This window comes from Alkalihalobacillus sp. NPDC127517, assembly GCF_050276055.1.
Taxonomy (GTDB): domain Bacteria; phylum Bacillota; class Bacilli; order Bacillales; family Bacillaceae_D; genus Alkalicoccobacillus.
This window is the reverse complement of sequence record NZ_JBNNQX010000003.1, coordinates 1-57,534: the sequence shown is the minus strand read 5'-3', so window position 1 is coordinate 57,534 and position 57,534 is coordinate 1. Positions and strand designations below refer to the sequence as shown.

General features: G+C 42.0%; 58 protein-coding genes (1 of these 58 only partly in view). 37 read left to right on the top strand and 21 right to left on the bottom strand.

All coding sequences use genetic code 11. The features are described 5' to 3' along the window. The 4 genes from ACQKKO_RS04570 to ACQKKO_RS04555 form a co-directional block, all read left to right on the top strand. Nucleotides 1-1,565: the 3' portion of an ABC transporter ATP-binding protein gene (locus ACQKKO_RS04570; protein WP_498644770.1), read on the top strand. Its footprint begins 166 nt before the window's first position; the window shows 1,565 of its 1,731 coding nt (coding positions 167-1,731); its start codon lies beyond the left edge, outside the window; its stop codon occupies nt 1,563-1,565. Between the two features lie 81 nt (nt 1,566-1,646). Next, entirely contained in the window at nt 1,647-2,558 is a 912-nt protein-coding gene (locus ACQKKO_RS04565; RefSeq protein ID WP_498644768.1) for a ComEC/Rec2 family competence protein, read from the top strand. An 18-nt stretch (nt 2,559-2,576) separates the two neighbouring features. Next, nucleotides 2,577-2,846, top strand: a complete 270-nt coding sequence (locus ACQKKO_RS04560) for a DUF3006 domain-containing protein (protein WP_498644766.1) — start codon at nt 2,577-2,579, stop codon at nt 2,844-2,846. A 104-nt stretch (nt 2,847-2,950) separates the two neighbouring features. Beyond that, entirely contained in the window at nt 2,951-3,871 is a 921-nt protein-coding gene (locus ACQKKO_RS04555; protein WP_498644764.1) for an AEC family transporter, read from the top strand. On the opposite strand, the gene ACQKKO_RS04550 is transcribed toward ACQKKO_RS04555, so the two are convergent. Then, nucleotides 3,860-4,411 carry a cysteine dioxygenase gene (locus ACQKKO_RS04550; protein ID WP_498644762.1) on the bottom strand — a complete coding sequence of 184 codons (552 nt, stop codon included), beginning with the start codon at nt 4,409-4,411 and terminating at the stop codon, nt 3,860-3,862. The genes ACQKKO_RS04555 and ACQKKO_RS04550 overlap by 12 nt on opposite strands. Nucleotides 4,412-4,421: 10 nt before the next feature. Then, nucleotides 4,422-5,384, bottom strand: a complete 963-nt coding sequence (locus ACQKKO_RS04545) for a DMT family transporter (protein WP_498644760.1) — start codon at nt 5,382-5,384, stop codon at nt 4,422-4,424. Nucleotides 5,385-5,497: 113 nt separating this feature from the next. On the opposite strand from ACQKKO_RS04545, the gene ACQKKO_RS04540 reads away from it, so the two are divergent. Further along, the gene (locus ACQKKO_RS04540) at nt 5,498-6,505 is read left to right on the top strand and encodes a zinc-binding alcohol dehydrogenase family protein (protein WP_498645178.1); all 1,008 of its coding nucleotides are present in this window, start codon (nt 5,498-5,500) and stop codon (nt 6,503-6,505) included. Nucleotides 6,506-6,564: 59 nt separating this feature from the next. On the opposite strand, the gene rluF is transcribed toward ACQKKO_RS04540, so the two are convergent. Then, a complete protein-coding gene (gene rluF / locus ACQKKO_RS04535) occupies nt 6,565-7,272 on the bottom strand; it encodes a 23S rRNA pseudouridine(2604) synthase RluF (protein ID WP_498644759.1) in 708 nt (235 codons plus the stop codon). Nucleotides 7,273-7,371: 99 nt separating this feature from the next. Next, nucleotides 7,372-8,346 carry an iron-hydroxamate ABC transporter substrate-binding protein gene (locus ACQKKO_RS04530; RefSeq protein ID WP_498644757.1) on the bottom strand — a complete coding sequence of 325 codons (975 nt, stop codon included), beginning with the start codon at nt 8,344-8,346 and terminating at the stop codon, nt 7,372-7,374. Between the two features lie 213 nt (nt 8,347-8,559). Between ACQKKO_RS04530 and ACQKKO_RS04525 the strand changes: the two genes are divergently transcribed. Next, nucleotides 8,560-9,873, top strand: coding sequence for a M48 family metallopeptidase (locus ACQKKO_RS04525; protein ID WP_498644755.1), 1,314 nt, complete (start codon nt 8,560-8,562; stop codon nt 9,871-9,873). Between the two features lie 32 nt (nt 9,874-9,905). Here ACQKKO_RS04525 and ACQKKO_RS04520 read toward each other — a convergent pair whose 3' ends face one another. Together ACQKKO_RS04520 and ACQKKO_RS04515 are read right to left on the bottom strand one after the other, a co-directional pair. Then, nucleotides 9,906-10,256, bottom strand: coding sequence for a hypothetical protein (locus ACQKKO_RS04520; protein WP_498644754.1), 351 nt, complete (start codon nt 10,254-10,256; stop codon nt 9,906-9,908). A gap of 25 nt (nt 10,257-10,281) precedes the next feature. Next, nucleotides 10,282-10,647, bottom strand: a complete 366-nt coding sequence (locus ACQKKO_RS04515) for a winged helix-turn-helix transcriptional regulator (RefSeq protein WP_498644752.1) — start codon at nt 10,645-10,647, stop codon at nt 10,282-10,284. A 162-nt stretch (nt 10,648-10,809) separates the two neighbouring features. Between ACQKKO_RS04515 and ACQKKO_RS04510 the strand changes: the two genes are divergently transcribed. The 8 genes from ACQKKO_RS04510 (at nt 10,810) to ACQKKO_RS04475 (ending at nt 16,889) form a co-directional block, all read left to right on the top strand. After that, a complete protein-coding gene (locus ACQKKO_RS04510) occupies nt 10,810-12,012 on the top strand; it encodes an MFS transporter (protein WP_498644750.1) in 1,203 nt (400 codons plus the stop codon). Between the two features lie 19 nt (nt 12,013-12,031). Further along, nucleotides 12,032-12,793, top strand: a complete 762-nt coding sequence (locus tag ACQKKO_RS04505; RefSeq protein ID WP_498644748.1) for an aldo/keto reductase — start codon at nt 12,032-12,034, stop codon at nt 12,791-12,793. Between the two features lie 186 nt (nt 12,794-12,979). Next, nucleotides 12,980-13,297, top strand: a complete 318-nt coding sequence (locus tag ACQKKO_RS04500; protein WP_498645176.1) for a PadR family transcriptional regulator — start codon at nt 12,980-12,982, stop codon at nt 13,295-13,297. Further along, on the top strand, nt 13,294-13,722 hold the full coding sequence (locus ACQKKO_RS04495; protein WP_498644746.1) for a permease prefix domain 1-containing protein: 429 nt from the start codon (nt 13,294-13,296) through the stop codon (nt 13,720-13,722). The genes ACQKKO_RS04500 and ACQKKO_RS04495 overlap by 4 nt, the downstream gene beginning before the upstream one ends. Then, entirely contained in the window at nt 13,719-14,339 is a 621-nt protein-coding gene (locus ACQKKO_RS04490; RefSeq protein ID WP_498644745.1) for a hypothetical protein, read from the top strand. The genes ACQKKO_RS04495 and ACQKKO_RS04490 overlap by 4 nt, the downstream gene beginning before the upstream one ends. A 112-nt stretch (nt 14,340-14,451) precedes the next feature. Continuing rightward, nucleotides 14,452-15,501, top strand: coding sequence for an enoyl-CoA hydratase/isomerase family protein (locus ACQKKO_RS04485; protein ID WP_498644743.1), 1,050 nt, complete (start codon nt 14,452-14,454; stop codon nt 15,499-15,501). Between the two features lie 20 nt (nt 15,502-15,521). Next, complete coding sequence (locus ACQKKO_RS04480; protein ID WP_498644741.1) at nt 15,522-16,451, top strand: AEC family transporter; 930 nt, start codon at nt 15,522-15,524, stop codon at nt 16,449-16,451. Between the two features lie 93 nt (nt 16,452-16,544). Further along, nucleotides 16,545-16,889 carry a YxeA family protein gene (locus ACQKKO_RS04475; protein ID WP_498644739.1) on the top strand — a complete coding sequence of 115 codons (345 nt, stop codon included), beginning with the start codon at nt 16,545-16,547 and terminating at the stop codon, nt 16,887-16,889. A gap of 139 nt (nt 16,890-17,028) precedes the next feature. Here the strand turns inward: ACQKKO_RS04475 and ACQKKO_RS04470 are convergent, their stop codons facing one another. The 7 genes from ACQKKO_RS04470 to ACQKKO_RS04440 all read right to left on the bottom strand — a co-directional run bounded on the left by ACQKKO_RS04470 (nt 17,029) and on the right by ACQKKO_RS04440 (nt 23,987). Next, nucleotides 17,029-18,399, bottom strand: a complete 1,371-nt coding sequence (locus tag ACQKKO_RS04470; RefSeq protein ID WP_498644737.1) for a sodium-dependent transporter — start codon at nt 18,397-18,399, stop codon at nt 17,029-17,031. 98 nt (nt 18,400-18,497) lie between these two features. Then, nucleotides 18,498-19,847 carry an MmgE/PrpD family protein gene (locus tag ACQKKO_RS04465; protein ID WP_498645174.1) on the bottom strand — a complete coding sequence of 450 codons (1,350 nt, stop codon included), beginning with the start codon at nt 19,845-19,847 and terminating at the stop codon, nt 18,498-18,500. Between the two features lie 28 nt (nt 19,848-19,875). Then, nucleotides 19,876-20,628, bottom strand: a complete 753-nt coding sequence (locus ACQKKO_RS04460; protein WP_498644735.1) for an amino acid ABC transporter ATP-binding protein — start codon at nt 20,626-20,628, stop codon at nt 19,876-19,878. Nucleotides 20,629-20,639: 11 nt separating this feature from the next. Continuing rightward, nucleotides 20,640-21,311, bottom strand: coding sequence for an amino acid ABC transporter permease (locus ACQKKO_RS04455; protein ID WP_498644733.1), 672 nt, complete (start codon nt 21,309-21,311; stop codon nt 20,640-20,642). Nucleotides 21,312-21,326: 15 nt separating this feature from the next. Next, nucleotides 21,327-22,133 (bottom strand): amino acid ABC transporter substrate-binding protein, encoded by an 807-nt coding sequence (locus tag ACQKKO_RS04450; RefSeq protein WP_498644731.1) that lies wholly within the window; start codon nt 22,131-22,133, stop codon nt 21,327-21,329. A 35-nt stretch (nt 22,134-22,168) separates the two neighbouring features. After that, nucleotides 22,169-22,675 (bottom strand): GNAT family N-acetyltransferase, encoded by a 507-nt coding sequence (locus ACQKKO_RS04445; RefSeq protein WP_498644729.1) that lies wholly within the window; start codon nt 22,673-22,675, stop codon nt 22,169-22,171. Next, complete coding sequence (locus tag ACQKKO_RS04440) at nt 22,668-23,987, bottom strand: LLM class flavin-dependent oxidoreductase (protein WP_498645173.1); 1,320 nt, start codon at nt 23,985-23,987, stop codon at nt 22,668-22,670. The genes ACQKKO_RS04445 and ACQKKO_RS04440 overlap by 8 nt, the downstream gene beginning before the upstream one ends. Before the next feature lie 319 nt (nt 23,988-24,306). Here ACQKKO_RS04440 and ACQKKO_RS04435 point away from each other — a divergent pair, with 319 nt between their 5' ends. Together ACQKKO_RS04435 and ACQKKO_RS04430 are read left to right on the top strand one after the other, a co-directional pair. After that, nucleotides 24,307-24,651 carry a hypothetical protein gene (locus ACQKKO_RS04435; protein WP_498644727.1) on the top strand — a complete coding sequence of 115 codons (345 nt, stop codon included), beginning with the start codon at nt 24,307-24,309 and terminating at the stop codon, nt 24,649-24,651. A gap of 56 nt (nt 24,652-24,707) precedes the next feature. Next, nucleotides 24,708-25,493, top strand: coding sequence for an SDR family NAD(P)-dependent oxidoreductase (locus ACQKKO_RS04430; protein ID WP_498644725.1), 786 nt, complete (start codon nt 24,708-24,710; stop codon nt 25,491-25,493). Between the two features lie 47 nt (nt 25,494-25,540). Here ACQKKO_RS04430 and ACQKKO_RS04425 read toward each other — a convergent pair whose 3' ends face one another. Further along, entirely contained in the window at nt 25,541-26,185 is a 645-nt protein-coding gene (locus ACQKKO_RS04425; RefSeq protein ID WP_498645171.1) for an FMN-dependent NADH-azoreductase, read from the bottom strand. Between the two features lie 181 nt (nt 26,186-26,366). Here ACQKKO_RS04425 and ACQKKO_RS04420 point away from each other — a divergent pair, with 181 nt between their 5' ends. The 3 genes from ACQKKO_RS04420 (at nt 26,367) to ytvI (ending at nt 28,734) form a co-directional block, all read left to right on the top strand. After that, nucleotides 26,367-26,513 carry a hypothetical protein gene (locus ACQKKO_RS04420; protein WP_498644723.1) on the top strand — a complete coding sequence of 49 codons (147 nt, stop codon included), beginning with the start codon at nt 26,367-26,369 and terminating at the stop codon, nt 26,511-26,513. Between the two features lie 71 nt (nt 26,514-26,584). Next, nucleotides 26,585-27,358, top strand: a complete 774-nt coding sequence (locus ACQKKO_RS04415; protein ID WP_498644721.1) for an SDR family NAD(P)-dependent oxidoreductase — start codon at nt 26,585-26,587, stop codon at nt 27,356-27,358. A gap of 284 nt (nt 27,359-27,642) precedes the next feature. Continuing rightward, nucleotides 27,643-28,734, top strand: coding sequence for a sporulation integral membrane protein YtvI (gene ytvI, locus ACQKKO_RS04410; RefSeq protein WP_498644719.1), 1,092 nt, complete (start codon nt 27,643-27,645; stop codon nt 28,732-28,734). Between the two features lie 55 nt (nt 28,735-28,789). Here ytvI and ACQKKO_RS04405 read toward each other — a convergent pair whose 3' ends face one another. After that, nucleotides 28,790-29,425: an SGNH/GDSL hydrolase family protein gene (locus ACQKKO_RS04405; RefSeq protein WP_498644717.1), complete on the bottom strand. Its 636-nt coding sequence runs from the start codon at nt 29,423-29,425 to the stop codon at nt 28,790-28,792. Between the two features lie 254 nt (nt 29,426-29,679). Here ACQKKO_RS04405 and ACQKKO_RS04400 point away from each other — a divergent pair, with 254 nt between their 5' ends. The 6 genes from ACQKKO_RS04400 to ACQKKO_RS04375 all read left to right on the top strand — a co-directional run bounded on the left by ACQKKO_RS04400 (nt 29,680) and on the right by ACQKKO_RS04375 (nt 36,570). Continuing rightward, nucleotides 29,680-30,972, top strand: a complete 1,293-nt coding sequence (locus ACQKKO_RS04400) for an ABC transporter substrate-binding protein (RefSeq protein ID WP_498644715.1) — start codon at nt 29,680-29,682, stop codon at nt 30,970-30,972. A gap of 96 nt (nt 30,973-31,068) precedes the next feature. After that, nucleotides 31,069-32,016, top strand: a complete 948-nt coding sequence (locus ACQKKO_RS04395; protein WP_498644713.1) for a carbohydrate ABC transporter permease — start codon at nt 31,069-31,071, stop codon at nt 32,014-32,016. After that, nucleotides 32,016-32,861, top strand: coding sequence for a carbohydrate ABC transporter permease (locus ACQKKO_RS04390; protein WP_498644711.1), 846 nt, complete (start codon nt 32,016-32,018; stop codon nt 32,859-32,861). The genes ACQKKO_RS04395 and ACQKKO_RS04390 overlap by 1 nt, the downstream gene beginning before the upstream one ends. A 30-nt stretch (nt 32,862-32,891) precedes the next feature. Next, a complete protein-coding gene (locus ACQKKO_RS04385; RefSeq protein ID WP_498644709.1) occupies nt 32,892-33,533 on the top strand; it encodes a DUF624 domain-containing protein in 642 nt (213 codons plus the stop codon). Nucleotides 33,534-33,630: 97 nt separating this feature from the next. Continuing rightward, nucleotides 33,631-35,403, top strand: coding sequence for a sensor histidine kinase (locus ACQKKO_RS04380; RefSeq protein WP_498644707.1), 1,773 nt, complete (start codon nt 33,631-33,633; stop codon nt 35,401-35,403). Continuing rightward, nucleotides 35,404-36,570, top strand: coding sequence for a response regulator transcription factor (locus ACQKKO_RS04375; RefSeq protein WP_498644705.1), 1,167 nt, complete (start codon nt 35,404-35,406; stop codon nt 36,568-36,570). Nucleotides 36,571-36,613: 43 nt separating this feature from the next. Here the strand turns inward: ACQKKO_RS04375 and ACQKKO_RS04370 are convergent, their stop codons facing one another. Continuing rightward, complete coding sequence (locus tag ACQKKO_RS04370) at nt 36,614-38,191, bottom strand: glutathione ABC transporter substrate-binding protein (protein ID WP_498644704.1); 1,578 nt, start codon at nt 38,189-38,191, stop codon at nt 36,614-36,616. A 230-nt stretch (nt 38,192-38,421) separates the two neighbouring features. On the opposite strand from ACQKKO_RS04370, the gene ACQKKO_RS04365 reads away from it, so the two are divergent. The 4 genes from ACQKKO_RS04365 (at nt 38,422) to ACQKKO_RS04350 (ending at nt 44,271) form a co-directional block, all read left to right on the top strand. Continuing rightward, nucleotides 38,422-39,390, top strand: a complete 969-nt coding sequence (locus ACQKKO_RS04365; protein ID WP_498644703.1) for an AraC family transcriptional regulator — start codon at nt 38,422-38,424, stop codon at nt 39,388-39,390. A 123-nt stretch (nt 39,391-39,513) separates the two neighbouring features. Next, nucleotides 39,514-40,935, top strand: coding sequence for a rhamnulokinase (gene rhaB, locus ACQKKO_RS04360; protein ID WP_498644701.1), 1,422 nt, complete (start codon nt 39,514-39,516; stop codon nt 40,933-40,935). Beyond that, complete coding sequence (gene rhaA, locus ACQKKO_RS04355; protein ID WP_498644699.1) at nt 40,928-42,181, top strand: L-rhamnose isomerase; 1,254 nt, start codon at nt 40,928-40,930, stop codon at nt 42,179-42,181. The genes rhaB and rhaA overlap by 8 nt, the downstream gene beginning before the upstream one ends. Before the next feature lie 29 nt (nt 42,182-42,210). After that, on the top strand, nt 42,211-44,271 hold the full coding sequence (locus ACQKKO_RS04350; protein ID WP_498644697.1) for a bifunctional aldolase/short-chain dehydrogenase: 2,061 nt from the start codon (nt 42,211-42,213) through the stop codon (nt 44,269-44,271). Nucleotides 44,272-44,569: 298 nt separating this feature from the next. On the opposite strand, the gene ACQKKO_RS04345 is transcribed toward ACQKKO_RS04350, so the two are convergent. Continuing rightward, entirely contained in the window at nt 44,570-45,430 is an 861-nt protein-coding gene (locus ACQKKO_RS04345) for an SDR family oxidoreductase (RefSeq protein WP_498644695.1), read from the bottom strand. 183 nt (nt 45,431-45,613) lie between these two features. Here ACQKKO_RS04345 and ACQKKO_RS04340 point away from each other — a divergent pair, with 183 nt between their 5' ends. Further along, nucleotides 45,614-46,063 (top strand): Rrf2 family transcriptional regulator, encoded by a 450-nt coding sequence (locus tag ACQKKO_RS04340; RefSeq protein ID WP_498644693.1) that lies wholly within the window; start codon nt 45,614-45,616, stop codon nt 46,061-46,063. Nucleotides 46,064-46,131: 68 nt separating this feature from the next. Further along, on the top strand, nt 46,132-46,857 hold the full coding sequence (locus tag ACQKKO_RS04335; RefSeq protein WP_498644691.1) for a FadR/GntR family transcriptional regulator: 726 nt from the start codon (nt 46,132-46,134) through the stop codon (nt 46,855-46,857). Between the two features lie 20 nt (nt 46,858-46,877). On the opposite strand, the gene ACQKKO_RS04330 is transcribed toward ACQKKO_RS04335, so the two are convergent. The 3 genes from ACQKKO_RS04330 to ACQKKO_RS04320 are packed head-to-tail and all read right to left on the bottom strand — an operon-like array spanning nt 46,878 to nt 49,753. Then, entirely contained in the window at nt 46,878-47,591 is a 714-nt protein-coding gene (locus tag ACQKKO_RS04330) for a LutC/YkgG family protein (RefSeq protein WP_498644689.1), read from the bottom strand. Further along, a complete protein-coding gene (locus ACQKKO_RS04325) occupies nt 47,581-49,014 on the bottom strand; it encodes a LutB/LldF family L-lactate oxidation iron-sulfur protein (protein WP_498644687.1) in 1,434 nt (477 codons plus the stop codon). The genes ACQKKO_RS04330 and ACQKKO_RS04325 overlap by 11 nt, the downstream gene beginning before the upstream one ends. Nucleotides 49,015-49,027: 13 nt before the next feature. Beyond that, nucleotides 49,028-49,753 (bottom strand): (Fe-S)-binding protein, encoded by a 726-nt coding sequence (locus tag ACQKKO_RS04320; RefSeq protein ID WP_498644685.1) that lies wholly within the window; start codon nt 49,751-49,753, stop codon nt 49,028-49,030. 317 nt (nt 49,754-50,070) lie between these two features. Here ACQKKO_RS04320 and ACQKKO_RS04315 point away from each other — a divergent pair, with 317 nt between their 5' ends. The 6 genes from ACQKKO_RS04315 to ACQKKO_RS04290 all read left to right on the top strand — a co-directional run bounded on the left by ACQKKO_RS04315 (nt 50,071) and on the right by ACQKKO_RS04290 (nt 55,782). Continuing rightward, nucleotides 50,071-51,354 (top strand): ABC transporter substrate-binding protein, encoded by a 1,284-nt coding sequence (locus ACQKKO_RS04315; RefSeq protein ID WP_498644683.1) that lies wholly within the window; start codon nt 50,071-50,073, stop codon nt 51,352-51,354. 19 nt (nt 51,355-51,373) lie between these two features. After that, a complete protein-coding gene (locus ACQKKO_RS04310) occupies nt 51,374-52,444 on the top strand; it encodes an ABC transporter ATP-binding protein (RefSeq protein WP_498644681.1) in 1,071 nt (356 codons plus the stop codon). Beyond that, nucleotides 52,441-53,307, top strand: coding sequence for a carbohydrate ABC transporter permease (locus ACQKKO_RS04305; RefSeq protein ID WP_498644678.1), 867 nt, complete (start codon nt 52,441-52,443; stop codon nt 53,305-53,307). Before ACQKKO_RS04310 ends, ACQKKO_RS04305 begins: the two co-directional genes overlap by 4 nt. Nucleotides 53,308-53,326: 19 nt before the next feature. Next, nucleotides 53,327-54,145: a carbohydrate ABC transporter permease gene (locus ACQKKO_RS04300; RefSeq protein ID WP_498644676.1), complete on the top strand. Its 819-nt coding sequence runs from the start codon at nt 53,327-53,329 to the stop codon at nt 54,143-54,145. A gap of 15 nt (nt 54,146-54,160) precedes the next feature. Next, on the top strand, nt 54,161-54,898 hold the full coding sequence (locus ACQKKO_RS04295; protein ID WP_498644674.1) for a glycerophosphodiester phosphodiesterase: 738 nt from the start codon (nt 54,161-54,163) through the stop codon (nt 54,896-54,898). Between the two features lie 77 nt (nt 54,899-54,975). After that, nucleotides 54,976-55,782 (top strand): AraC family transcriptional regulator, encoded by an 807-nt coding sequence (locus tag ACQKKO_RS04290; protein ID WP_498644672.1) that lies wholly within the window; start codon nt 54,976-54,978, stop codon nt 55,780-55,782. A gap of 266 nt (nt 55,783-56,048) precedes the next feature. Here the strand turns inward: ACQKKO_RS04290 and ACQKKO_RS04285 are convergent, their stop codons facing one another. Beyond that, nucleotides 56,049-57,224, bottom strand: coding sequence for an MFS transporter (locus ACQKKO_RS04285; RefSeq protein WP_498644670.1), 1,176 nt, complete (start codon nt 57,222-57,224; stop codon nt 56,049-56,051). Nucleotides 57,225-57,534: the final 310 nt, after the last annotated feature.

The following is a 57,534-nucleotide window of genomic DNA, read 5'->3' as shown; positions in this document are numbered from 1 at the left end:
GCGGGGTTGGCCTGTTTGCCATGTATATCTTTAATGGGGGCTTTCATTATGTAGTCACCTATTGGGGGCATAAGCTTGGGATTAATATTGAGACGGATATGAGGAGGGATTTGTTTTCTCATATTCAGAATCAATCGGTTCAGTATTTTGATAACACGAAAACGGGTCATCTGATGTCTCGGCTGACAAACGATTTAATGGATATTGGAGAGATTGCTCACCATGGTCCCGAGGAGCTTGCCATTTCCATCATGACACTGCTTGGTGCTTTTGGAATCATGCTGACGATTAACTGGAAACTTGCTATTTTAACGTTTGTCCTTGTTCCATTTTTAATTATATTTACGTATTATTTCGGGAAAAAGATGTCAGTGGCTATGACGATGTTATTCGGAAGTATCGCTGATTTTAACTCGCGTGTCGAAAACAACGTAACTGGGATTCGTGTTGTAAAAGCATTCGTTAATGAAAAGCATGAAATGGATAAATTCCAAACGAATAATAATCATTTCCGTTTCTCTAAGCTAGCTTCTTATAAAATCATGGCAAAGCACACAGCTTTTAGCCAAATTTTAATGAAGTTTCTTTTAATCTTTGTTTTGCTTTGTGGTACTTGGTTTGTCATTCAGGGTGAGTTAACGTATGGAGAGTTTGTTGCGTTTGTGCTACTTGCTAATGTGATGATTGGACCGATTCAAAAGCTAAATGCGGTCATGGAGATGTATCCAAAAGGGATCGCCGGATTTAGGCGTTATCTTGACCTTCTCAACATGAAGCCCGAGCAGGAGGATCGTCCTGATGCGATTCATGTGGATCAAGTAAAGGGAGAAATTACGTACAAGGATGTTGTGTTTGGTTATGAGAATAAAGATAAAGTTCTTAAGGGAGTTAATTTCTCGATAAAAGCAGGAGAAACCGTGGCGCTTGTCGGTCCATCGGGGGCAGGAAAAACAACGATTACGAGTTTACTCCCTCGCTTCTATGAAATTGAAGGTGGAGAGATTCTGATTGATCAAACGTCCATCCACGATCTCACTATGGCTTCACTACGGGAACAAATTGGTGTGGTTCAGCAGGATGTGTTCTTGTTTGATGCATCGATCCGTGAAAACATCGCGTACGGTAAGCTTGGTGCAACAGATGAAGAGATCTGGAAAGCAGCTGAGCAAGCTCAAATGACGAAGATTATTCAATCGCTTCCTGAAGGCTTGGATACGTTAATTGGCGAACGAGGCGTGAAGCTATCTGGTGGCCAGAAACAGCGTCTTTCGATCGCGCGCATGTTCTTGAAGAATCCAGCGATCTTAATTTTGGATGAGGCGACGTCTGCGCTAGATACAGAAACCGAATCTGCTATTCAGCAGGCACTAGCCGAGTTATCAGTTGGGCGCACAACCATTGTGATTGCGCACAGACTTGCAACGATTAAGGAAGCTGATCGTATTTTTGTGGTCACTGAAAACGGGATTGAAGAAGAAGGGACACACCAGGAGCTACTTCAGCAAAAAGGGACGTACAGCCGACTTCACCAGGCTCAGTTTGATTTTGATTACGCAGGTGCGTAAACGAAACATGGGGCAAGCCATTCTTTGCGGATGAGCTTGCCTCTTTCTATTTTCATACAAACATCTTATGGGAGGACACAAGTGAAGAAACATCGAATGATTGTTATAGGATTATTCGCTGCAATCTGTCTAACAGCCTGTAGCGAGGGAGAGTTTTTTGAATTACTGGATGGCTTCTTTGAGGAGACGGCAACCAATGCGATAGATGTGCCAAGAGCTTCTGCGAATGTAGGATCAGACGGTGAGGCGTCCGTGACGATCTTTGACGTTGGCCAAGGGGATAGTGCACTTGTTCAATCGGATGATACAACGATTTTAATTGATACCGGTAGACATGACAGTGATGTCATCTTTGATCATTTAGAGGCTGAGGAGATTAAACACATTGATCTACTTATCCTGACCCATCCCCATGCAGATCATATAGGGAATGCGGATGAAATCGTTCGTTTGTACAACCCACAAACTGTTTGGATTGATGGAAATGAAACGACATCTCAAGTATTTGAACGGGTAGTGGATTCTCTGTTAGAAAGCGATGCAGAGGTGATGGAACCGATAGCTGGTGAATTGTATGAACAAGGTGATTTTTTCATAAATGTATTAAACCCATCGGAGGAACTTACAGGTGATTTAAATAATGATTCTGTATCGATTAAGCTTACATATGGCGAGGTATCATTTCTTTTCACAGGTGATGCTGAAAAGCCTGGAGAACAATTAATGATTGATTCAGGTATAGATCTACAAAGTGAGGTGTTGATCATGGGACATCACGGATCAAACACGTCAAGCAATGACTTTTTTCTGGATAAGGTGCAGCCGGACATCGCCATTTATTCAGCTGGAGAGAATAATAGCTACGGTCACCCAGGAGAATACGCGTTGAAACGGGTAGAGGATATCGGAGCAGATATCTACGGTACAATGGATGATGGAACGATCATCATTCGTACAGACGGACAAACAATAAATGTAGAAACTGATACTTAAACGAAGGGGCGCGTTACTTTGGAAAAAGCAATTCTAGATCGTTTTGAAGATCAAAATATGGCTGTGCTGTTAGTGGGAAGCGAAGAGAAAGAATGTTTAATACAGCGTGAGCTCCTACCGAGCGAGGCCATGGAAGGCAGTCTTTTAGTAGTAGAGCGCGATGATCACAAAATCAAATCAGTTCAATTAGATCAGAGTGCAACAAACGCACAAACAAAGCGTATTCGAAGCAAGATGTCGCAATTACGCGAGCAAAAAGGGATGAAACGGAAGAAAAACAGAGACTAGGCGTATGGCCTGGTCTCTGTTTATATTCTCCGCCACTCAATCACACGCAGCCCCCCTTTCTGAATAAGATAAACAAATACCTTATTCAGAAAGGGGGGCTGCGTGTGATTGAGTTGTATGTCATCTTCTGTATCGGCTTTGTCGCTTATCACCTAGGATGGCTTGGCGCAGGGAGTCGGCCGGTTCTTACCAACTTACTCTTGTATGTCACGTTACCTTGTTTAATTATTTCTTCCCTTTATGTTCCATTTGATCCGGATGCAGGAGCTGGTATTGGTGCACTAATTCTCCTGTCTGTTTACTTTCTAGTTAGTACGGCGATATATGTGAGACTGTTGTCCGCTTGGTTGCGGTTAGGTAGTGAGACGTCTGGAGTGTTCCAAAACCTTTTGTTATTTGGCAACCAAGGATTTATTGGTGTTGCAATGGTGACCCAGTTGCTTGGACCTGACTATTTATTTTTAGCCATGGTGTTTAATCTGGTGTATTTTGTTTTCATTTGGACCTATGGCATTTGGGTGATGAGTCAAACGGCGAGTCGCTCCCGTATAATGGACCTTTGGAAAAATCCAGGACTACTGGCTACGCTGATCGGTTTGTGCTTTTTCTTTTTTCCCATTTCTCTCCCTGGCGCCATTCTTCAGGCTATATCGAGTGTAGGTGATATGACAGTCCCTCTTTCTATGCTTGTTATTGGATGTTTCACTGCGTCCTTTCCGTTTCGTGAATGGACGCAGTATATGCGTTCAAAGGTTACTTGGCTAATCGTTGTGTTAAGATTGGCTGTTTTACCATCACTGTTCATTCTTCCTGTTCTGGTTTTAGGATACCCTTTTGAATGGGTAGCTGTTGCATTGATTTTATCCGCTGCTCCTTGTGCCCCTACCATTTGTTTATTTGCTGAGACTTATGGCGGTGATACCAAGCTTGCTACGGTTTCGGTTTTACTTACAACTCTTGCTGCTTCGGGGACGGTGGTTCTATTACTTGAACTGGTTCGTCTCTTGCATCCCCTATTTGCGTAGCTTCCACTCTTTCACCTTTTCTCGCTGCTTCTCTGGCCACCATGCGCCGCATTGATCAGATACCATACATGCAGCACACGCTTCGAGATCATAAACAATCATACTCTTAATTGGCGGGGAGTAAAGGTGAAGTGTAACGAGATCCTGCTCTTGGGCGCGCATCTTGTGAACCCCATTCCGTGGGGCGAAGAAAAACGAACCTTTGTGCTCCACTCGTGAGAAATAAGCTTCAGGCAATTCTCCTTTGTCTACTCTGTACACTGTGTTAATGGTTGAACCTGAGATCACTTGAATCCAACCGGAAGAAAGGCCATGATCATGAGGAGCACACGATAGATCAGACCAATTCATTAGAAGCAGTTCTACTTCATCATTTTGAAATAGAAGCTTCCGATAATAAGGTTTGTCTGAATCCATTTTTAAAAAGGGTCTGAGATCTTTTATGGTTGTGTTTAAGGAAATGAGAGCGCCCCTCAGCTCTTCTTTAGTGGGGGAGGTTAGCTGCTGCAGCCCTTGTTCAATTTTCTGAAGGTAATCCATGGAACCCCCCTTATTCATTTGTTGCGATCGGACGATTTGCAATGATCACTCCTAAGATAACTATGATGCCGCCAAGTACACTTATGAGTAAGATTTCCTCATGTAGTAAAAGAACAGCTGCGATCAGTGTGGTGAGTGGTTCAAGATATAGAAAGGAGGAAACTTTTGATGCCTCCATAACCTCTAAAGATTTGGCCCAAAACCAATAGGAAATCCCTGAAACGAAAACACCTAAAAAGATAAGATGCAGCCATTCTGACCCAGTTAATAGAGGAAGTGCCTGCCAACCCTTTGTTTGATAGAGGAAGGGTAGAGTAAGTGCAAAACCGATTGTACACATATAAAAGGTAATGACGATTGAAGGAAAGGGAACAGCTAGTTTCTTTAGTAAAATCGAATAAACAGCCCAATTAAATGTACTTGCAAGCATTAGGAAGTACCCTATTTGAAGGCCAAATGAAAGGGACTGACCCGATCTAGCCGTTGTGATAAGGAGAACGCCGATGACTGCAAGCAGGACCCCACCTACTTTGAAAGCTGAAAGACGTTCTTGTAAGAAAAGAATGGATAGAAACATGGTAAATACCGGTGCAAAAGAAATCATCCATCCCGCAGCAGAGGCATCGATGGTCAGGAGAGCGGATGCTTGAAGGAGCTGGTGAACAAATACACCAAGAATCCCAAGAATGATGAGATGAGGTATATATTTAAGATGAATCCGTAAGCTTATTCCCTGGGCAAGGATAAGAAAAAATAGAAACAATGCCCCTATACCAAAGCGAAGAACTAAGAGTGTTAATGGATCAAGTGTATGAAGAACAGCTTTGGTTGATACAAAGGAAACACCCCAGAAGCTGATTGAAAGAAGGGCATAAAGTGATGCGGCAGAAGAAGGTGTAGACAGTGACATCCATTCCATTCCTTTCCCGGTGCTTTGCTTTGTACAAGCATATGCATGTCCTTTGCCATTCATGTGGGTGAATCTCACGCAAGGCACGTGTCTCAGGAAAATGATACATTAGAGTTACATGAGTGATTACAAGGGTATAGAGTGATATAGAGGAATAAAGGGGAGACGATTAAATGATGAAAGCAGTTGGACTGAAACGATATTTGCCAATTGAACATGAAGAAAGCTTTTTAGATGTGCAACTGGAGAAGCCGAAGCCTGTGGGCCGGGATCTCCTTGTTAAAGTCATGGCGGTCTCGGTGAATCCCGTTGACACAAAACAACGTGCACCTAAGGGTGATGTGGAAGAGGAGCCGCGTGTTCTCGGCTGGGATGCAAGCGGGATTGTTGAAGCTGTAGGGGAAGATTGTACAGACTTTAGAGTAGGAGATGAGGTCTACTATGCAGGAAGTATCACGCGCCCAGGCTCTTATAGCGAATACCAGCTTGTGGATGAGAGAATTGTGGGACAGAAGCCACGCACGCTTGATTTCGCAAAGGCTGCTGCACTTCCTTTAACAACCATTACAGCGTGGGAAGGTTTGTTTGAAAGGCTAGCAATTGATCCAGCGCAGATCGAGCAAAACAAGGATAAGCATCTTCTCATCATTGGAGGGGCAGGCGGCGTAGGTTCTATTGCAATTCAACTGGCGAAGTGGGCTGGTTTAAAAGTGACAGCGACGGCTTCACGCGAAGAGACGTCAACATGGATTCGTAAGCTTGGAGCAGATGCAGTTGTCAATCATCATCATTCCCTTGAAGAGCAATTATCTGAAGAGGTTGATTTCATTTTTTGTTTAAATAATACAGATCAACACTGGGATGCCATGGCTACAATCATTAAGCCACAAGGGAAAATATGCTCCATTGTAGAAAACAAAGACCCACTTGATCTAAATGTGTTAAAAAGTAAAAGCGCAACGTTTGTCTGGGAGTTTATGTTCACCCGTGCAATGTATGAAACAAGTGATATGAAAAAGCAGCAAGAGCTGTTAAACCAAGTAAGCCAGCTTATTGAAAAAGGTCATTTGCAAACAACGCTTACCGAAACGCTACATCCAATTGAAGCAAAAACCATTAAGCAGGCGCATCAAATGGTCGAGAGTGGTAGCATGATAGGTAAGGTTGTTGTGGATGGGTTTTAATAACAAAAAAGGCTAGTGATTCTTTAATTAGAATCACTAGCCCTCTTCTTTTTATCAACTTACCACTCTCTCGGCTCGTAATTTAACTCATTAAACAGCTGCGTTCGTTCTTTTTTTGTTAAGTCGCGCCATTGACCAACAGGTAGGTTCTTTAAGTGTATATTCATAATACGTGTGCGTTGAAGGCGATACACTTCATAGCCCAGTTCTTCACACATTCTACGAATTTGGCGGTTTAAACCTTGCGTTAAGATAATCTCGAATTCAAACTTCGAGAGCTGAGTCACCTTACATGGTAAAGTTTTAGTACCAAGGATATGAACACCTTCAGACATTTGTTTAAGGAATTCTGGTGTGATTGGTTTATCGACAGAAACGATATATTCTTTTTCGTGACGATTTTCTGCACGAAGAATTTCATTCACAATGTCACCATCATTTGTCAGTAAAATGAGACCTTCTGAATCCTTGTCCAATCGACCCACATGGTTGACTTTAAGTGGGTGATTCACGAGATCGATGATGTTTCCTTTTACCTTTTTCTCCGATGTACTTGTAATCCCCACTGGTTTGTTTAACGCAATGTACACGTTGTTCTTTACAATGTTAATGGTCTCCCCGTTTACGACCACGTTGTCACCAGGGTTCACTTGGTCTCCGAGCTTTGCCACCTTACCATTAATCGTCACTCGACCACTGTTAATTAGATTGTCAGCTCCCCGGCGAGAGGACTTTCCAGTTTCACTAATAAATTTATTAATTCGCATGTTGACACATCCTAGCTTTGATCTTGAACATTCTGATTGATTTGCCTTAACCATACAATATTCAAAGCTTAATGTACAGGAGACGAAAGGGAGAAGGAATTATTCTCCGTTCTCTGCAGCTCGCTCCTTAATCATCTCAACAAACAAATCAATTTGATGCGATACAGAAATCGGGTTATACGGATAAAACGTATCAAAATCATTTACAAACACGCGGTTGTTAGCCACAGCATCAAGGTCAATCCAGATCGACGAATCGGTGAATTGATCAAGGCTATCACTCGTTCCTTCAGGGTTGTAATCAGTAATAAACATATAGTCTGCAGCATAATCAGGAACAACTTCCATGGATAATTCTTTTACTTCACCGGTTTCGATAATGTCTGATTGGATGGTTTTAGGTGCATCAAGTCCTAACGCATTATATAATGCTTGACCCCCGCGTCCTCCCGCATCACCAAACACCCAAAATGCGCCCTTATCAGTCATCTCATAAAGTCCAACTGTGGCACCTTCTTCAATGACGCCTTCAAGCTCTTTTCGACCTTGAGCTGCTTTCTCTTCAAAATCAGCAATAAATTCTTCTGCTTCTTGATCACGACCAGCAATTTCTCCAAACATAGTAACCGTATCTTCAGTAGTCGTTGTTGTATTGTATGGAATGACCACAGTGGGAGCAATGGCCTCTAGCTCTTCAACATTCTCATCACTCATCACAACAATCAGATCGGGCTCAGCTGCTAACACCGTCTCAAGGTTCACAGGATCCCCGATATCAGTGACTTCTGCTAATTGATCCTCAAGGAGGGGATTTCCAAAGCTCCAAGAACCTGCACCAACAACGTTTGCCCCTACTGAGAAGAACTCACCAGCATAGATGTCCGTTACAATGCGTTCTGGTTTAGCTGGAATTTCAACCTCATTTCCGTTTAGTTCAAAGACCTTTGTTTCGGAGATTTCTGAATCTGCTTCTCCTTCAGTAGCAGATTCTGTTTCAGAGTTTGTGTTGCACGCCCCAAGGATGAGAATGAGGCCAAGAATGAAAGCTATACCTGTTCGTTTAGTTAATTGCATGAACGTACCTCCATATTAATTAGTAATGAATATCATTATCATTTAAAATGTATCAAACTCTTCTAAAAAGATCTAGATCTTTTTCAGTGGAAAGGTAAAAAGAACAATAAAACAGAGAATAAAATGCCTAATCTATGACATTATTATCTATTATTTTCATAGATTAACCGATATGATGGTAAAGAAATAAGTAGAAGCAGGGGGAACAAAACGTTGGATCAGAATAACATTACGTCTTCAAGAGAAACGGTTTACTTTGTGTTAGCTATTATCTTTAGTGTGTTTGTGTATCTTATTGCAGCCTTTTCCATTATAGGGATCGGGATCGCCTTTATCCTTTTTGCCATTATGATTTTCCTTAATATGATGATGCTTGGTTCCATTCGAGGGAATGGGGTCCGGATTAGTGAACATCAGTTTCCTGACGTGTATGAACGAGTAAAGGTAATGTCTGAACAGATGGGGCTAGCGAAAGTGCCTGATGTGTTTGTCATTCAATCAGAAGGGATACTGAATGCGTTTGCCACACGTTTCTGGGGACGCAACATGGTTGTGTTATACTCAGAGATTTTTGACTTAGGGCGTGAGCAAGGAAAGGAAGAGCTTGATTTTATCATTGCACATGAGCTTGCCCATGTGAGACGCAGACATGTGTGGAAAAACATCTTGATTGCACCTGCTCAATTTATTCCGTTTTTAGCTCAGGCGTATAGTCGTTCATGTGAATACTCATGTGACCGTGAGGCAGCGTTCATCACCAATAACCCTGCCGCTGCAAAACGAGCATTAACGATTTTAAGTATCGGTAAAAAAACCTATACCGAAGTAAATGAAGACGCATTTGTAGAACAAATTTCTACTGAATCACATGGAGTGGTCTGGTTAAGTGAGGTCTTGTCAACGCACCCTAACCTGCCAAAACGTGTTCAGTCCGTACGTGTGTTTATGGGTGAAACGGATAAGCCTGTTTATACAGAAAATGCAGGAAAAGTGGTTATTGGTATCGTCATTTTAGGGGCTGTGGGGGTTGTCGCTTACATTGGAGTCATTGTCACATTTGTTATTGGTGGGCTCCTGTATGGAACCATCTTGCCTGAATTTGAGTCAGAGTGGAGTGAACTGACCGAATACGAGGAGTATGAGGATGGGTTTTATGATTATGATACAACGGAGCTGAGTAATGCAGTAATGGATGGAGATTTAGACGAGGTAACCCGACTGATTGCGGATGGGGCTGATTTAGATGAACAGGACTATTACGGGGAAACCGCTCTGACTCAAGCAACATATAATGCTGATAAAGCAATGATAGAGTTATTGTTGGAAGCAGGAGCTGATCCAAACATAGCGGATGAATATGGGACGACACCTCTTATCAACACAGTGTATTACAGAGATTACGAGTCTGTAGCCATTCTTTTAGAATACGGAGCTGATCCGGAAATAGAGGATCAGCAGGGAGATAGTGCCTTAAACCTGATGAATGTCGAAACAAAAGAAGAACTTATAGAAGCAGTTAATCAATAAAAAGAAGCGGGCCAAGGAGCTCGCTTCTTTTTCTATCTAAAAGGACGCTTCCGTAACGGTTGAAATCGCTGCGAATCAAGTGCCTGTATTGCTGTACCTGCTGTAAAAAACTCTTCTCTTATCACACGGCAGGCTCTTAATTCATAGTCAGCCATGTAGTCGACGTAGGGGTCGTTACGGACCAGCACGTCCACTTCCATTGTGGCGGCTATTTCCCCGTGATCATTCTTCCAATGCTTATAGTCATAGATCTTCTTAATTGAAATGACTCTGGACTGCTTTTTTAATTTGTTAAATCGTGCTTTTGCTTCTTCTAGTGTTAGTTCGTTTTCTTCAACCTTCAGAAAGACGGTTGTCCGGCACCTTACCTTACAGGCAAACATCAGCCCGCCTCCTTACACTTATGGCTTAGTCCTGGTTTAAGATATTATCCTCCAGATAGTCTTCCTTGCTCCCATGCACACGGATAATGTGCTGTTCGCCCCAATCACATAATAGGTTCAGAATACCTTCCAGCGACCTGCCATAATCGCTTAGCTCATATTCCACACGTGGCGGCAGCTCATGATAAAGCGTGCGAATAATGACACCATCCTCTTCTAATTCACGCAGCTGGGCAGTCAGCATCTTTTGAGAAATGTTTGGCATGAGTCTTCGTAATTCGTTCGTTCTCTTTTTTCCGTGTGTTAAGTGACAAAGGATCACACATTTCCATTTTCCACCGATTACCTCAAGTGTAGCTTCAACAGAAATATTATATTTTTTTTGTTTCACTACCGCATCCTCCTTCGTACATCAAATAGGAACCAAAAGGTACCTATCGAACAAAAAAGTACGTACTTTTCTTTCGTTAGAATACGAGTAATAATATCACTTATCGATCGAAGAGTGAACCTCATGAGTGTTTGCATAGAAAAAGAAAGGATGCTTGTAGACATGGTAACAAATAAAAAAAGAAGTCGAGCTGCCTTATTGGCTTTAGCGATCACCGCTTTTGCGATTGGCACGACTGAGTTTATTAGTGTCGGATTGCTTCCGCTCATCGCAGCGGATTTAGGAGTGACTACAACGGCAGCAGGATTAACCGTTTCTCTATATGCATTAGGTGTTGTGTTTGGTGCACCTGTTCTAACGTCATTATTATCAAATGTGCCAAGAAAGACCCTTCTTATGTGGATTATGATTGTGTTCATTATTGGAAATGCTCTTGCAGCAAGTGCGTCAGTGATTAGTGTTCTACTGATCGCAAGAGTGATCTCCGCTTTATCGCACGGGGTATTTATGTCCATTGGAGCAACGATTGCTGCAGATCTTGTGTCGAAAGAAAAACGAGCAAGCGCCATCTCTGTTATGTTTACAGGATTGACTGTGGCGACTGTAACGGGGGTGCCCTTTGGAACCTTTATAGGAGTTCAATTTGGTTGGAGAATGGCCTTTGTCGCCATTGTAATCATTGGCATTTTGGCCTTTGTCTCAAACCTTCTCTTAGTCCCATCTGACTTACGGAAAGGCACACGAACCACATTTGCAGACCAACGAAAGCTCATCACAAATGGACGGTTACTTCTTGTCTTTATCATTACGGCGCTTGGATATGGAGGAACCTTTGTCGTGTTCACGTATCTATCGCCTTTACTTCAGGACGTGACGGGCTTTGGGGAACAGACGGTAGCATTTATTCTTCTGATCTATGGAATTGCCATTGCCATCGGAAATATGATTGGAGGAAAAGTAGCTAACAAACGTCCAGTTCAAGCGCTCTTCTATATGTTTATCATCCAAGCCATCATTTTATTTGTCTTAAGCTTTACGGCTACATCGCAAATAGCAGGCTTATTCACAATCTTAGGAATGGGATTGTTTGCATTTATGAACGTACCAGGATTGCAAACCTATGTGGTTACGCTCGCTGAACGATTTGTTCCGAGCGCTGTAGACGTAGCATCGGCGATTAACATTGCCGCCTTTAATGCAGGCATCGCAATGGGTTCATACGTCGGCGGAATGGTAGCAGAGTCGATTGGTCTGATTCATACGGCATGGGTCGGTGGCGTGATGGTTCTTGGAGCGGTCATCTTAACTGGCTGGAGTGCAAAGCTAGAAAAACAAGATCTAAAGAGCGAGAAACTCGCATCTTAATTTACTGGAGGAATCGGATATGACTACACATGTAAAAGAAACAGTGACACTAAATAATGGGGAGCACATGCCTTGGCTTGGCCTTGGAGTCTTTCGAGTTGAAGAAGGGAACACACTCGTTGAAGCCGTGAAAACAGCTGTAAAACAAGGATATAGAAGTATTGATACAGCAGCAATCTATGCAAACGAAGCGGGAGTGGGGCAGGGTATTAAAGAAGCACTTCAAGCATATGAGACAAGTCTTAAAAAGCTAGGTCTTGAATATCTTGATCTATACCTAATCCACTGGCCTGTGGAAGGAAAATACATGGGGGCGTGGAAAGCTCTTGAAGAGTTGTACGATCAAGGACGCGTGAAATCAATTGGCGTTAGTAATTTTCAAATTCACCATCTTGAAGATCTAATGAAGGAAGCGACGGTGAAGCCTGTTATTAATCAAGTGGAGTTTCACCCACGCCTGACTCAGAAGGAGCTTTTAGCATATTGCGAAGCGCACAATATTCAGCTTGAGGCTTGGTCACCATTAATGAATGGAGAGCTTTTAGAAGAAAAATGTCTAAAGGATTTAGCGAGTAAGTATGGAAAGACACCAGCACAAATTGTATTGCGTTGGGATCTTCAGCAAGGAGTAATCACAATTCCTAAGTCAACAAACGAGCAGCGAATTGCCGAGAATGCGGACATCTTTGACTTTGAATTAAGCGTGGAAGATATGGAGCAAATTGATCAACTGAATCAAAATCGTCGTATTGGACCAGATCCAGACCGGATTGATTTTTAATTTAACATAAAGTTAACACCCAGATTATATCGACTGATCTGGGTGTTTTTTCTTATTAAAAATTAAAAAGGAACACATTTAAAATTACTTTGACAGATAGAGTAATCCATTTTATAATTACTCTATCACATATAGTTCTATCACGTAGAGTAATAATGAAAGCAGGTGTCTGTTATCCGTAGTGATATGTTAAGGGGTCACGTTGATTCCATCATTCTTCGGTTAGTTTATGAAAAAGATCGTTATGGCTATGAGATCTCTAAGGAGATTAGCAAGCGAACCGAAGCGAAATTCGAGATAAAGGAAGCTACTCTTTACGCAGTGTTTCAAAGGCTTGAAAAAAAAGAATTAATAACCTCATACTTTGGTCAGCAGTCACAGGGTGGCAAACGTAAGTACTACGCAATTACAACACTCGGAAAGGCTTATTTAAAAGAAACCATGAAAGAGTGGCAGGAAATGAAAAAGATATTGAATTTATTTATGGAGGAGTTAGACTCATGAAGAAAATCAAACAGCATGTGGAGCGTTTGTTTCAGGATTTACCGGAAACGGACGAAGTGGTGCAAGTAAAAGAAGAAATCATCATGAACCTTGAAGAAAAGGCACAGGATTTAATGGAGCAGGGAAAAAATGAAGAAGATGCAATTAACAAAACCATTGTTGATCTCGGGGACATTGATGAGATTAAAGCTGAACTGCAAGGGACAACACAAACTACAACCACAAAACCACGTAAAAAGACATATCCGAAGCTGAATCTACTCTTCTCTATTTGGGGCAGTGCATTAATCATTGCTTTAATGGTCTTTATTAATCTTGAATACTCGCCTCAGACGATTTGGTTTGTCTATCCGACCTTTGCCATTTTATGGTGGCCTTTATCAATGTATTTCCATTGGCTAAAGCAAGGAGGTAGAAAAGCATGAGAACTTTCCCTTTCTCCATCATAGCATCCTTATTCACGATCGCGTTTCTTTTAGTAGTGAACTGGTTAACCACTCCAACTGAACTTTGGGCGATCTATCCTGCATTGTTTCTGTTATTGTGGCCACTTAATAGATTATTTAAGTTCCCTGATGGACACAAATGGTATTCGCTCATTGTCTCTATCCTTTTGATTACGGTGCTACTCGCTATTAATCTCGTGCAAACACCAGAATATTATTGGATCCTTTATGCTTGGTTACCACTTTTGTATTGGCCACTTGTTGTATTTGCTGGTCGACGTGCAAGTGAAGCTACATTTGCTATCCTTGCTAGTCTAGTGTTTGTTCTCTATTACGTGGGGTTAAATGTGTCTTTCCAAACAGGCTTTCCGTGGTTTATCTTTCCGACCTTTGTTATTTTATGGTGGCCATTATCGGTGACGTTTGCTAGGCGCCCAATGCTTTTCTCCGTATTTGGTGCATTACTTGTAACGATTTTCTTTTGGAATGTGAATGCACTTACCTCACCAGATGTGATTTGGGCGGTATATCCTATTTTTGCTGTGTTATGGTGGCCTCTAGCTATCTATTTCTTTGTGTATAGACGAACGGTTTAAGAGCTTAACATCAAAGGGTGTTAGGCTTTTTTGTGTTTAAGCGCTTGCACGTTTTCTATTGGATCTGCTAAGGTCAAAGCAGGTCGTGTTTTTTGAGAGAAGGAGAATCAATATGACAACAGACGTCCAAGCCAATGTAACGAAAACCGGAGTTGGGATCATTACTCTAAACAGAGAAAAGGCGTTGAACTCCCTTTCATCAAGTATGGTAAAGGTGATAAATGAAACCCTACAAGCGTGGAGGGTGGCAGATGATGTACATTTAGTACTGTTAGAAGGGGCAGGGGAGAAGGCCTTTTGTGCAGGTGGTGATATTAAAGAGCTCTACCACAATGGAAATAATCACGTAGGAAGAGCCAAATCCAGTGCGTTTCTTGAATTGGAGTATGATACAGATCAGCTTATATCCGATTACCCTAAGCCGGTTATTGCTCTTATGGACGGAATCGTTATGGGAGGCGGTGTTGGTCTATCCTACGGTGCAGATGTTCGCATCGTAACTGAAAAAACAAAATGGGCAATGCCAGAAACAGCCATTAGCTTTTTTCCAGATGTCGGTGCAGCTTACTTTTTGAATCAAGTCTCTGGTGCTATTGGAATGTATTTAGGTCTTGTTGGAGAATCCATCCAAGCGGGAGATGCATTGGCTATCGGGGTGGCTGATCAATATGTTCAATCAGAAGACCTATCAAAGCTAAGAGATGAGTTGATACATATTGAATGGCGAGAAATAAATGATACTCTAAAAAGCATAGCTGAATGCGTGCGAAAGCTGAGCAAACCAGCTCCTAAAAGTGAACGACTCCATCAGTTAGCTCCTCACATTAAAAAACATTTTTCTCATTCATCATTGATAAAAGTGATGAATTCTTTGAGAGAAGACTCTTCAAGTGAGGCGCAAACCATCTATAAAAAGCTTCAGAACCGGTCGCCGCTCTCATTACATGTGACGTTTGCTCATTTAACGAATGGCAGAAATCTATCTTCCTTTAATGAATCATTATCGAATGATAAGTACGTGGCTTCTCGTTTTATGGAGTGTAGTGATTTCTATGAAGGTGTGCGGTGTTTATTGGTGAATAAAGGGGCAGAGCCTTCGTTTAAATACCAGTCGATCCAGGAAGTACCTACTGAAACGGTGCGTTCGTTTCTAGAAAAGTAGAGATAGAAGAGGGATAAAATATGTGGCATTTTTTATTCGAGATTGTCGTTCAAGTCATGCTTCCAATCTTTGTTTTATTAATAGCAGGAGCGCTGCTTCATCGGAAATTTAATTTTCATCTAGCATCCTTTTCAAAGCTATTAACGAACTTTTTTCTGCCAGTTGTGGTGTTTGTTAATATTTCAAATAGTCGTCTGGACGCTGAATTATTACTTAATATTGGTGGATTCTTGGTCATTCAATTTGTCATACTGGCTCTTCTTAGCTGGGGGCTGGTGAAGCTATTAAAGATTGATTCGAGTCTTGCTCCAACCTTTCAAAATAGTATTGTGCTGATGAACTCGGGGAATTTTGGTCTTCCGGTAAGTCAGTTAGTCTTTGCGGGGAATCCTCTTGGTATCTCCGTACAGGTGATTGTATTGATGTTCCAAAACTTAATCACATATACATATGGTCTCATGATTTCAGCCTCAACCAAGTCATCGGGTTTCTGGAGGAACTTATCAGAGCTCTTTAAAACACCGATTATCTATGCCCTTGTATTAGGCTTGATTTTTTATCAGGTTCCTTGGGAGCTTCCAGTCTTTATTCAGACACCGATGGAGCAAGTATCAAACGGGTTTATTGCAATGGCGCTGTTTGTACTTGGTGCACAAATCGCCTACCCGACGATTAAACAATTTTCACTTTTGTTTTTTATTTCGATCGTTGGGAGGCTTGTGGCTGCTCCACTTATTGGACTCGTCGTGATCTGGATGCTAGGACTGGATGGCACCGTGGCCCAGGGTCTTTTGATTGCAAGTTCGTTTCCAATGTCTAGAAATAGTGCGTTATTTGCGTTGGAATACAACAATCACCCGGAGTATGCAGCGCAGGCAGTGCTTGTATCGACGATTGCCAGCTGCTTTACCGTGACCTTCTTTATTTACCTGAGTCAACTCTTATTTTAAGAAACCTAACAGAGGTGTAAGGTTTCTGTAAGTAAAATCTATAGGTTCCTCTCTGTGCAAGTAGTAAACTATGAACTAGAAGAGAGGTGCTAGATGATGAAAAAAGTAGGAATTACGTTTATTTTAGTAATCGTCGCAGCCGTTGCGGGATATATGGTCTTTACTAGTTTTCAAGAAGACGATTATTACGTGAAAATTGTAGATGAGGGAGTAGAGCCCGCTGATGCTCCACCAGAGGCGACCCATCGAAACTATGAAACGCTTGGTATAACAGAAGATGGAGACAGTGAAAACATTAAATTTCTAGGAATGAAAAAACTCCGCATGGGAGCGTATCTCACCGTTACAATGAGAAACGGTGAAGCAAAGACCTATCAAGAAGTGAACGAATCAGATGTACCAGAGGAGATTAAGAGAGAATTAGACGAACAATCATAGGAACGTGAGGGCAATGAATCTGAATGTGAGGTTCATTGCTTTTTTGTTGGATGGGTCAGAGGATCGAAGTGATAGACCGCAAATTGAGCAAACGTTCTTGAAAAAGACCCCTCGCCAGTTGCAAGGGGTCTTACCATCATTATTCAAATATGAGTGTGATTAGATTTAAGCCAAACAACTGATCAATAAAAACAATGACAATCGCAAATGGCACAACGTATTTAACTAGTGCATACCAGAGAACAAATAGTTTTTTACCTGCGTTTGAGCCTGATTGAAACTCCTGTAAGAGGATGTCTTTATTTATTTTCCGAGGAATAAATAGACAGATTAATAAGGCGCCAAGTGGCATTAAAACGTTACTTGTCAGGTAATCGACTGCGTCAAAAAAGGAGCGATCTCCGATAAAGAAGTCCGAAAGTACGCCGTATGATAATGTGGACGGGATCCCAACGATAAAAATCAGAAGGGCAAAGAGCCAGCTTGCTCGCTTTCGTTTGTTCTGATCGCCACGAACAAATGCAGCGACAACAATCTCAAGTAATGAGAAAGCTGTACTTAAGGCAGCAAATAAAAACAAAACAAAGAATGTAATCAGCAAAATTTGGCCAAAAGCAATCTGTTCAAAGATTGCCGGGAGAACGGCAAATATTAATGCCGGCCCCTCATCTGGCTCAAAGCCAAATGTGAACACACCTGGGAAGATGACTAGTCCCGCAAGCAACGCAACAAATACGTTCATAACAGCAAGTGCCATCGCTGAGGCAGGAAGATTCTGTTGTTTTGATGCATAGGAGCTAAAGGTAACCATAACCGAAACCCCTACAGATAATGCGAAAAAGGCCTGGCCTAACGCAAACAGGATCGTTTCACCATCAACTGCAGAGAAATCGGGTGCAAGCAAGTATTGAATCCCTTGAACGGCTCCATCGAGTGTTAGTGAATAGGCGGCAAGAATGATTAATAATATAAGTAGAGAGGGAATCATCCATTTGCTTACTTGTTCAATCCCTTTTTGAATTCCTTTAGCTACAACAAATGCGGTGATCAAAATAAAGACAAGCTGAGCGCCCAATGCGAGTCCGGGACTTGCAATGAGTCGACCGAAATAGTCCTGTGATTCATTTAATGATAGGTTTGAAAGCTGTCCAGTAACTGAAGATCCTAGATATAACAGGGCCCAACCACCGATCACACTATAAAAAGATAGAATGAGAAAACAGCAGACGACCCCAAGCCAACCCGTCACTTGAAAGGGTGATCGTGGTGCTAATGTTTTGTATGTTGAAATGGCGTCCTTACCAGAATGACGACCAAGAATGTATTCTCCAATTAATAAGGGTACACCTAAAAATAGTGTTAGCACTAGGAAGACGAGAAAGAAAGCGCCGCCTCCACTTTGACCAGCAATATAAGGAAACTTCCATATTGCGCCAAGACCAATTGCGCTGCCGGCTGTTGCGTAGATAAATCCAAGCTTAGATGACCATTGTTCTGTTGCGTTTGACATGATGTATGCGTCCTCTTTTCCTCTTTAAAACATTATTTCATGTTAGCAGAGGGAGAAGATAGAAACAAGTGAATGTTTAGATAATATCTTGCAGAGGATTAACGAATGGCGTCGATGAGCTCATTGAGCGTGCTCGCTTTATCAAGATCATGCACAGCCTGCTTAATGTGATTTGCTTGTACCTCACTGCAGCCATCATTAAGCTTTTGTTCAAGCTGACCCATTGATAGCGGTTTGTCGGTTGATCCGAATGGTGCATCAACTCGTGATTTAAGAATTGTGCCATTTTCTAAATGAATACGCACGATTGTAAATCGTCCTTTTGGTACAGCGTGAGGCGATGGTTTAATGGTTACATCATACTGTCTCGTCACCTTATTCATCACATTGCGGATAGAAGACGGAATGGCTTCATGAGTAAAATCTGATAAGGTAGCTGTCCGCTTGGTAAGAAACAATCCAACGATATACTCTACACTGAACCGGCCTTCATCCCCTGTTTGAGGATGAGTGTGGATGAGCGCTGCATCTCCTTTTGGTGGATAGATTACCTCGATCATTTGGATGTCTTCTAAGGTGAGTGTATATTGGTTAAGCAACTCTTGGCATGCATCGGCTGCATGGAAGGCGGCTGAGCAGAATGGATAGATTTTAAACCAAAGACCAGGCGTTGAGATCTTCCATGATTCTCCCCAGCTCGAGGTGAGTGTATTAGCAAATTCAGTTCCATCTCCGTAAAGAGTAAGAAATCCGTTTTCCCCGTCTAACGTATCGTTTGAACCGACTAAACCAAGCTCTGTTAGCTTAGTAGCGACATATCCTTGCTCTGCAGCAAAGCCTGCATGTAATGGTTTGACCTCTGTACCAAACTGATTACGCATGCCTGAGCTTTGAGTTGCAGCAAGGCCAATTGAAAGCTCTGTTTTTTCTGCGGAAAATTTTTGCAAATAGGCGCAGGCGCATGCAGCGGCGATGCCTCCGAGTGTTGCTGTGTTATGCCAGCCCTTTGTATAATGCTTGCTCCCGATAGCTAGACCTAAGCGAGCCATCACCTCAACACCAACTACATACGCTTCTAAAAAGCGTCTTCCACTGTATGAGCCAGTCGCCGCAACAGATAAGAGGGCTGGGAGGATAACGGTGCTTGGATGTCCTCGTACGTCAGTATGTACGTCATCAAGATCGAGTGCATGGCCTAAGTAACCATTAAAAAATGCTGCTTGCCTTGCCGACACCTTCTTATACATTCCAATTAAGGGCACGTCTGCATGCCCTCCTTCTTCATCAAACCACCTCATAAGCAACGTGCCGGTTGCAGTCTGACCCGCTGTTAGGCTTGAAGCAAGATAATCAAGTACTCCCTTTTGGGCTGATGTTATTGCCTCGTCGTTCGGTAATGACTGAGCAACAAGGTTTGCAAAAGTGGCTGTCCAGTTAGTCACGGTTATCCCTCCTAATAGCAAAAGACCGGTGTGTTTACCGGTCTGCGTCTTCTGTTTGATTCAGTTGCTTAATAAATCGTTTTGTGCGATCCTGTTTCGGGTTGTCAAACAACTCGCGTGCATTGCCTTCTTCGACGATGTGTCCATCTGCCATAAAGATCACACGATCGGCTACTTCACGAGCAAATGCTAATTCGTGGGTAACGATAATCATGGTTGTATCTTTTTTAGCTATGGATCTGATGACCTGTAAAACCTCTGACACAAGCTCTGGATCGAGTGCTGAGGTTGGTTCATCTAGAAGAAGAGCAGTTGGGTTCACGGCAAGCGCGCGGGCAATTCCGACACGCTGCTGCTGCCCTCCTGATAAGGTAACAGGATAAGATTGGGCTTTATCAGATAAGCCGACTTGTTCCAATAAATCAAAAGCAATCTTATGAGCTTCTACTTTACTCATTTTTTTTGTAATACGCAGAGAAGCTGCTATGTTCTCTAATACTGTTTTATTCTTAAATAGGTTGTAATTTTGGAAGACCATAGCGGATTCCCTCCGCAAGGCATGAGCATCCTTTTTTGTATAGCTCGCTGCATTAATTTGTGTGTTACCGACTTGAATCATCCCTGCTTCCGGTTGTTCAAGAAGATTTAAGCAACGCAGGAGGGTTGATTTACCCGAACCAGATGGACCGATCACGGCGACAACCTCACCATTCTGAACAGTAAGGTCAATGCCATCTAGTACAATGTGCTCGCCAAATCGTTTTTTAATTTGTTTAACCTCAATCACAATAAACCCTCCTAACGTACATATGGCCTGTTCATTTTTCGTTCAAACCAGCTTTGAAGTGCACTATAACCAATAACTAACACCCAGTAAATGAGTGCAACAGCCATGTATGCCTCAAAGAAACGTAGGGTCGAAGCGGCGGCCATTTTACCGGATGCAAGCATTTCTGTTACACCGATTGTGAAAGCGAGCGCCGTTTCTTTCAGTAAGCCGATAAACGTGTTCCCTGTTGCGGGAATGGCATTACGAACCGCTTGTGGAATGATAATGTGAATATACGCTTGCGTTTTTGTCATTCCAACGGTCATACACGCTTCAAGCTGCCCCTCGTCAACGGAGTAAAGCGCCGCTCGAAAAATTTCGGCCAGATACGATGAGTTCTTTAAACTTAGTCCGATGATGGCTGCAGATAAGGCGTCCAGGGAACTGAACGCTGGAAAAAGCTGAGGCAGTCCAAAATAGATTAAGAATAGCTGAACAATAGTCGGAACTGCCCGAAAAAAGGAAATGTATACAGAAGCCAATTGATACAGCACTGGGATTTTTCCTTTTGTAATCAGAGCCAGTACCCCTCCAATAAGAACGGCCATGATCATTGAAACAATGGCCATTAACAGCGTTAAAGGAAGAGCCTTTAACAAAACGGGAAAGACAGATATCATATAATCAAAATCAAAGTTCATCGCTCACACCCCAGATTACTCTTGTTCTTCGCTAATTGGCTCTGTCACATCATCTTTGAAGTACTTCTCAGATAGCTCAGAAAGTGTTCCATCTGCGCGAAGCTCTTCTAAAGCTTGGTTTACATCTTCTCTAAGCTCAGCATTCTCTTCTGAAAATGGGAATCCAACTTCTTCATACACAATCGGATTGCCTACTAATTTAAGAGGCAGGTCGTTTAACTCCAATTGAGCAAGTAGTACACTACGTCCATTTACGTAGGCATCAACACGACCTAGTGCCACATCATTCAGAGTTCCTTCTTGAGTTTCATATGTGCGGATGTTGATCTTACCATCTGGATCCTTGCTTTCAAGATTCTTGGCATGGTTTGAACCAAGTACTGCTGCGACTTCTTTGCCTGCCAGATCATCTAGTCCGTTGATTTCTTCATTATCCTCAGCGACCACAATTTGTGTACCAGCGTATGAATACGTATCTGAGAAGTCGTAGAGCTCCTTACGTTCTTCAGTTACGGCCACTTGGTTCGCTACCGTATCAAGCTTTCCGGCTTGAAGCTGACCCATGACACCACTAAATTCCATTAATGTCCAATCGACATCGTAACCAATTTTGTCGGCAACATGTTCAATGACTTCAACGTCAAAGCCTTGAAGCTTGTCTCCTTCTTTATAAGCGAATGGGTAGCTTTGACCAGTTGCTCCTACGTGTAAAACGTTTGCTTCATCTCCTCCATCAGCAGATGAGTCGCCCGACCCGCAAGCAGTTAGTGCAAGAATACTGGTTAGTCCTAGTGCGAGAGTGATTTTATGTGTTCGTTTCATGTGAATCCTCCTGAGTGTTCTTTGTTGTGGTTTGATCAAATAAGATGTGGCAAAATCGTTTTCTTTAAGTAGATGGTTGTGTGACCTTTTCCAAGATCGGCGCTACCGGCCCGTTCGTATCCTCGGCGTTCATACATTCCAATTAACCATGGATGCTTGTCTGCTGTGCCAAGTGAAAGGTAAGGTGCTTTTAATTGCTCGGCTACGACCGTGTGTTCAATCCAATGAAGAAAGTCGCTTCCGTCTCCTTTTAGTGCGTGGGTTGGATCTGTTGCAAACCACCAAAGGTGCGGTACACCAAAGGGGCCAGGCTGCAGTCCCCATGGCATACGTAGGCTAGCTGTCGCAATCATCTTCTGGTCTCGTAGCATGAGGTAACATGTATTGTTCATTATGTTCTTCTTAACAAGCTCAATGTCAGCCGTTGCAGCAGCGAAATGAATCCCTAATTCACGAATGGGTGCGTACGCTCGTAATGTGAGATCAAGTATCTCTTCGGCATCCTCCACAGTAGCTAATCGATAGGACGGATGTTTAAACATGATCTGATCCATTCGTATACCGGTTGTGTGGTTCGTCTATTCCAAGGTTTCCTCTTAAGGTAGTCGCGTCATATTCAAGACGGAACAATCCACGCTCCTGCAAGATAGGAACCACGTCATTCACAAATTGATCCAAGCCTTCTGGAAGGAGTGGAGGCATGACATTAAATCCATCACAGGCTCCGTCTTTGAACCATTCCTCTAGTTTGTCTGCAAGTTTTGTTGGTGTACCAACAAAGATGTGATGTCCGCGTGATCCAGCAACATATTGATAAAGCTGGCGAATAGTTAAGTTGTCGCGCTTCGCCATATCAATGATAAGCTGAGCTCGGCTTTTCACAGCGTTTGATTGCTCAACATCAATCTCCGGTAGCGGACCGTCTAAAGGATAATTTGATAAATCGAAGCCACCAAGAGCCGTTGATAGAATGCTAAGTCCCACTTCAGGTTGGATGAGATCCTGTAATTCTTGATACTTCTGGTTCGCTTCCTCTTCAGTTGCTCCGATAATCGGGAAGATTCCAGGAAGAACCTTTACATCATCTGATTCACGACCATTTTCTTGAACTTGCTTCTTAATATCGGCATAAAAGGCTTGTGCCGCTTCTTTATTGTTTTGTGCAGTGAAGATAATTTCAGCATACTTCGCTGCAAGCGCCATGCCATCCTTAGAAGATCCAGCTTGGACTATAACGGGCTGCCCCTGTGGTGTGCGCTCTGCATTCAGTGGCCCTCTTACTTGGAAGTAGTCCCCACTATGATTCAGCTCGTGGTATTTAGTTGGATCAAAGAATACCCCAGCTTCTTGGTTGCGAATGAACGCCTCTTCCTCCCATGAATCCCAAAGTCCTTGAACAACATCTACGAATTCGTCTGCCCGGTCATATCTCAGACTATGCTCGAGGTGCTCGGTACCGCTAAAGTTCTTAGCTGTATCAGGAATGGACGAAGTCACCACGTTCCAACCAGCACGTCCTGCGGATAAGTGATCGAGTGAGGCAAACTGACGTGCAATATGAAAGGGCTCACTGTACGTAGTAGACGCCGTAGCGACTAATCCAATCTTTGAAGTAGATTGAGCCAAAGCACCAAGAATGGTAAAAGGTTCAAACCTCGTCATCACATTTGGGTGAGATTTAGGGTTTATAGATAAGCTATCTGCCAAAAAGAGCAGGTCAAACTTTCCTTTTTCAGCCGTTTGTGCAAGCTCTTTAAAATAGTTGAAGTTCATTGATCCATCTTTTTGGGCACGAGGGTGTCTCCATGAAGCTACATGATGTCCTGTACCAGCCAAAAAGACGCCTAAGTTCATTTTTTTAGTTGAATCGCTTTGCACGATACATTCCTCATTTCAATTAAATCTATACTCATAGTAAACTGATAATGTCTAGTAGTTTTATCGGGTTAAGAAGATCATAATATTCTTGTCGGATTATGTCAAACGGTAGTGTTTAGCAATTTTAAAGCATGTGTATTATGCCCTAAAGGATCGAAATAATCTTCTACCATTAGATGAAAGGAAAGAAAATGAAATAGTCCTTTAAAACAAATCGTTATCACGATATACTAGAATTAGTTGGAAAAGTGGAAATATAAAAGCGAGATGTGTAAATAGAAAGGATGTTGTTAAGATGAGAGATCTTTCAGTAGTTAAAGAAACGCGAAATGAATTACGAAGCGAATTAGTGAATTGCATTAAAAAAGTAAAAGAAATGCAGGTTGACGAGAAGACGTTTAGAGATCTTTCTCAGTATGATCAACAAGTGTATATCTACCTTGATCGTACGGTACAACGTTTACGCACTCAGATCAACGCACTTGAATTTGTCTTAAATGAAGATACGGAAATTGCTGATGCGTTTTCAGATCGTGCAGCAGAGAAGCATAAGATTAATAAAGAAACGGTTTTTAACACACCTGAGCGAGAAAGTAATGACGAGAACGGCTACAAGCTAGACCTTAGCAATTTGAACTAATAAACAGGAGCCCTGGGTTAAGCTTAGGGTTCCTTTTTACATAAGGAGAGAGATACATGAGACTTCATAAAAAAGTGGCCATCGTAACCGGAGCAAGTCAAGGAATTGGAGAAGGAATTACACGAACATTTGCTAGAGAAGGAGCTCGAGTTATTGTTGCAGATGTGAATAAAGAGTTAGGTGAACAGCTTGTTCGTGAACTAACAGAAGCGAAGATTGAAGCTCATTTTGTAGAAGCGGATGTGAGTAAGGAAGAACAAGTAAAAGCTCTAATTAATAAAACGGTAGAGACGTTTGGCGGGGTGGATATCCTTGTAAACAATGCAGCCGTAACGGTTCGTAAATCAGTAGAGGACACATCGTTTGAAGAGTGGCAGCAGATTTTAGGCGTAAATCTAACAGGTGCATTTCTGTGCTCCAAATACGTGATTCCTGAGATGAAAAAGCGTGGGGGCGGGGCGATTGTAAATATTGCATCGTGGCATGCAGAGAAAACCATTACCCGACTTGCAGCCTATGCTGCATCAAAGGGTGGGCTGACAGCCTTAACTAGACAAATGTCACTAGATTTAGGCCCTCACAACATTCGGGTGAATGCGGTTTGTCCAAGTACCGTAGATACTCCGCTTTTAGAAAAAACGTTTGCTAGCCTTGAGGATCCGGAAGAAGCATTTAACCAAACTCTTCAGTTTCAACCATTCGGCCGGATTGGTACGGTTGATGATATTGCCAATGCCTGCTTGTTTATGGTGTCTGATGAGGCAACGTATGTAAGTGGCCAAACCTTGATGGTTGATGGAGCGGCTATTAATAAAATTGCTCGTCCACTTATGTTTGATTAATGAAACAAGAAAAAGCTGTCCTCAATGGACAGCTTTTTTTAATGGAATTAGAAAGAAGCAGCAGCTTTTGTTACTTCAACTAATCCGTCAGCAATGATTTCTTGAGAACGTTCAGGGTATTGGTTATGTCCTTGAATGATCAATTGAGTTGGCTCATGAATTCCCCATAGAGCAAGGTTTGTGTTCACATAGCGAACGGCAGCTTCACTAGCAGCCATGAAATCAAGCGCATAGTCAGATCCACGTGCAGCAAGAACCGCTACTTTTTTGTCTCCAGCTAGTCCAACTGGACCTTCAGCTGTGTATTTGAACGTACGTCCAGCTTGAGCAAGATAAGAGATGTACGTTACAAGTGGTGCTGGAACGGTTCCGTTCCAAAGTGGTGTAGCAATCACAACTTTATCAGCATCAAAGAATTGACCAAGGTATTTTTCAGTTAGATCAATGTACTTTTGATCTTCAGCTGTAAGTTCCATTCCTTGGCTCTTTTTGTAGTTAGCTGTAATGGCATCGTTACCGTAGTAAGGAAGATCAGCTTTGAAAAGATCTAATTCAGTGATTGTATCGTTTGGGTTTGCTTCTTTATAAGATGCAACAAATGCATCATACATCATAACGCTGATTGCTTGATCAGCAGGGCGGTCGTTAGCTTTGATAAATAAAACGTTAGACATGTTTGTGTTCCTCCAGATGTTAGTTTAGATAGTTTTTTAACAGTAGTTAGTATACAACGCCCATGTAGTGAGTAATAGTACGCACTTTAAAGTATTATAGTTTCCAAAAGGATACTATTGGATGTACCAGGCGTTTTTATATGTATAGGATGTCGATTTTAGAAAAAACTACTCACAAAACGACGAAAAGAGGATGAGTATGTCTAAAAAAGATCATAAGCCAAACAATCAATTTAAAGAAAACACGAATCATGGGGAGCATCGTAATGGCAGGCTTGCTCAAGCAAAGAACAATAATGCGGAACAAAATCGTGAGCCTAACGAGTATTTAGACGGGAAAGCATAAAACTACACTTTTCGACAAAGTGAGAGTATATTCTTCTTGTATAGAAATAACTAAAACTCTAAGGGGCTGTCATGATGGACTTTAAAGACAAAGTAGTATTAATTACAGGCGCTGCAGGAGGAATTGGAATTGCTGCTGCTAAGAAGTTTGCTAGCGAAGGAGCAAAGCTTGCTCTTGTTGACTTAAAGCGGGACGTGCTCGAAAAAGCGGCACAAGACGTAGAAGCAAAGGACTTGCTTTTACTTGATGGAAACGTGGCTAAGGAAGAGGACGTTGCAGCGTTTGTTTCAAAAACTAAAGAAACATACGGTCGAATTGACGTCTTTGTAAACAATGCTGGTATTAATGGTCAATTCAACAATTTAGTAGATCAAACAACGGAGAACTTTGAAGCAGTAATCAATGTAAACCTTAAAGGTGTTTTTTACGGCTTAAAACATGTAATGCGTGTTATGAATGAGCAAAAGAGTGGAGCCATTGTCAATACTGCTTCAAACGGAGGACTATTAGGTGCACCAGGTATGGGCTTATATGTAGCATCAAAGCATGGTGTAATCGGTTTAACAAAAACAGCCGCACTTGAAGGAGCTCCAAACAATATCCGTGTGAATGCAGTCGCTCCATCTGGTGTTGATACGCAAATGATGAGATCCATTGAAGCAAATGCTGAGCTTACTGGGGCAAAGGATCCAAGAAAACAATTTGAAGCAAGTGTTCCATTAAATCGCTATGCAACGTCAGAAGAAATTGCAAACCTAATGGCCTTCCTTGCATCCGATGAAGCTTCATTTATCTCAGGATCGTACTACAGAATAGATGGTGGACAAGGCGCTACATCTGTATAATCTGGTTACAAAAAGTGATGAGTTTGGGACATTACTAAATAGGAATTAGAAAATGGCGAATGATTCAACCATCGAATCATTCGCCATTTGACTCTTTAATAAAACGAGCGAGGGATTCTCCTGTAGTTTTTATACATGATTTAATGTTTATTCCTAGCCTTATTTAATAATAATGAAATCAAAAAGATTAAAGCAAAAAGCGGAAAAAATTGTGTATCATTTCTCGATACTGATATAATAATGAAGCATCACCTTTTTTTTATTTGTGGTCAGGAGGTTGCTTATTGTTTAATCAAGTTCTAGTCAAACGAATATTGACTTTGATTGCCATTCTTGGAATTGCTGTATTCGTCTATTTTAATTTTTCATACTTTTCACCAATCTTTTTTGCCTTACTGACTGCGATGATTTTTGAGCCGTTTGTGAAAATGCTCAAAAAACAGTTGAAAACAGAGAAGAGATTGCTGCCCGTAACCATTGTCTTTCTGTTATTTGTCTTGTTGGGTGGTTACGCATTATATCTAACATTTACTAGGGTCATTCGTGCGATCTATGATTGGTCTTTGGACCTGCCACAGTATGCGCGCGAGGTTCAGATCTTTGTTGATAACTTTATTATTAGCTTTAACCAAACTATTGCTGAAATTCCTCAAGGGAACCAAATTGTTCGAGAGATCGAAAGGCAGTCGGAAGGACTGTTTGATCGAGCGATGAGTATTACTTCAGATATTCTTGCGGGAATTACCTCTTTACTAACAGCCGTACCAAATATGCTTTTTGTTGCTTTGGTTTACCTTATCACATTGTTTTTATTTAGTTTAGACCTACCAAGATTACTTAATTTGTTCTTTAATCTATTTAAGATGGAGACTGCGAGTAAGCTTAGATTTGTTTTTCAGCGTATGAGTAAAGTGTTCTTAGGGTACTGGAAAGCGCAGTTTATTTTAAGTGTAGGTGTGTTTGTGGTGACATACATAAGTTTACTCTTTATCTCACCCAAATCTGCTTTAATTATGGCGATCTTAATTTGGCTAGTCGATATTATTCCACTTTACGTAGGACCAGCTTTGATACTTGTACCATGGGGAATTCTTGCAATGGTGCTTGGTGGAACAAATACAGGACTGCAGTTAATCATCCTGGCAGCTGTATTATTGATTGTTCGAAGAATTGTTGAACCGAAAGTACTTGGAGATTCAATTGGACTTGCCGCATTACCGACGGTGTTGTCAATGTATTTTGGTTATGTATTCTTCGGTGTAATGGGCCTAATCCTTGGACCATTTGTCTATATCGCGATTCGATCAGCTAAAGAAGCAGGACTGTTTGAACTGAAATTAACAGAAGATGTACCGAATCAATCAACGAAAAAATAACTAAAAACCATGCGGACAAGCCTGCAAAAGGTCGTCCGCATGGTTTTTTTAAAAATTATTCTTTTTTCTCGCTATTGTTTAAAGCATCAATCCAAGCAGCAGCCATTAGAACGTCGCCTTTAGAGTTCATATGAACGCCATCCGTAGTGACAGGAACGTTTGATTCCGCTTCGAGGTAGGTTTGGAACGCTTGATTAGTTGGGACAAGAATCGCATCGTACTTTTTGGCAAGTCTGTGGACTGCCTCTATATATGATTGTAGCGTGTGATTTTCTTCAGAGTTCAAATCTTCTTTAATAATGGTAGGTTCCATCAAGATAAGCCTCGCATTTGTTTTTTCGAGTGTGTATCTAAGAATTCGATCGTAAATTTCTTCAAACAACTCAGGGTAAACCTGTTCTCGATCAGGATGCTTCGTTTGACTCCACGCATCATTAACACCAATTGAGATGGAGACCCAATCGGGATTCAAATCTAAGACGTCCTGTTGCCATCTGTCCTCAAGGTCTGTTACTCGGTTTCCACTAATTCCTCTATTATAAATGGCAAGATGTAGCTCTGGGTGTTTGACCATTAAATAATCATGAATGAGTGCAGCATACCCAATTCCAATCCCTTGTGGATCCTCAAAACGTCCGTTTTCAGTGATACTATCTCCTATTAATACAAAGGTATCATCCTGTTTAAGCATTGTTTTCCTCCAGAATTTTCGTTATACGTTCATTTTGCCAATCTTTTATAAAAAAGTCATTCGTCTTGAGATGACTGAATGGCTATGTCGATCATAGCATATTTGTTGTCCGAGGTTGAGGGTTCGTCAGGAATCAATAAAGAAAGTGTGTTGTTTTTTGATAGATAGTTAACATTTATTATATATAAATGCGAAATGTAAGCGCTTATAATTATAAAAAGAAAGCACTTACAAATCATGGGGGTTGATTCGTTATGAAAAAGAGATGGGGCATACTTTTTACGGCTACTTCCTTAAGTTTGATTGTAGCTGGATGTACTCCAGGTGGACCTACAGGCGGAAGCGGAGAAGCCGAGGGAGATCAAACCGTTATCAGAGTTTCGTGGTGGGGATCAGACGAAAGACACAATATGACGACCGAGGCGATTGCATTATTTGAAGAAAAGAATCCTGATATTCGAGTTGAACCAGAGTATACAGGCTTCGATAGTTACTGGGAAAGATTGACCACACAAGCAGCGGGTAGTAATTTACCTGATGTTATTCAGATGGATACATCAAAGCTAGAGCAATATATTTCAAGTGAGCTGGTGATGGACGTTAATCCATTTATTGAAGATGGAACCATAAATATGGATAACGTTGATGACGTCTATCAAGAGATGAATATAAAGGATGGCAGTACATTCGCAATTTCTTCAGGAGCCAATGCATTTTCAACTCTTTACAATGAAGCATTATTTGAAAAATATGATCTCGAGCTAGAGCCAGGATATACGTATGATGATCTGTACGAAGCAATGGACACAGTCTCTCAAGGCGAAGGTGATAGAGCTTGGGGATTTGACTTTGTAAAAGCAGAATATGAGGCGTTTACTCATTATGCTCGTCAATTTGATCAACATTTCTATAACGAAGATGGATCATTAGGATTTGAGAACGAGACGTTAGTGAACTTTTTGGAAATGGAAAAGAACATGATAGATAACGGCGTATCAACTCCTCACGATGTGACGGTTGAGATCAACGACAGTGGAGAATCAATGATTGCCAACCGAGAAGCGGCGATGGCAGTTGGAGCGAGTAACGGAGTAATTGGTATTCAACCAATGTCAGAGGATCCAATCGGTGTGAACGTTCTACCGGTAGCTGAAGGAGCAACAAGTCCGGGAGATTGGATTCGTCCTAGTATGTCTTGGAGCATTTCTGCTAATTCCGATAAGCAAGAGGCTGCTGCGAAGTTTGTTGATTTTATGACTAACGACATTGAAGGAAACGAAATCTTGATGGCGGAACGTGGTGTTCCAATCTCATCTGAAATTCGAGAGCACTTGCTAGATCAGGTAGATGAAAGTGTCGCAAAAACATTTGAATTTCTTGAGATTGTTGGAGAACGTGCTGGTGAGTCTGAGCCATTACCACCACCAGGAGAAGCGGAAGTGAGAGCTTCGTTTAATCGGATGCTAGAGGCAGTCAAATATGGAGATATGACACCTGAAGAAGGGGTAGAGACATTCCGTTCTGAAGCAGAGCAAGTTCTAGAGTAAAGATGACTTCATATGCAAGATGCTGGATTGAGGTCAGGCCAATTGTGGACTGACCTTTTCCTACATGTTTGCAAATCATACATTTAGAGGTGGGAAATGGAGACAGTTAAATCAACTGCAGAAACGCTTACGCCTGAAGAACAGAGAAGAGTCCGGAAGAAAAGCTGGAAGGAAAGTTTTACCGCTTATCTTGTCATATCGCCATGGTTACTTGGTTTTTTTGGACTGGTGATTGGACCGATGATTTATTCTTTTTACCTGTCATTTACTAATTATAATATGCTCACAGCACCTGTATGGACAGGTTTTAGTAACTACGTGAAGCTGTTCACCAATGATCCAAGATTTATTCAGGCATTAAAGGCTACATTTACATTTGTCGTGATTGCCGTACCATTGAAACTCGCTTTTTCCTTGTTTCTTGCTTTGATCTTTAATGCTGGAAAGAAAGGGTCAGGTCTGTTCACAACCATTTATTATATTCCTTCAATTATTGGGGGAAGTGTTGCTATTGCAGTTGTTTGGAGACAGCTCTTCGGACGAAATGGTGCAGTGAATTCCATGCTCGATTCACTCGGTTTAAGCACGATTAGCTTCTTTGGTGATCCAAATGCAGCTATGTCGATCCTTATCCTACTTGTTGTTTGGCAATTCGGAGCTCCAATGATTATCTTTCTTGCAGGTCTTAGGCAAATACCAAAGGACCTATACGAGGCTGCAAGTGTAGATGGTGCAGGTCGAATCAAGCAATTCTTTAAGATCACCATTCCAATGCTGACACCAATTATCTTTTTTAACTTAATTATGGAGATGATTGGTGGGTTTATGACCTTTACTCAAGCGTTCCTCGTTACGGGTGGAGGACCGCGAGATGCGACATTATTTTATGCGGTGTACTTATATGAAGTGGCATTTGAGTTCTTAAATATGGGTTATGCCTCAGCGATGGCGTGGGTTCTACTTGTTATCATTGGCTTTTTTACCTTGATTATCTTTAAGTCATCAAGCTTGTGGGTTCACTATGATTCGGATGGAGGGAAGTAATGATGAAAAAGCCTAAACGTTTATCTGATGTGATCTACTATGTTTTCGTCATTGGTTTTAGTTTCCTCATGCTTTATCCGATTTTGTGGATGTTTGGTAGCTCACTAAAACCAGAAACAGAAATCTTTTCTAATGCGATTTCGCTTATACCCATTGAGGTAGATTGGCTGAATTACTCTGAAGGTTGGGCAGGGTTTGGAGGATTTGGGTTTGATGTGTATTTTAAGAACTCTTTGTTTGTAACGGGAAGTGTGGTTGTCGGAGCAATCTTATCTTCAAGTATTGTTGCATATGGCTTTGCCAGACTACGGTTTCGTTTTAAAAAGGTTCTCTTTGCATGTTTGCTATCAACAGTCATGCTCCCTATGCAAATTACCTTAATTCCACAATACATTCTGTTCCAGCAGTTTAATTGGGTGAATACGTTTTATCCTTTGATCGTGCCAGCGTTCTTAGGTGGAACTCCGTTTTTTATCTTTTTATTGATCCAGTTTATTAGAGGGATACCAAAAGAACTGGATGAGGCAGCTATTATTGATGGATGCTCAACATTTGGTGTGTTTTGGCGGATCATCTTACCCTTGCTGAAGCCGGCACTTGTCACAGTCGCAATCTTTGCGTTTATGTGGTCATGGGATGATTTTCTTTCTCCACTTATCTATTTAAATAGTGCTGAGATTCATACGATCTCACTAGGCTTACGTAATTTCATGGATGCGGAAGCAGGAACCTCATGGGGGCCTCTACTCGCTATGTCATCCCTATCACTGTTACCACAGCTTATCTTATTCATGTTCTTTCAACGGTATTTGGTAGAGGGCATCGCAACAACTGGCTTAAAATAGATCAACCCACGATAAGGAGGCAGAAAAGGAATGAACATTCAAAAGCTTGGAGACAGTGTGATGCACTATTGCGATATTCTGATGCGGCTCGCCGTCCTAAACCTATTGTGGTTAGGATTTACCTTACTGGGGCTGGGGTTATTTGGCTGGGCACCAGCGGCACAGGCATTGTATCGGACGATAGGGCAAGCTTATAGCGCCAAGGGATTAACGGAAGTCCCACTCCGAGTTATGTATCATCAATTTAAAAGAAGCTATAAACAAGAGTTTATTCGAGCCAATCTGATGGGGTGGGGAATCATCCTTACCTTATTATTGCTTTTAGTAAGTGGCCGAGCGATGATTTTAATGGAGGCTGCATTGTTTCCTAGAATGATCTTACTAACCATCCTTTTCCTCTTTTTATCTGTCTTGTTTTTTTCGTTTCCACTTAATGTTTATCGAAAAGAATCGTTTGTGCAGACGGTCCGAAGCACATTAACAATTGGAATCGCCAATGTTCATTATGTCGTTGTTTTGATATTAGTGTTAGGAGTTTCAATCATCTTATGTGTCCTTTTTCCTGGGCTCATCCTATTTTATGGCATTAGCGTTCCAGCAGCTATTATCATGAAAGTAGCCGCACATGCTTTTGATCGAATAGGTTTCACAATGAGTGAGGAACCGTTGTAGGGGGTGGCGTATGCCTCCCCTTATTTTCATTCGTTGTATCATTTGATAAAATAGATTGAAAGCGATAACAAAATAAAGTGTAGGTTGGGTCGATACGATGGATCTATTTAAGCGATACAAGATTAGGCACATATTATTTGGTAGTATCACTGCATTCATCCTCCTTACCCTCTTAACGATTATAGCCGTCACCTACCAATTAACGACAAAAGAAAATACGGAGAAAACGGTTTCGCACCAAGTAGAGAAATTAACTCTCTTAAGTCGAGAGCTAAGTAGCGAACTAAGCAGTTTTCAGGAGACTTCTATTGGTCTATCACGCCAAAAAGCATTTCAAGAATTAATGAGACAATCTAAAGAAATGGAATCTGACTCTAGTTCAGCCTTTTCAAGGCAGAGAACTCTCGTTGATCTTGATTTTTCAAACGTCATATACAGTGTTCCTGGTCTTCACTCGATATCCGTTTACATGGATCAGCCACCAGTTAATTCACAGCATCCTGTTCAATTTCACTCTATGGACGAGTTCCATTCCTTCCCGTGGGCAACGAAGCTATCAGATGTGACAGCAGCATGGATAGGAGAGAGAAAGGTAAACCTTCTATTTGGTGAGGAGGATGTCGTGAGTTATGGCCGAAACGTCTATTCCTCTAGAGGAGATTTGATTGGTGTACTGATCTTGAATATCCGAAAGGACTTTATTGTAGATTGGTTACGAGACAAGGGAAACACGAAGAACTTGTTTATTTTAGACGGTGATGGATCGTTACTTTCGCAATCCCCAGATCAAGATGAATTTCAACCCTATTTAAACCAGTTATCAACCTTATTACAAGACCAAAAAGGCATCACTGAACTGGCAGAGCTGACGAAGGAAGGAGACCTTATCGTTTCGAGTGCAGTGCCATCCTCTAATTGGACGTTGTTAGAAGTAACACCGAATGAGCTCATCACAGCTGGAAGTAAACGAATTGCGATGTGGTTATCCGCAATTGGACTCATTTCTATCTTTTTTGTGACCATTACGATGCTGTATTTAACAAAACAATTCACTCAGCCTATCATTCAATTAAAAAATGTAATGCAAACCTATCCACAAACGTCGGCTACTGAAGAATTGCCAACTGACTACCAAAATGAGTTTGGCCTTCTCTTTGATGGATACCTTCAGCTTGTTGCGAGAAGTGATTCATTGTATGCATCTGTCTTACAAAAAACAAAAAGACAGCGAATCGCTGAAAGTAAGGCGCTCCAAGCAAATATCAATCCGCATTTTCTCTACAATACGTTAGATCAGCTGAACTGGAGGGCCATTGAACGAGGTGACGATGATATGAGTAAAATGCTTGAGTTACTCGGTCATATGCTGCGTATAGGTCTATCAAAGGGAAAAAGTTATCTATCCATACCGGACGAATTAGACTATCTGACGCACTATTTGGAGCTCCAGAAGATTAACAAGGATGGAAAGTTAGATTATCAGATTCAAACGAGTGGTGATTTATCTCTGTTTTATCTACCGAAGCTCACACTACAACCGTTTGTTGAGAATGCAGTGATTCATGGATTAACAGATAAAAGGAATGGTTTTATTCAAGTGACGATAGAAGAAAATGCACAGTCATTGCTCATTAGCATCTCTGACAATGGCAAAGGGTTATCCAGGAATGAAAGTGAACGATCTTCATTTAATCCGGGTGGGTACGGGATCGCGAATGTGAAAGAAAGGCTCGATGTGTATTTTGGTGATAGCGCTTCGATTGTATTAGAAAATAACCAGGGCGAGGGTGTAACCGCTCGATTAATGATTCCTAAGGTAGATGCTCAATTTTTTCATTTGTTAAATCAAGATGAGGAGGGGGCGACATAATTGTGGAATGTAGTGTTAATTGACGACGATGAACGAGTGTTACGTGGGCTAAAGATGATTATTCCTTGGGAGGAGCTTAATTGCCATTGGATTGGGCAAGCAAAAGACGGGGTGGAAGGAATCCAACTGGTAAAGGAGACAAAGCCTGATGTCATCATGACCGATATCTACATGCCGGTTAAAAATGGATTAGATATGATTGAAGAGCTCCAACAATGGGGCTACGACGGTCAGGTTATTGTATTAAGCGGCTATAATGACTTTGAATACGCTAGAAAAGCGCTACGCCTTCAAATCAATGACTATCTATCCAAGCCAGCTTCAAGGGAAACCATTCGATCTGTTTTAAAGCATTCGATTGCACGTTTGGAAGAAAAGAAGCAGGAAGACCAGATGGAACGAGAGTGGCTGGAGTCCATGGTGACTGACGCAATGAGAATCAATTGGGAGCTTATTCGTGAAGAGTCGTCTCATTCAGCCGATGCACTGTCTCGAGCGAACGTTACGAATTGCTTGTTAACAAACAAACAAGAGCTTCAAGAGTCGATTAAACAAGCAGATGAAAGAACGGCAAACAGGGTGATTCGCACGATTTACGAAGTAGTAGAAAAGGAGCCGTATCATGAACAAACAGCCATTCAGCTAGGGATACAGCTCTGGACGATTATTACCTACAGCTTATACGAAATCGGGATTCGGTTAGATGAACTGCCTTTAGACGATGATGATATCTATAAACAGTTATCAAACGGTCAGTCCTGGAATGAGTCAGTCCAACTGTTTGAGGGTATTGTAGCTGAGGTATGTCAAAGTCAAAAATGGGATGAAAATCTTAAGCACCGGCAACTAGTAGAGCAAGTGCTAGAATCGATTCAACAACGGTTGGAGGAGAATATCACGCTATCAGATCTTGCAGATGAACTATATATCTCTCGAAATTACTTAGGTCGAATTTTTAGGAAGGTTGTAGGTGAGTCATTTAAAGACTACTTACTTCGTGTTCGAATGGAGAAGGCTAAAAAAATGATCTATGAGGGATCCTATCTTATCTATGAAATCTCAGAGAGGGTTGGATATACGAATCCTGCCTATTTTTCAAGTGCGTTCAAGAAATACAGCGGACAGACTCCTACAGAGCTTATCCAAAAGAGAGCAAGAATAAAATAGCCGAACACATTCTTAGAATGGTTCGGCTTAAACCTATTTACACCTATTGAATTGATACATCATGTAACACTAAGACACCAGTTGGGCTTTCCCAGAAACCTTCTACTTCGTCTCTGACTCCAACCAGAAATTCCTCATGTATGAGTGGTTGGATGATACTATCATCAGCAATCATTGTTTGAATTTCGCTATAGAGCTCAAGGCGTTCGTCTTCGTCTGTGCTTTTACGTGCTTCTTCAATTAACTCATCTATGTCATCGCGAGCCACAAATGTACGGTTTCCTTGTGCCCCTTGGTTATCAGAGTGGAAAAGAGCTAAGCCCATATCTGCATCTCCATTAACGGTTGACCAGCTTAAGATAAAGAGTTCTTGTTCTCCTTGAGACGTTAGATCAAGGAACGCACCCCATTCATTTACCTGGATGGATACATTCACACCAATTTTGCTAAGGGCTGACTGGATGTACTCAGCCATATCTGTCCGTTCACGCTGATCACTCGTGTTGAGGGTAATGTCCAGCCCGTCCTCGTATCCTGCTTCTGCTAGAAGTTCTTTTGCTTTTTCAATATCATACTCGTTGAATACAATCGAATCATCATGTCCAAAGATCTTAGGGGCAAGTGGAGTCTTAGCTTCAACACCAACCCCATTAAAGATCCCTTCTAAAATATCGGTACGATTAATGGCTAGTGAAAAAGCTTCACGAACCAGTGGGTCACTTAATAGTTCGTTCTTTTGGTTAAATCCAAGATATAAAAGGGCAACACTTTCTGTTTGATTCACGTGTATGCCATCGGTCGCTTCAAAGCGGTTCAAGTCACTTGCACTGACGTTATTAACAATGTGGGTTGCGCCGGTTTCTAGATTGGCAATCCGGGTACCGCCCTCAGGAATGACTTGGAAGGTCACGCTATCTACCTTAGCAGGCTCACCCCAATAGTCTTCATTTTTTAATAACTTGATAGACTCTCCGGAGTTCCAGCTATCAAAAGTAAAATACCCTGTCCCAATTGGGTGTTCATTCAAATAACTACCAGGTGTTGCACCGTCAGCCATTGCTTGATAATCTGCTTCAATTGCAACAGGACTCATCATAGCTGCTCCGTAATGAGCCAAGTTAGCAGGCAATGGAGCAAACGGGTATTCAGTATGTATGCGAACAGTAGTAGGGTCAACTACTTCAACTTCACTAATCATCTCAAACAAAAATGCTCGAGGAGAGGCAACCTCAGGATCAAGCACACGATCAAGATTTGCTTTCACGGCATCTGCATTAAACTCAGTGCCATCATGGAATGTCACACCTTCTCGAAGGTCGAATTCCCATTCCGTATCATTTATCTGCTTCCAATCTTCAGCAAGACCAGGCTCTAAATTTAATTCTGGATCTTGTACAACAAGTGATTCGAAAATATTAGAGCTAATGTTACTGGATGCTGTATCGTTTGATCCATGAAGGTCAAGTGTCACAGCTTCGGACTGCATATCAACAACAAGATCTCCCCCTGTAGCGCTCGCTGTTCCACCTGCATCGGTGTTATCGCTCGCGCACCCAACCATAACAAATGCACTTAGTGAGACAATAACAGCTCCTAACCCAAAAAACGTTTTCTTTCTCATTACTCCACTCCTCTTAATTCTCTCTATAGTCTGAATCTTTACTACTATAACGCGAAAAAGTGTAACAGACAATAAAAAATCCGAGCTGAAAACTACTTAATGGAGTAAATGTAGTTATGTGGCGAAAGAAGCCAAAACGAGTTAGGATAAAAGTAAAGATCACAATGAAGTCCGACTTAAAGTAGCCATTCATACATTTCATAGGAGAAAGCAAATAAAGAGGTGAATACATGAAAAATAAAATTCTTCGGCATCTCATGCCACTAACGGATGAGGAACGAGATATTCTTGCTAACCCTAAGGTTTCACATACACGCTATTCGTCACAGGAGCACTTCACTACAGTAGAGAGTAAAAAATTTCTCGCTAATAATGAAACGATTATGGTACGAAAACACACTCGATTTGTCCAATTCCCTAAGCATAAGCACGATTACATTGAGATGAGTTATGTTTTACAAGGCTCTTTTACACAAACAATCGCCGGGAAACGAATGCAATTAAATGAAGGTGAGCTTATGTTCTTAAATCAACATATAGAGCATGAGATTGAGCCCTGTCAAAAGGACGATATCATCATCAATTTTATTATTCAGCCCAGCTTTTTTGAATACATCTTTTCCTTCTTAAACATTCGAGGTCCCATATACCGCTTTTTAATGGATAGTCTTTACGCTTATTCCTACCAGGGCCAGTACCTCACCTTTAAAACCGCTAACCATGAGGTTCTACAGACACATATTCATACGATCATTCATGAAATTCTACACCCCAATCAAGTCTCGGAGGCAAAGGTGAAACTACTCGTTGGATTAGTTCTTGTTGAAATTTCTCAGAACGAGCAAGAAATTGAAGGTAATGAAATGTTCACCCTGCACACAAACTGGATGCAAGAAATCCATACCTATATTAACCAATCCTACAGCACAGCGACGCTCACTGAGATTGCTTCGACCCTCAACCAACATGACTATGTGTTGAGTCGAGCTATTAAACAGATGACCAACCAAACATTTAAGGAGCTATTACAAGAAAAGCGCTTATCCATTGCCTGTGAGTTAATGGCAAAAACAGACCTTCCCATCACGATGATTGTGAATCAGGTTGGTTATGATAATGTAAGTTATTTCTACCGGATCTTTAGCAAGAGATACGGAATGACACCTAAAACATATCGTATATCACTTGAAGACCTCTAAATCAATAGGGGTCTTTTGTTTTGCAAATAAGGACATAAGATTAGATCTTTCCGGACATAGAGATCCGTAACCCGTTTTTATATACTTAATAAAAGAAAGCGATTTCAAAGGAGGGTTAAAAACATGTCGTCTACTCATATTGCCGTGGATATTGGAGCATCAAGTGGTCGATTACTTGTGGGTACACTAGATGGTCAGAAAATAGACCTTCAAGAAGTTTACAGGTTCCAAAACGCGATGATTCATCGTTCAGGACATCTATGCTGGGATATAGACGATCTCTTTGCTGAAATAAAGAAGGGTATTCATATCTGCCGTGAAAAAGGGATAAAACCTAAAACGATTGGCATTGATACGTGGGCTGTTGACTTTGTGTTACTTGATGAGTTTGATCAGCCAGTAGGTCCCGTGGTTGCCTACCGAGATACGCGTACGGAAGGCGTCCTCGAAAAAGTAACTGAGGAACTATCTAAAGAAGAGATTTACACCAGAACAGGCATTCAGTTTCAACCGTTTAACACCTTCTATCAATTAGCAGCTCTAAAAGAGTCTCATCCAGAAATGATTGAGAAGGCTAAGTCATTTCTAATGATTCCTGATTACTTCCACTATCTTCTCACAGGAAAAAAGGTGAACGAATACACAAATGCCACCTCTACACAGCTACTAAATGCCTATTCGAAAAACTGGGATGAATCTTTACTTACGTATTTAGGGATCAGTCCTGATTTATTTGAAGAGATTGTACTTCCTGGAACTACGCTCGGAGGATTAAGAGTAGAGCTTGTTCAGGAGTTTGGTTTTGATCTAGAGGTTATCACTCCAGCCACACATGATACTGCATCCGCAGTAGCTGCTATACCGGAGGACAAGGATACCATCTACTTAAGCTCTGGGACATGGTCTTTACTGGGGGTAGAGAACGAGGAGCCACTCTGCGATGAGAAAGCGCAAGCGTACAACTTCACAAATGAAGGTGGAGTAGATTATCGTTTCCGTTTCTTAAAGAACATTATGGGGTTCTGGATGATTCAAGAGGTCAAGCGTCTTTATGGTGATATCTATTCCTTTGATGAGCTTGTCCAAGCAAGCAAAAAAGTGAAAAATCCATCCATTATTGATGTTGATCAGCAACGATTTTTGAATCCAGTAAACATGATTGAAGAGATTCAGACTGCTTGTATCGAAAGTGACCAGCCAGTGCCTGTCAGGTCAGGTGAAATAGCAGCCTGTGTGTTTCATAGTTTAGTTAAGAGCTATCAAGCAGCGATTCTCCAGATAGAAGAGATAAATGGCAGGACTTATGATCAAGTGAACATTATTGGTGGCGGCGCAAAAAACGAATATGTGAACCAGTTAGTAGCAAATGTAACGGGAAAAACAGTGGTCTCAGGGCCGATTGAGGCAACGGCGATAGGCAATCTGTTAGTTCAGATGCTTGCCACAGGTCATATCAGCACTTTGGCTGATGCTCGTGCGCTTGTAGCAGCATCTTTCTCGCTAAAAACATTTAACCCACAAAAAGGAGAGATTCCCCATGGCTAACACACCGTTTGAAGAAGCAAAAACTCATTATGAGCGTTTTGGAGTAAATGTGGAAGACGCATTTCAGAAGCTATCAAAGATTCCTATCTCAGTACATTGCTGGCAGGGCGACGATATATCTGGATTTGAAGTGACAAAAAGAGAGCTTTCGGGAGGAATTGATGTCACAGGTAATTACCCGGGAAAAGCTCGTAATGGAGAAGAGCTTCGCGCGGACTTAGACAAAGCGTTGTCTCTCATTCCAGGTACGCACCGTGTAAATCTTCATGCCATTTATGCAGAAACAGACGGCGAAGAGGTCGACCGTGATGCGATTGAACCTAAACACTTTGAAAAGTGGGTCTCTTGGGCAAAGGAGAAAGGAATTGGGCTCGATTTTAACCCAACTGTCTTCGCTCATCCAAAAGCGGAAGATGGCCTAACTCTTAGTCATCCTGACCCGGAGATTCGTACGTTTTGGATTAATCATTGTAAGGCAAGTAGAAAAATTGCTGCGTATTTTGGGAAAGAGCTTGGAACACCTTCCTTGGTTAACATTTGGGTGCCAGATGGATATAAGGACACCCCGAGTGATCGATTCACTCCTAGAAAGAGATTAAAAGAGTCACTGGATGAAATTTTTTCTGAAGAATATGATGAGAGTCTGGTTCTAGATGCTGTGGAAAGCAAGCTATTTGGGATTGGCTCGGAAGCCTATGTTGTTGGATCTCATGAGTTTTATCTAAGCTATGCTCAACAGAATAACAAGCTATGCTTGCTTGATTCAGGACATTTTCATCCGACAGAAACGATTTCTAATAAACTGTCATCCTTGCTTTTATTTAATGAAAAGGTCGCACTTCACGTCTCACGTCCCGTTCGTTGGGACAGTGATCATGTGGTCACATTTGATGATGAATTAAAAGAAATCGCTCATGAGATTATTCGGGCAGACGCACATGAGAGAGTGAACATCGGCCTTGATTTCTTCGATGCCAGTATCAACCGTGTTGCAGCATGGACGATTGGTACACGGAACACGGTGAAGGCATTGCTATACGCATTGCTTGAACCAACTGGTCATTTAAAAGAATTGCAAGAACAAGGAGACTTCACGGAACGATTGGTTTTACTTGAGGAATTTAAAACATATCCATTCGGAGCGATCTGGGATGAATACTGCCAAAGACAACAAGTACCTGTTAAAGAAAGCTGGTTAAACGATATAAAGAAATATGAAGAAGACGTTCAATCTAAACGCGCTTAGTCAAACCAAATAGAAAAGGACTGATTAGAATGGTAAAAAACCTTTGGAATCAACAAGAAGCTGAACAAAAACAAGGATTAGATGAACTGGTCTACCGCTCAAACCTAATTGGTTCAGACCGAGCAGTATGTAACTGGGGTGGCGGAAATACATCCATGAAAACATCAGAAATCGATTTTCGTGGACGCGAAGTAGACGTCATGTGGGTGAAGGGAAGTGGATCTGATCTAGCAACGATGGGTGCAAAGAATTTTACCGGGCTACGCCTTGACGATATACATCCATTGTTTGAAAAAGAAGAAATGCCAGATGCTGAAATGGTTTCATATTTAGAAAATTGTATGCTGAGTCAAAAGCATCCGCGTGCATCGATTGAAACGTTACTACACGCATTTCTTCCTTTTAAGCATGTAGACCACACGCATCCTGATGCAATTATCAGCTTATGCTGCGCAGACAATGGTCAGGAACTGGCAAAAGAAATCTACGGTGACCGTTTTGTATGGGTACCTTATATTCGTCCGGGGTTTACACTCTCTAAGATGATCGCAGAAGGTGTGCAAAACAATCCTAATGCAGAGCTTGTACTCATGGAGAAACACGGGCTGGTTGTTTGGGGAGACACGGCACAAGAGAGCTATGATCGAACGATTTCTACAATCAACGAAGCAGAAGCGTTTATTCAGTCGAAGCAGGATGTACCATTTGGTGGGGAAAGAGTAAGCTCACTTTCTGGAGAAGAGCGCAAAGAACTGTTATCTAGTGTGATGCCTGTCATTCGTGGACAGGTGAGCCAGCAAGAAAAGGCGTTACTCACATATGATGATGGTGAGAATATTCTCGAGTTTGTAAACAGCCATGATGCTAAGGATTTATCTCAGGTAGGTGCGGCTTGTCCGGATCATTTGGTTCATACAAAACGTGTCCCTCTCTTTATTAGCTGGGAGCCAGATGCAAGGGATGCGGCTGGTTTAGCGGAGAAGCTTGTTAAAGGCATTGATTCATACAAAGAAGAATACAAAGCTTATTTTGAAAAAAACCAGTCAGAAGGCGACATCATGTTTGATCCTTCTCCACGTGTCATTTTAATCCCTGGTATTGGAATGGTGAACACAGGGAAAAGTCTTGCAAATGCGAAGGTAAGTGGAGCCCTTTATACACGAGCCATCTCCGTTATAAAAGGAACAACCGCGCTTGGTCAATTCGTTTCTTTAAATGAAGAGGAATCGTTCCAAATTGAGTACTGGCCGCTTGAGTTGTATAAGCTTTCGCTTGCACCAACAGAGGCTGAATTTTCACGTAAAGTTGCCTTTGTTACAGGGGGAGCAGGAGGAATCGGTAGTGAAACATGCCGTCAGTACGTCAGCCAGGGTGCACATGTAGTCATTGCAGACTTAAATCTAGAGGGTGCACAGAAGGTGGCTGAAGAGATTAATGCAGAGCATGGTGAGGGGCGTGCCATCGCTATTAAGATGGATGTAACAGATGAGGAAGCGATTGTGTCTGCCTTTTCTGAGGTTTCCCGCACATATGGTGGACTGGACATGCTTGTTAATAATGCAGGGCTTGCTACATCAAGTCCATTTGACGAAACAAGTTTAAAAGAATGGAACTTAAACTTAAACGTGCTTGGAACAGGCTATTTCCTTGTGTCTCGTGAAGCCTTTAAGCTGATGAAGAAGCAATCAATAGGTGGAAGTATGGTCTTTATCGGCTCGAAGAACTCGGTGTATGCAGGCAAAAATGTATCTGCATATAGCTCGGTCAAGGCACTTGAGGCCCATTTAGCTCGTACAATTGCTGCTGAGGGCGGGGACTTCGGAATTCGAGTGAACACAGTTTTACCAGATGCCGTCTTGCAAGGTTCGGCGATTTGGGGATCTGCATGGCGCGAGGAACGTGCCGCAGCATACGGCATTAAACCAGAGGAGCTTGAGGATCATTATAAGAAACGCACAACACTTGGTGTAATGATTCTTCCTAAGGATATCGCTGATGCCATTCTGTTTTTGTCTTCGTCCAAATCAGAAAAAACAACAGGATGCATGATTACAGTAGATGGTGGAGTGCCTGCAGCATTTACAAGGTAATAAAGAAGAGAACGAGGATGGCACACAACTAAAATTCAATTTGAAAAGGCGAATGATTCGATTGCAGAATCATTCGCCTTTCGTGTGTTTTGCGTGTTTTAGTAAGACGAGCGGAGGAAGAACCCGAGACTCCTACGGAACAGAACGCGGTCAAGACACTGTAGCGGCGCCCTTTCCGCGGAAGGGGCTGAGGCCGTTCCCGTGGAAAGCGAGGGATTCTTCTGTAGTGGATTATTTGCTATATTCGTGTTTTACTCGCTACATTCCAGTTATGTCCCGCCCTCGTCCTTTTTTCTTATTATATAGAAGAAACCAGTTGTTTTAATGCTTCCTCAATGGACGTTACAGGACGACCAAGAACTGCTTCAAAATCACTTTTCTCTGTAGCTAAACTGCCTACGCGAATGCTTTCTTGAATGCCAACTACAATCGGAATCGCAAAGTCAGGCACACCCGCTTGTTTCATCGCTTCTGCATACTCTTCGTCACTAACCTGTTTAACAGAGATGTCTTTTCCAGTAACAGACTCTAAATGTCCAACGAGTTCTTCCTGCGTATAAAGTGGACCAGAAAGCTCATACGTTGTAAAATCATGTCCCTCTTCCGTTAACACACGTGCAGCAGCCTCTGCATAATCCTGCTGCAGTGCCCATCCAACTTTACCTGAACCAGCTGAAGTAATCCATGGTGCACCTTGGGTAGCGGCTTTAATACTATCTGTTTCATTTTCTAAATACCAGTTGTTACGTAAGAAGGAATATGGAATGCCTGTTTCTTTAATGGCTTGTTCAGTTGCGACATGAGGCGGCGCCATCAGATTTTGACTGTTGGTTGCATCCGCTAAACTTGTGTAGGCGATAAATGAAACTCCCGCTTGCTTAGCTGCTTCAACAGCTTGTGTATGTTGCTTAATTCTTGTTTCATTGTCTCCATCTGCAGAGATGAGTAGCAGGTGATCAATGCCAGTAAATGCTTTTTCAAGCGATGCAGGATCATTAAAGTCTGCTTGGCGTACATCCACTCCCAATTCCTTTAGATCTGTAGCTTTTTCAGGATTACGCACACTGACTGCGAGTTCACTTGCAGAAATGCGAGTAAGAACGGATTGGACAATTTTAGAACCGAGTCGACCAGTTGCACCAGTAATTAATGTTTTCATATGAAAAGCCTCCTAAGATTTAAATCTACTTGTAACTATTATTATTACATGTATTTATAATAGTTACAAGTTTGGTGCTTGTTAATCGAATTGAATGGTCTATTCAAAAGCCCACATATTGTTCGTCATACCAAACTGTACTATACTTGTAATAGCATTTGTTACAAGAATGGATGGTGCAATATGTCGATTAGTAGTCGATTTTCAGTAGGGATACATCTGTTATCTCTTTTAGATATTGATAAAGATCAACCAGAGATGAACACATCTGAGTTTTTAGCAGGAAGTGTGAATACGAACCCAGCCGTTGTTCGAAAAATAATAGGCATGCTTCGAAATGCAGGACTTGTGAAAACAAGACCGGGCAAAGCGGGGGCAGAGCTTGCAAAGGATTTATCCGAGGTAACACTGCTCGATGTGTACAAGGCAGTAGAAGCCGTGAAGGAAAACCAATTGTTTAGTATTCATGATCATCCAAATCCAATATGTATTGTTGGACGAAACATACAGCATTCAATTGGTGAGCATTTTAATGAGGCGCAGCAAGCGCTTGAGCGATCATTGGAAAAAACAACAGTGGACCAGGTTGTCCGCCAAATTGAGAAGGACGAAGCGCAACAAGAGAGTAACTGATCATCTTGTTGTTTCTCGTTTCGTGCGTTATCATTAAGGTCTTAAGGTCAGATCATTGGAGTGAGCAGATGCTTGAAGATCAGATTCATCAAGTGAAGAAAACGACGATGTCACAGCATATCGTACAGCAGCTGATGGAACTAATTATAAATGGAACCATTCCTCCTGGTGGTAAGCTGCCAAGTGAAAGAAAGCTTATGGAAATGTTTGGTGTTGGACGAAGCACATTAAGAGAAGCGATTCGTGCCTTAGCAGCACTTGGTTTAATTGAAGTACGTGTGCCAGAGGGTACTTTTGTAGCTGAAAGCTTTGGGGACTTTTTTACGAAGCATCTTGAGCTCATGTCTAAAATAAGCTTTGATAACATTCTTGAGCTTGTAGAAGCAAGAGTAGGCGTTGAAGTCATACTTGCCGAACTGGCGGCGAAAAAGTCAACAGGCGAAGATCATGTGCGACTCGATGATGTTGTTAAACGCATGCAGAATGCGAGTACCCATGGTAAGTTCCTGGAGTTGGATCTAGAGTTTCACCGATTGATTGCGGAGATGGCGAGAAACTCATTTTTATCAGAGGTTCTCCAAATTTCAAGTGTCGTAACAAAGGTCTGGATGGCAAAAGTGATCGAAGGCTATTCCATTCAACAGAAGCTCATGGATCAGCACCTTGCTGTGGCAAACGCGATAAAAGTAAAGAATGCAGAACAAGCAAAAGAAGCGATGGCGATTCACCTAGATACGATTAATCAGCTGCTTGTTGAATATAAACAACAAAACAGAGAGATCTCAGTCGACTAACTGAGTCTCTCTGTTTTGTTTTATTTATCATCAACAAGAATATAGCAAGCGCGAACGGGCCCATGTACGCCAACAACTAAATTCATTTCAATATCAGCACTATTACTAGGTCCAGAAACAAAATTCACACAGGAGGGAATCTCCTCTCCCGCTTCAACTTTTTGATGGAGCATCCGAGTCGCTTGACTAATACGAGGTACAAGCGAGCTCTTAGGAATGATAGCAATAAACGACTTTGGAAGAAAGCTCACAGATCGACCTTTTCCGGAATCGTGGAGTAAAGTGACCGTTCCAGACTCTGCTAATGTCATATCGGAAAACGTAATGCCAACATCCGCATGTTCTGCAAAGGTGATATTTCCTTTTTCATCGAGTGAATCCCATTCGTGAACGTGGTGACCTTTATCTTTGTGTAGCGTAAAGTAGGAATCAAGACCATATTCGGCGAAGCGAGGATCCTGCCAATGAATAATGGAAGAAGCCTCATAATCATTTAAGACTTTGTCAACAGTGGTCGAAAGCTTATCAAGGGTGGTTTCCTCCACTTGAGTATGAATCGCAAGACACCGATCTTTGAGCTGAGCCACAAGCTCATCCTGACTGGCAGTTGTCGAAACGTCCCATTGTGGACGTTTTTTCCACGTTGGACGCTTGACCGTTTTCTTTCGCGGACGACCGAGGTTTTTGGCAATCTCATTTAAAAACGTCTCTTGATGATTTTCTTTAGTTGTCATGCGTTGCATCTCCTTTTTCTTTCTTAAACCAACTGCGGAATGATTCGCTAGCAGGTGTAGGGAAGTCACGGATGTCTGTCCATGGTTTCATTGGACCAGGCCCACGAACAATCTTTCCATCTTTCACAAGTGGCTTCATGAGCTTTGGAGCAAGCTTTGTACCCGTACGTAACAGATTCGAGTTACTCATTGCCATACCAAAGCCTTTCATCGCGAGCTTCTCGCCCCACGTACTCAATTTTTCATCTTCAACAATTTTACGACGATGTTCAATTAAAAGAGAGTGGAGTGGGATCTTCACCGGACATGCATCCGTACACGCAGCGCAGAGGCTTGAAGCAAAAGGAAGCTCCTTATGATCATCGTACCCTCCAAGTAATGGGGAGAGCACTGCGCCGATTGGACCTGGATAAATGGACCCGTATGAGTGGCCACCAATGTGCCGGTAGATCGGGCACACATTAATACAGGCTGCACAGCGAATACACTGCAGAACCGATTGAAACTCTGTTCCTAAAATGGAAGAACGACCATTGTCGACTACGACTAAATGAAACTCTTCTGGTCCATCCGTTTCTCTATCGCGCCTTGGACCAGTGAGACCGGTAACGTAGCTCGTCAAGTTTTGACCAACCGCACTACGGCAGAGCATGGTTACCATTACATCAAGCTCTTCCCAGGTCGGAACAATCCGCTCCATTCCCATGACCGCAATTTGAGTGTTCGGCAGATCTGCGGTTAGATGGGCGTTTCCTTCATTTGTGACTAATGCGATGGAACCTGACTCAGCGACCGCAAAGTTACAGCCCGTGATTCCAATGTCAGCTGTTAAAAATTCCTGTCGTAGCTGTTCTCTTGCAAATAACGCTAACTCCTCTGGTTTAGACGATCCCTTGTATTGACGTTTTGTATCAAACGTATCGCGAATTTGATCGCGGTTTTTATGAAGGGCAGGTGCCACAATATGAGACGGAGGATCATGGTCATCAAGCTGGAGAATATACTCACCTAGATCAGACTCAATGACCTCACAGCCAATTGATTCTAATGCATGATTCATTCCAATTTCTTCGGTTACCATAGATTTAGATTTAATAATCTTTTTGGCTTCTTTTTTCTGTGCTACACCTTTAATATAGTCATTTGCTTCTTGAGCAGTTTGCGCAAAGAAAATATGTCCGCCGCTTTTCACTACATTGGTAGCAAGCTGTTCCAAATAGTAATCAAGGTTTTCAAGGGTATGCTGCCGGATTTCCTCCGCTTGCTCCCGCCAATCCTCCCAATTGCCTAATTGATCAGAAGAACGTGTTTTTGCATTTTTTAAACGCTCTTGTGCTGAAACAACAGATCCTCTCATAAATGAATCATCCAGCCCTTTATTCACTCGATCAAAAAACGGTTTGTCTCCAATTTTCATTGGCATGCTGGTCCCCTCCTTACACCTTCTGTTGATTTAAAATTTCAGCAATATGCTTTACTTGAACAGGCTTCCCAAGTCTCTCAAGACGTCCCCCGATATTCATCAGGCATCCACAATCAGCCCCAATCAATACATCTGAGCCCGTTTCTTCAATATGAGCAATTTTCTCATCAACCATTTGCTCTGAAATCGGTTTCATTTTTATGGAGAAGGTTCCTCCAAATCCACAACAGGTTTCTCTACCAGGAAGCTCCGTATACTGCAGACCATCAACCTGTTTAAGAAGTTTCATAGGCGCTTCTTTTACACCTAGTAATCTCGTCATGTGACATGATGAGTGATAGGTAGCCTTGGCAACACATGATGCCCCGACGCTCTCTGTACCAAGCACATCTACTAGAAACTGAGTGAATTCATATGTTTTAGACGCAAGCTCTTCAGCTCGTTTCAACCAAACGGCAGATTCTTCTTTAAAGAGATGCGGATATTCATGAAGCATGGCAGCACATGATCCAGAAGGTGCCACAACATATTCAGAGTGTTCAAATGCACGAATCTTTTTTTTAGCGACTTCCTTTGTCTCCTTGTGGTACCCACTGTTAAAAGCAGGCTGCCCACAACAGGTTTGGTTGGCAGGGAAATCGACGGTGCACCCTTGCCGCTCTAATACCTCAACCACATCTTTCCCTACATTCGGATAGAATACATCTGCCAAACACGTAATGAATAACGATACCTTCATACCACTCACTCCAATTTTGTCATATGGTCAGACCATTAAATGTTGTTTTCATTATAAACCGGGTGGAAGGGGAGTTCAATAGTGAAACGTTAAGCCCGTTTACGCAAAACCCCAACGCTCACGCCCCATCGATCACCTCCGACAAAACCTGCCCATTCCTCTCCACGCCATCTTTACAACCTACATCCTCGCTTAACATTCTCCATGCTTTTCCTACTGACTTAAAAAATACTTTATCTTCCATTCATAGATGCTTAATGATCGGAACGTAGCATAGGAGCTAGTAAGCCAATCTAACAATTCTAGGAGGCAGATACATGAAAACGTACTGGACGATAGGGAGCACGGCAGCGCTTGCTTTGCTTATGATGACAGGGTGTGGATCAACTTCTTCCTCAGACACTGTGAGCGGAGCGACTCCGGATGAGCCTATAGAACTTACATATTGGTATGCGTGGGGAGACAAGATTGGGGAGAACAATGAGAATCTTGTAGCGCAGTTTAACGAGGAGCACCCTTCCATTCAAGTAACGGCAGAGTTTCAAGGTACATATGATGAGCTTCATGCAAAAACACAGGCATCCTTCGCAGCGAAGGATGCACCAGAGGTCACACAAAATGAAATAGCTTCGGTTGAGACTTTTGCCAAAAACGGGATGACGGAGAGCTTGCAGCCTTTTATTGAAGCGGATGATCTTGCTATTGAGGACTTTAATGAGGGCTTAATGGGGAACTCGTATGTGGATGATGAGATTTATGCTCTTCCATATCTCCGCAGTACACCAATCCTATACTTGAACACAACAATCCTCGAGGAAAAAGGACTTGATCCTGATGGTCCAAAAACGTGGGATGAGTTCAAGGAGTATGCGGCTGTTCTGTCCGAGGATGGAACGATGAAGGGTGCAACTATGCCTATAGATATTTGGTTCTATGAAGCCTTTGTTACACAAGCTGGTGGAACCATGATTGATGACAACGGGAAGCCTGCGTTTAACAGTGAAGCAGGAGCTGAAGCCATTGATTTTATAAAAGAAATGTATGAGGAAGGCTCCATTAAGGTTCCTACTGGAGATGTTGCAGGAGATACGGCGAAGCAGGATTTTGTGAATGGGAAATCAGGAATGATGCTTAGTTCAACTGCTGATCTGACATATTTAATGACAAATGCGAGTGAACAGGGATATGAGGTAGATACTGCTTTTATGCCTGAGAATAAGCAGTTTGGAGTTCCAACTGGTGGGGCGAATCTTGTCATGACAGCTGGTTTGGATGAGGCGAAACAAGAGGCAGCATGGACATTTATTAAATGGATGACAGATACAGAGCAAACCGCGTATGCAAGTGAATTTACAGGTTATCTGCCAAGTAGACACTCTGCTTCTGAAACAGAGGCAATGCAGAAGGTCTACGAAGAGGTGCCTCAATATAAAACAGCGGTTGATCAGCTTGAATATGCGCATGAGCGTCCGATGGTAGAAGGTTATCCAGAAGTCGTAAATGCATTAGTAGAGGAAATTACACGAGCCGTCCTGCAGGATGGAACAAGTCAGGATGCGTTAGATAATGCAGAAAAACGCGCGGAAGCAGTCTTGAAATAATAGGAAGGGAGAGGGGATTATGGCGAGTATTACCCTTAAAAACATCAGCAAACGCTTTGGAGATGAACGAGTCATTGACAACTTGAATTTACACATTAAAGACGGATCATTTACTGTGTTTGTTGGTCCTTCCGGGTGTGGAAAATCAACAAGCCTCAGAATGATCGCGGGTCTTGAAGAGCAGTCGGAGGGTGAGATCTGGATTGATGATCAACGTATCGATCATCTTCCTCCTGGAAAACGGAATATTGCGATGGTGTTCCAGAACTATGCCCTCTACCCAAGTATGACAGTTAAAGGGAATATTGAATTCGGTCTTAAAAATAAGAAGGTACCAAAAGCGGAACGGGAAGCGTTGATCCACGATATTGCTAGTATCGTGGGTCTGACTCCTTATCTATCAAAAAAGCCTCAGGTTCTCTCAGGTGGGCAGCGTCAACGAGTGGCACTTGCAAGGGCGATGGTGAAGAAGCCCAAGGTTTTTGTATTTGATGAGCCGCTTTCTAATCTTGATGCCAAGCTAAGAGGGCAGATGCGTACAGAGCTGATTCAGCTTCACAAACGCCTGGGTACAACATTTGTGTATGTCACACATGATCAAACAGAGGCGATGTCAATGGGTGATGAGATTGTGATTTTACATAAAGGACTTATTCAACAGATGGATAAACCGATGACGATTTATCACCATCCAGCGAATGTCTTTGCTGCTCAGTTCATTGGCACTCCGGCTATGAATGTGTTCACTGTAGATGAGCTTCCTGAATCATTTCAGCATGTCGGTCAAGAGGTAAACCAAATTGGATTTCGTCCAGAGCATGTCACCATTTCCAAGAATCTCGCACTTTCAGGAGAAAAAGCGATTGTTAAAGCGGAGATCAAGACAGTTGAAACGTTAGGATCTGAAACATTGTACCAGCTTGAAACGTCCTTTGGAGGGATGGTCGCTAAAAGTATTGAACCACCTCTCTCAATGGGGGATAAGGTGTACATCAGTGTCTCCAAAGGGCATCTTCATTATTTTGATCAAAATGGGGTGGCGATAACAAAGCCTCATGTTGTTCATGAAGAGGTGGGCATTGAAGCATGATGCAAAAAGCACAGCCCTATTTGATGATTCTTCCATCTCTCATTGTGTTCGGACTATTTTTTCTCTATCCCATTGGCTACTTAGTTCAGTTAAGTTTGCATGATTGGAACTTTATTAGCCCAGAGATGAATTTTATCGGACTTGAGAACTTTACTCAGCTTTTTCGTGATAATGAATTTAGAGAGGTTTTACTCAACACCTCTGTGTATACCGTGGCAAGCGTGAGTGTAACTACTATTCTCTCCATCTTTCTTGCACTTTGGCTCAATAAACAAGGCTGGTTTTACACCTTTTTGCAAGGGGCTATCTTTAGTCCGCACGTCATCTCTTTAGTATCCATTGCCTTGTTATGGATGTGGATGATGGAGCCGGATTATGGCTTATTGAATTGGGCATTAAATCTTGTTGGCTTAAACGGTATTCAATGGTTAAATGCGCCGGAGACGTCCTTGTTTTCTCTAATTGTTGTAGCCGTTTGGAAGGGGCTTGGCTTTAACACGTTAATTTTTATTGCGGGTCTTCAAAGTATTCCGAAGTCAGTCTACGAAGCAGCGGATTTAGATGATGCTACAAGGTTTAGTCGGTTTCGTGAAATTACGTTACCTATGCTATCACCGACCATCTTCTTTCTTGTCATTATTAACTTAATAGGGTCATTCCAAGTATTTGAGACAATCTCCATTATGACACAGGGTGGTCCCATTAATTCAACGAATATGATCGTGTATTACATCTACGAATATGGATTCCAATATTTTAAAATTGGCTATGCTTCGGCGGCTGGTGTCTTGTTATTAATCATTATTAGTGTGTTTACGGCGATTTACTTCTGGCTCTTATCACGTCGTGTTCATTATCAATAAGGAAAGGAGCCTACTTACTATGAATGGGGTAAAGCGTTCGATAAATGTGGTGGGTCTTGTGCTTCTTGCTCTTGTTTTTCTATTTCCTTTTTTATGGATGGTGTCGACCTCCCTTAAAACATTAGGCGAAGCCATGACCTTTCCACCAAAGTGGTTACCGGATTCGTTGCAGTGGCAAAACTTTGTTTCGGCCTGGAATTCTGGTCCGTTTCTGCAGTATTTAACAAATAGTCTGCTTGTCACAGGCGGGATTCTTGTTTTTCAATTTATTACGGTTGTTCCGGCTGCTTACGCATTTGCCAGATATCAGTTTCGTGGGCAAAAGGTCCTGTTTGCTCTCATTATGATTACATTAATGATCCCGGCGCAGTTAATTTTTCTGCCGGTTTATATTCAAATGAGCAATTGGGGCCTGCTAAACCAGGTATGGGCACTCATTCTACCATTTGCTTCAAGTGCCTTTGGAATTTTTCTACTAAGGCAGTCGTTCAAACAGGTTCCACATGAACTGATTGAAGCAGCAAGGCTTGATGATGCGAGTGAGTGGAAAATCATGTGGAAAGTCATGGTGCCACTTGCTAAACCTACTTTAATTACGTTTGCATTATTTAGCTTCATTACTCATTGGAATGATTACTTCTGGCCGCTTGTTATGACTACAAACAATGACGCCAGAACACTTCCAGTAGGAATCGCTCAGTTGCGTAATACGGAGGGTGGGGTGTCTTGGAATACGTTAATGGCTGGGAATATGCTTTTAGTTATCCCTGTTCTGTTTGTGTTTTTTATGGCGCAACGGCAAATTATTCGCGCCTTTACCTACACCGGAGTGAAATAAGAGAGGATGAATGAGATGAAATGTATCGCACATAGAGGTTGGTCGAGTTATGCCCCAGAAAATACGATGGCTGCTTTTTATAAAGCGTTAGAACATGACTGGATTTTTGGAATTGAATTAGATGTTCATTTAAGTAAGGATGGCATCCCGGTAGTGATTCACGATCATACATTGGAGCGCACCACAAATGGAGAAGGTGAAGTCAGAGATTTTACGTTCAGTGAACTATCTCAGCTTGATGCGGGGAGCTGGTGCCGCGAGTCCTTCTCAGATGAACGCATTCCAAGCTTGGAGCAGGCGCTTGTTGCAATGAAGGATTCAGGTAAAAAAGTGACCATTGAATTAAAACAAGTGGGCTCACGTTATATTGGGATGGAAGAGGCGGTTGTGGAGGTTGTTGAACGATTGGATATGATGCACCAGGTCATTTTTGCTTCATTTGATCATACATCGGTGAAACGAATGGAACAGTTAGCTCCCCAGACGAGTAGAGGGCTTATCATTGGTCAACTTCCTAATCTCATTTTAGAACAATTGCATTATGTGGCAGCTGACTACGTGATGATTGAACACCATTTTGCGGATGCGGCACTCATTAAGCATTTGCAGGAACACGGCAAACACGTGGGTGTCTGGACGATTGATGATGAACTCATTGTAAATCGGGGCCGTACAATGTATGAGGATGTGTACATCACAACAAATAATCCACGCATTTTAAAGGATCATATTTTAAAATCAACTACGATTTAATGAGAGTGAATTGCTTTGTGTTCCCTGCTTATTCGGCTATGATAGAACCAGAGAGATACGAGGTTAGGAGTGTCGATATGCCGAATTTGCAGGATGTTGTTTTATATGAAAGCAAACATCAGGAAAAAGATTTTGTTCAGCCTCACAGTCATCAAACGCATCAAATCTTGTATGTTCTCGATGGACAGGGGCGTTGTCAGTTAAATGAACATACCTCTCCGCTTAAACCAGATAGCATGATTGTCATTCCCCCTCATACGGAACATTCTATTCTGGCAGCGTCTAAGATGACGGTGCTTATTTTGGAATTCTCGCACCTTCATGTAGAAGCTGATACTAGAGAATTCCTTATCAAGCCAGTATTCAAAGAGCCCAAGGTCTGGAGCCTCAATCTTTTTATCAGTAGTGAAGTGAGGCAGCTGCTTAGGAAAATGCTATATGAACAATCGCAGAAAAGCATTGAGTATACGCTCGGCATTAAGCTGTTGCTTAGTCAGCTTCTCTTTATATTAATGAGAACCAATCAATCAATGGCACAGCTGGACTCGAATACGCTCCGCTCTAGTTGGCTTAAGGAGTATATTGATTCAAACTTTTATCAAATTACAAGTATAGAAGAGATGGCTGGGAAGATGGGGATTAGCTCCAGGTATATGAACCAAATGTTTACGGAAGTGTATGATCAAACGCCTATGCGTTACTTAACTGAAGTCCGATTAACGAGAGTGAAGAAAATGCTGACAGAAACAGATCTCGATATTGTCACCATTTGTTTTGAGGTAGGCTTTGAATCGCTCTCTACCTTTTACAGGGTGTTCAAAAAGCAAGTGGGGGTTCCGCCGAATCGATACCGGACTACGTATGTGGGAAAGTCGATCGAATAAGAGAGAATGAGTTTGAGATAAGACATTAGGTTGGATAGCAAAACATGAAGATAGCTCAATACCCGCTACAGGAGAATCCCTCGCTTTCCGCGAATACGGCCTCAGCCCCTTTTGCGGGTAGCACCGCTACAGTATCTTCACCACGTATTTTACCGCAGGAGTCTCGGGTTCTCCCTCCGCTCATTTTGATAAAATACGAATGGCAAATGATTCGAGGTAGAATCATTTGCCATTCTCTTGTAAATTTTTAGTTTTGTCCCGACCTCTCACTCATACAACGATTTATCTTCAACCTTGTGCGTAATAAATGTAATCACAAGTCCAAGCGTAATTAGGCTCGCTGCTACAAACGTTACGGTTGTATAGCTGCCACTCGCCTCAAGTACCTGAGTCCCTAGGAAGGCACCGATGGCATTCGCGAGATTAAAGACAGAGGCAGCAACCGTCCCTGAAAGAGAAGGGGCTTCTCTTGCTGCAATGATAATCTTTGAGTTGAGTAGTGGCGTGGTTCCGAAAGTCCCAACACCAAATAGGAAACAAACAATAAACGCTGTAATCGAAAATTGTAACAGGTACGTGAACGATACCAGAACTACAGCAAGCATAACGAGAGCTCCCATTAAGCGTTCAGTGAGTAATCGTGGAAGGACGCGTCCCGAGACAAAATTCCCAATGACGGCTCCGAGCCCAAAACAGAACAGAGCTGCGGTGATCGCCGTTACTTCAAATCCAGCGAATTCACGTAGCATTGGTTCTTTGAAAGTGTACGCTGTAAAGACACCAGAGAAACCAAAGACAATGATTGCAATGACGAGCAGTACGCTTTTATTTTTAAACATTCCTAACTCTTTCTTTAAATTAGGAGTGTCAATTGGTTTATGGTTTGGTGTCGTTAAGATAATGCCGATAAAGGCAATCGCTCCAAGAATGGCGATAAACCAGAACACATATCTCCAGTCAAAGATTCCACCAAGGTAAGAACCAAATGGAACACCAAGCATGATGGCAATCGTTAATCCACCTTGTACAGCGGCAATCGCTGCCGTACGTTTCTCAGGGGTGGAAATGTTAACCGCTACAGCCATGCTTAACCCAAAGAATGGTGCATGCATCGTTGCAGACAATAGTCTTGAAACAAGCAGCATCTCAAAGTTAGGTGCAGTAGCCGCAATAATATTACTGACAACAAAAATCCCCATGAATACAATGAGTAATCTTTTTGTGGAGAACTTTATCGTAATCATTCGCAAGATCGGGCCGAATACTGCAACACCTAGTGCATAGACACTGAGTAGTAATCCTGTTGTGGAAATTGGTACATCTAAATCATTTGAGAATTGAGTAAGCAATCCTGTTACTACATATTCAGTCATTCCAATTGCAAATGTGGAAAGCATAAATATGATGAGAACAGTTCTTCTTGAAGCCTGTAAACGATTCATTTCATCACCCCTCAAAATCAACTTTTTTACCAGCACAAGCGGTTATGATAAAACATAATTGGGGTGATGTCTAGACATATCACTCAAATTGAAAAAGTTAACAAAATGACTGCGCTTACGTGGTTTTTTAGGGTAAATTCCATTAAAAAGAGACTGAAACAAAACATTCATTCGCTGATGAATACATGAACATAGCAACAAACCCGCTACAGTGCCTTCACCGCGTTCTGTTCCGTAGGAGCATTCCTGTGGGTTTTCTTTTGACCTATTTACACAAAAAAAGTCCTCCGTTAAGATGCAAGTAATCACA

Bases quoted from the DNA above. Each gene is read 5' to 3' on its own strand.
- ACQKKO_RS04415 (WP_498644721.1), top strand. From the start codon at position 26,585: ATGATGGACTTTAAAGACAAAGTAGTATTAATTACAGGCGCTGCAGGA.
- ACQKKO_RS04380 (WP_498644707.1), top strand. From the start codon at position 33,631: ATGGATCTATTTAAGCGATACAAGATTAGGCACATATTATTTGGTAGT.
- ACQKKO_RS04470 (WP_498644737.1), bottom strand. From the start codon at position 18,399: ATGTCAAACGCAACAGAACAATGGTCATCTAAGCTTGGATTTATCTAC.
- ACQKKO_RS04495 (WP_498644746.1), top strand. From the start codon at position 13,294: ATGAAGAAAATCAAACAGCATGTGGAGCGTTTGTTTCAGGATTTACCG.
- ACQKKO_RS04510 (WP_498644750.1), top strand. From the start codon at position 10,810: ATGGTAACAAATAAAAAAAGAAGTCGAGCTGCCTTATTGGCTTTAGCG.
- ACQKKO_RS04310 (WP_498644681.1), top strand. From the start codon at position 51,374: ATGGCGAGTATTACCCTTAAAAACATCAGCAAACGCTTTGGAGATGAA.
- ACQKKO_RS04490 (WP_498644745.1), top strand. From the start codon at position 13,719: ATGAGAACTTTCCCTTTCTCCATCATAGCATCCTTATTCACGATCGCG.
- ACQKKO_RS04365 (WP_498644703.1), top strand. From the start codon at position 38,422: ATGAAAAATAAAATTCTTCGGCATCTCATGCCACTAACGGATGAGGAA.
- ACQKKO_RS04350 (WP_498644697.1), top strand. From the start codon at position 42,211: ATGGTAAAAAACCTTTGGAATCAACAAGAAGCTGAACAAAAACAAGGA.
- ACQKKO_RS04455 (WP_498644733.1), bottom strand. From the start codon at position 21,311: ATGAACTTTGATTTTGATTATATGATATCTGTCTTTCCCGTTTTGTTA.
- ACQKKO_RS04530 (WP_498644757.1), bottom strand. From the start codon at position 8,346: ATGCAATTAACTAAACGAACAGGTATAGCTTTCATTCTTGGCCTCATT.
- ACQKKO_RS04420 (WP_498644723.1), top strand. From the start codon at position 26,367: ATGTCTAAAAAAGATCATAAGCCAAACAATCAATTTAAAGAAAACACG.
- ACQKKO_RS04430 (WP_498644725.1), top strand. From the start codon at position 24,708: ATGAGACTTCATAAAAAAGTGGCCATCGTAACCGGAGCAAGTCAAGGA.
- ACQKKO_RS04475 (WP_498644739.1), top strand. From the start codon at position 16,545: ATGATGAAAAAAGTAGGAATTACGTTTATTTTAGTAATCGTCGCAGCC.
- ACQKKO_RS04305 (WP_498644678.1), top strand. From the start codon at position 52,441: ATGATGCAAAAAGCACAGCCCTATTTGATGATTCTTCCATCTCTCATT.
- ACQKKO_RS04405 (WP_498644717.1), bottom strand. From the start codon at position 29,425: ATGCTTAAACAGGATGATACCTTTGTATTAATAGGAGATAGTATCACT.
- ACQKKO_RS04505 (WP_498644748.1), top strand. From the start codon at position 12,032: ATGACTACACATGTAAAAGAAACAGTGACACTAAATAATGGGGAGCAC.
- ACQKKO_RS04330 (WP_498644689.1), bottom strand. From the start codon at position 47,591: ATGACAACTAAAGAAAATCATCAAGAGACGTTTTTAAATGAGATTGCC.
- ACQKKO_RS04480 (WP_498644741.1), top strand. From the start codon at position 15,522: ATGTGGCATTTTTTATTCGAGATTGTCGTTCAAGTCATGCTTCCAATC.
- ACQKKO_RS04385 (WP_498644709.1), top strand. From the start codon at position 32,892: ATGAACATTCAAAAGCTTGGAGACAGTGTGATGCACTATTGCGATATT.
- ACQKKO_RS04295 (WP_498644674.1), top strand. From the start codon at position 54,161: ATGAAATGTATCGCACATAGAGGTTGGTCGAGTTATGCCCCAGAAAAT.
- ACQKKO_RS04325 (WP_498644687.1), bottom strand. From the start codon at position 49,014: ATGCCAATGAAAATTGGAGACAAACCGTTTTTTGATCGAGTGAATAAA.
- ACQKKO_RS04440 (WP_498645173.1), bottom strand. From the start codon at position 23,987: ATGAACTTAGGCGTCTTTTTGGCTGGTACAGGACATCATGTAGCTTCA.
- ACQKKO_RS04335 (WP_498644691.1), top strand. From the start codon at position 46,132: ATGCTTGAAGATCAGATTCATCAAGTGAAGAAAACGACGATGTCACAG.
- ACQKKO_RS04285 (WP_498644670.1), bottom strand. From the start codon at position 57,224: ATGAATCGTTTACAGGCTTCAAGAAGAACTGTTCTCATCATATTTATG.
- ACQKKO_RS04290 (WP_498644672.1), top strand. From the start codon at position 54,976: ATGCCGAATTTGCAGGATGTTGTTTTATATGAAAGCAAACATCAGGAA.
- ACQKKO_RS04550 (WP_498644762.1), bottom strand. From the start codon at position 4,411: ATGGATTACCTTCAGAAAATTGAACAAGGGCTGCAGCAGCTAACCTCC.
- ACQKKO_RS04315 (WP_498644683.1), top strand. From the start codon at position 50,071: ATGAAAACGTACTGGACGATAGGGAGCACGGCAGCGCTTGCTTTGCTT.
- ACQKKO_RS04345 (WP_498644695.1), bottom strand. From the start codon at position 45,430: ATGAAAACATTAATTACTGGTGCAACTGGTCGACTCGGTTCTAAAATT.
- ACQKKO_RS04435 (WP_498644727.1), top strand. From the start codon at position 24,307: ATGAGAGATCTTTCAGTAGTTAAAGAAACGCGAAATGAATTACGAAGC.
- ACQKKO_RS04300 (WP_498644676.1), top strand. From the start codon at position 53,327: ATGAATGGGGTAAAGCGTTCGATAAATGTGGTGGGTCTTGTGCTTCTT.
- rhaB (WP_498644701.1), top strand. From the start codon at position 39,514: ATGTCGTCTACTCATATTGCCGTGGATATTGGAGCATCAAGTGGTCGA.
- ACQKKO_RS04450 (WP_498644731.1), bottom strand. From the start codon at position 22,133: ATGAAACGAACACATAAAATCACTCTCGCACTAGGACTAACCAGTATT.
- ACQKKO_RS04370 (WP_498644704.1), bottom strand. From the start codon at position 38,191: ATGAGAAAGAAAACGTTTTTTGGGTTAGGAGCTGTTATTGTCTCACTA.
- ACQKKO_RS04445 (WP_498644729.1), bottom strand. From the start codon at position 22,675: ATGTTTAAACATCCGTCCTATCGATTAGCTACTGTGGAGGATGCCGAA.
- ACQKKO_RS04340 (WP_498644693.1), top strand. From the start codon at position 45,614: ATGTCGATTAGTAGTCGATTTTCAGTAGGGATACATCTGTTATCTCTT.
- ACQKKO_RS04400 (WP_498644715.1), top strand. From the start codon at position 29,680: ATGAAAAAGAGATGGGGCATACTTTTTACGGCTACTTCCTTAAGTTTG.
- ACQKKO_RS04520 (WP_498644754.1), bottom strand. From the start codon at position 10,256: ATGTTTGCCTGTAAGGTAAGGTGCCGGACAACCGTCTTTCTGAAGGTT.
- rhaA (WP_498644699.1), top strand. From the start codon at position 40,928: ATGGCTAACACACCGTTTGAAGAAGCAAAAACTCATTATGAGCGTTTT.
- rluF (WP_498644759.1), bottom strand. From the start codon at position 7,272: ATGCGAATTAATAAATTTATTAGTGAAACTGGAAAGTCCTCTCGCCGG.
- ACQKKO_RS04485 (WP_498644743.1), top strand. From the start codon at position 14,452: ATGACAACAGACGTCCAAGCCAATGTAACGAAAACCGGAGTTGGGATC.
- ACQKKO_RS04390 (WP_498644711.1), top strand. From the start codon at position 32,016: ATGATGAAAAAGCCTAAACGTTTATCTGATGTGATCTACTATGTTTTC.
- ACQKKO_RS04395 (WP_498644713.1), top strand. From the start codon at position 31,069: ATGGAGACAGTTAAATCAACTGCAGAAACGCTTACGCCTGAAGAACAG.
- ACQKKO_RS04500 (WP_498645176.1), top strand. From the start codon at position 12,980: ATGTTAAGGGGTCACGTTGATTCCATCATTCTTCGGTTAGTTTATGAA.
- ACQKKO_RS04320 (WP_498644685.1), bottom strand. From the start codon at position 49,753: ATGAAGGTATCGTTATTCATTACGTGTTTGGCAGATGTATTCTATCCG.
- ACQKKO_RS04545 (WP_498644760.1), bottom strand. From the start codon at position 5,384: ATGAATGGCAAAGGACATGCATATGCTTGTACAAAGCAAAGCACCGGG.
- ACQKKO_RS04540 (WP_498645178.1), top strand. From the start codon at position 5,498: ATGAAAGCAGTTGGACTGAAACGATATTTGCCAATTGAACATGAAGAA.